56 protein-coding genes, 2 tRNA genes, 1 pseudogene and 1 riboswitch (2 of these 60 cut by a window edge) are annotated in these 54566 nt (G+C 70.1%); of the genes and pseudogenes, 26 read left to right on the top strand and 33 right to left on the bottom strand.

The features are described from left to right. Nucleotides 1-170, bottom strand: partial view of an ABC transporter ATP-binding protein gene (locus ACF06X_RS18595; RefSeq protein WP_392288325.1) — the beginning only. Its footprint begins 928 nt before the window's first position; 170 of the gene's 1098 nt are visible here — the first part of the coding sequence; it begins with the start codon at nucleotides 168-170; its stop codon lies off the left edge, out of view. A gap of 182 nt (nucleotides 171-352) precedes the next feature. On the opposite strand from ACF06X_RS18595, the gene ACF06X_RS18590 reads away from it, so the two are divergent. Then, nucleotides 353-426, top strand: a tRNA-Thr gene (locus tag ACF06X_RS18590). Nucleotides 427-497: 71 nt separating this feature from the next. Here the strand turns inward: ACF06X_RS18590 and ACF06X_RS18585 are convergent. The 12 genes from ACF06X_RS18585 to ACF06X_RS18530 form a co-directional block, all read right to left on the bottom strand. Continuing rightward, entirely contained in the window at nucleotides 498-1643 is a 1146-nt protein-coding gene (locus tag ACF06X_RS18585) for a tyrosine-type recombinase/integrase (protein WP_392288324.1), read from the bottom strand. Then, nucleotides 1643-1846, bottom strand: a complete 204-nt coding sequence (locus tag ACF06X_RS18580) for a helix-turn-helix domain-containing protein (protein WP_392288323.1) — start codon at nucleotides 1844-1846, stop codon at nucleotides 1643-1645. The genes ACF06X_RS18585 and ACF06X_RS18580 overlap by 1 nt, the downstream gene beginning before the upstream one ends. Before the next feature lie 2 nt (nucleotides 1847-1848). After that, the gene (repSA, locus tag ACF06X_RS18575) at nucleotides 1849-3192 is read right to left on the bottom strand and encodes a replication initiator protein RepSA (protein ID WP_392288445.1); all 1344 of its coding nucleotides are present in this window, start codon (nucleotides 3190-3192) and stop codon (nucleotides 1849-1851) included. 59 nt (nucleotides 3193-3251) lie between these two features. Continuing rightward, nucleotides 3252-3431, bottom strand: coding sequence for a hypothetical protein (locus ACF06X_RS18570; RefSeq protein ID WP_392288322.1), 180 nt, complete (start codon nucleotides 3429-3431; stop codon nucleotides 3252-3254). A 90-nt stretch (nucleotides 3432-3521) separates the two neighbouring features. Then, complete coding sequence (locus ACF06X_RS18565) at nucleotides 3522-4070, bottom strand: GGDEF domain-containing protein (RefSeq protein ID WP_392288321.1); 549 nt, start codon at nucleotides 4068-4070, stop codon at nucleotides 3522-3524. 5 nt (nucleotides 4071-4075) lie between these two features. Next, entirely contained in the window at nucleotides 4076-4408 is a 333-nt protein-coding gene (locus tag ACF06X_RS18560; RefSeq protein WP_392288320.1) for a SpdD-like protein, read from the bottom strand. A gap of 11 nt (nucleotides 4409-4419) precedes the next feature. Beyond that, entirely contained in the window at nucleotides 4420-4575 is a 156-nt protein-coding gene (locus ACF06X_RS18555; RefSeq protein ID WP_392288319.1) for a hypothetical protein, read from the bottom strand. Between the two features lie 19 nt (nucleotides 4576-4594). Then, on the bottom strand, nucleotides 4595-4786 hold the full coding sequence (locus ACF06X_RS18550; protein WP_392288318.1) for a mobile element transfer protein: 192 nt from the start codon (nucleotides 4784-4786) through the stop codon (nucleotides 4595-4597). A 12-nt stretch (nucleotides 4787-4798) separates the two neighbouring features. After that, on the bottom strand, nucleotides 4799-5509 hold the full coding sequence (locus ACF06X_RS18545; RefSeq protein WP_392288317.1) for a DUF2637 domain-containing protein: 711 nt from the start codon (nucleotides 5507-5509) through the stop codon (nucleotides 4799-4801). 85 nt (nucleotides 5510-5594) lie between these two features. After that, nucleotides 5595-6950: an FtsK/SpoIIIE domain-containing protein gene (locus ACF06X_RS18540; protein ID WP_392288316.1), complete on the bottom strand. Its 1356-nt coding sequence runs from the start codon at nucleotides 6948-6950 to the stop codon at nucleotides 5595-5597. Between the two features lie 2 nt (nucleotides 6951-6952). Then, nucleotides 6953-7297 carry a hypothetical protein gene (locus ACF06X_RS18535; protein ID WP_392288315.1) on the bottom strand — a complete coding sequence of 115 codons (345 nt, stop codon included), beginning with the start codon at nucleotides 7295-7297 and terminating at the stop codon, nucleotides 6953-6955. Nucleotides 7298-7436: 139 nt separating this feature from the next. Next, nucleotides 7437-8216, bottom strand: coding sequence for a GntR family transcriptional regulator (locus ACF06X_RS18530; RefSeq protein WP_392288314.1), 780 nt, complete (start codon nucleotides 8214-8216; stop codon nucleotides 7437-7439). Between the two features lie 18 nt (nucleotides 8217-8234). Between ACF06X_RS18530 and ACF06X_RS18525 the strand changes: the two genes are divergently transcribed. The 3 genes from ACF06X_RS18525 to ACF06X_RS18515 all read left to right on the top strand — a co-directional run bounded on the left by ACF06X_RS18525 (nucleotide 8235) and on the right by ACF06X_RS18515 (nucleotide 10246). Further along, nucleotides 8235-8705, top strand: a complete 471-nt coding sequence (locus tag ACF06X_RS18525) for an NUDIX hydrolase (RefSeq protein ID WP_392288313.1) — start codon at nucleotides 8235-8237, stop codon at nucleotides 8703-8705. After that, nucleotides 8705-9058, top strand: a complete 354-nt coding sequence (locus ACF06X_RS18520) for a hypothetical protein (RefSeq protein WP_392288444.1) — start codon at nucleotides 8705-8707, stop codon at nucleotides 9056-9058. The genes ACF06X_RS18525 and ACF06X_RS18520 overlap by 1 nt, the downstream gene beginning before the upstream one ends. A gap of 498 nt (nucleotides 9059-9556) precedes the next feature. Further along, nucleotides 9557-10246, top strand: coding sequence for a Shedu immune nuclease family protein (locus ACF06X_RS18515; RefSeq protein WP_392288312.1), 690 nt, complete (start codon nucleotides 9557-9559; stop codon nucleotides 10244-10246). Between the two features lie 836 nt (nucleotides 10247-11082). Here ACF06X_RS18515 and ACF06X_RS18510 read toward each other — a convergent pair. Continuing rightward, nucleotides 11083-11628 carry a hypothetical protein gene (locus ACF06X_RS18510; RefSeq protein WP_392288311.1) on the bottom strand — a complete coding sequence of 182 codons (546 nt, stop codon included), beginning with the start codon at nucleotides 11626-11628 and terminating at the stop codon, nucleotides 11083-11085. 1029 nt (nucleotides 11629-12657) lie between these two features. Between ACF06X_RS18510 and ACF06X_RS18505 the strand changes: the two genes are divergently transcribed. Continuing rightward, a tRNA-Thr gene (locus ACF06X_RS18505) sits at nucleotides 12658-12760 on the top strand. A 157-nt stretch (nucleotides 12761-12917) separates the two neighbouring features. Here the strand turns inward: ACF06X_RS18505 and ACF06X_RS18500 are convergent. Continuing rightward, nucleotides 12918-13367: pseudogene (locus tag ACF06X_RS18500) on the bottom strand (SMI1/KNR4 family protein); the annotation flags it as partial. 503 nt (nucleotides 13368-13870) lie between these two features. On the opposite strand from ACF06X_RS18500, the gene ACF06X_RS18495 reads away from it, so the two are divergent. Then, on the top strand, nucleotides 13871-14173 hold the full coding sequence (locus tag ACF06X_RS18495) for a hypothetical protein (protein ID WP_392288310.1): 303 nt from the start codon (nucleotides 13871-13873) through the stop codon (nucleotides 14171-14173). Between the two features lie 198 nt (nucleotides 14174-14371). Here ACF06X_RS18495 and ACF06X_RS18490 read toward each other — a convergent pair whose 3' ends face one another. Together ACF06X_RS18490 and ACF06X_RS18485 are read right to left on the bottom strand one after the other, a co-directional pair. Next, on the bottom strand, nucleotides 14372-15886 hold the full coding sequence (locus ACF06X_RS18490; protein WP_392288309.1) for a serine/threonine-protein kinase: 1515 nt from the start codon (nucleotides 15884-15886) through the stop codon (nucleotides 14372-14374). 255 nt (nucleotides 15887-16141) lie between these two features. After that, on the bottom strand, nucleotides 16142-16609 hold the full coding sequence (locus tag ACF06X_RS18485; RefSeq protein ID WP_392288443.1) for a DUF4240 domain-containing protein: 468 nt from the start codon (nucleotides 16607-16609) through the stop codon (nucleotides 16142-16144). Between the two features lie 415 nt (nucleotides 16610-17024). On the opposite strand from ACF06X_RS18485, the gene ACF06X_RS18480 reads away from it, so the two are divergent. After that, nucleotides 17025-18746 carry an FG-GAP repeat domain-containing protein gene (locus ACF06X_RS18480; RefSeq protein WP_392288308.1) on the top strand — a complete coding sequence of 574 codons (1722 nt, stop codon included), beginning with the start codon at nucleotides 17025-17027 and terminating at the stop codon, nucleotides 18744-18746. Nucleotides 18747-18831: 85 nt separating this feature from the next. Here ACF06X_RS18480 and ACF06X_RS18475 read toward each other — a convergent pair whose 3' ends face one another. Continuing rightward, nucleotides 18832-20223, bottom strand: coding sequence for an NAD(P)/FAD-dependent oxidoreductase (locus ACF06X_RS18475; protein WP_392288307.1), 1392 nt, complete (start codon nucleotides 20221-20223; stop codon nucleotides 18832-18834). Nucleotides 20224-20318: 95 nt separating this feature from the next. Between ACF06X_RS18475 and ACF06X_RS18470 the strand changes: the two genes are divergently transcribed. Together ACF06X_RS18470 and ACF06X_RS18465 are read left to right on the top strand one after the other, a co-directional pair. Then, entirely contained in the window at nucleotides 20319-21239 is a 921-nt protein-coding gene (locus ACF06X_RS18470) for an aminoglycoside phosphotransferase family protein (protein ID WP_392288306.1), read from the top strand. A gap of 19 nt (nucleotides 21240-21258) precedes the next feature. Continuing rightward, nucleotides 21259-21729: a GNAT family N-acetyltransferase gene (locus tag ACF06X_RS18465; protein ID WP_392288305.1), complete on the top strand. Its 471-nt coding sequence runs from the start codon at nucleotides 21259-21261 to the stop codon at nucleotides 21727-21729. A gap of 46 nt (nucleotides 21730-21775) precedes the next feature. Here the strand turns inward: ACF06X_RS18465 and ACF06X_RS18460 are convergent, their stop codons facing one another. Both ACF06X_RS18460 and ACF06X_RS18455 read right to left on the bottom strand, forming a co-directional pair. Continuing rightward, the gene (locus ACF06X_RS18460; RefSeq protein WP_392288304.1) at nucleotides 21776-22774 is read right to left on the bottom strand and encodes a zinc-binding dehydrogenase; all 999 of its coding nucleotides are present in this window, start codon (nucleotides 22772-22774) and stop codon (nucleotides 21776-21778) included. A 148-nt stretch (nucleotides 22775-22922) separates the two neighbouring features. Beyond that, entirely contained in the window at nucleotides 22923-24110 is a 1188-nt protein-coding gene (locus tag ACF06X_RS18455; protein WP_392288303.1) for an NAD(P)-binding protein, read from the bottom strand. Between the two features lie 130 nt (nucleotides 24111-24240). Between ACF06X_RS18455 and ACF06X_RS18450 the strand changes: the two genes are divergently transcribed. Beyond that, on the top strand, nucleotides 24241-24912 hold the full coding sequence (locus ACF06X_RS18450) for a pentapeptide repeat-containing protein (RefSeq protein ID WP_392288302.1): 672 nt from the start codon (nucleotides 24241-24243) through the stop codon (nucleotides 24910-24912). Between the two features lie 80 nt (nucleotides 24913-24992). Here ACF06X_RS18450 and ACF06X_RS18445 read toward each other — a convergent pair whose 3' ends face one another. The 4 genes from ACF06X_RS18445 to ACF06X_RS18430 form a co-directional block, all read right to left on the bottom strand. Beyond that, nucleotides 24993-25493, bottom strand: a complete 501-nt coding sequence (locus ACF06X_RS18445; RefSeq protein ID WP_392288301.1) for a hypothetical protein — start codon at nucleotides 25491-25493, stop codon at nucleotides 24993-24995. A gap of 42 nt (nucleotides 25494-25535) precedes the next feature. Further along, on the bottom strand, nucleotides 25536-26762 hold the full coding sequence (locus tag ACF06X_RS18440; RefSeq protein ID WP_392288300.1) for an FAD-dependent monooxygenase: 1227 nt from the start codon (nucleotides 26760-26762) through the stop codon (nucleotides 25536-25538). Nucleotides 26763-26912: 150 nt separating this feature from the next. Beyond that, on the bottom strand, nucleotides 26913-27533 hold the full coding sequence (locus ACF06X_RS18435; protein ID WP_392288299.1) for a response regulator: 621 nt from the start codon (nucleotides 27531-27533) through the stop codon (nucleotides 26913-26915). After that, entirely contained in the window at nucleotides 27530-28696 is a 1167-nt protein-coding gene (locus tag ACF06X_RS18430) for a sensor histidine kinase (RefSeq protein WP_392288298.1), read from the bottom strand. The genes ACF06X_RS18435 and ACF06X_RS18430 overlap by 4 nt, the downstream gene beginning before the upstream one ends. A 267-nt stretch (nucleotides 28697-28963) precedes the next feature. On the opposite strand from ACF06X_RS18430, the gene ACF06X_RS18425 reads away from it, so the two are divergent. Beyond that, nucleotides 28964-29503, top strand: a complete 540-nt coding sequence (locus tag ACF06X_RS18425; RefSeq protein WP_392288297.1) for a heme-binding protein — start codon at nucleotides 28964-28966, stop codon at nucleotides 29501-29503. 172 nt (nucleotides 29504-29675) lie between these two features. Next, entirely contained in the window at nucleotides 29676-31076 is a 1401-nt protein-coding gene (locus tag ACF06X_RS18420) for a M1 family metallopeptidase (RefSeq protein ID WP_392288296.1), read from the top strand. Between the two features lie 114 nt (nucleotides 31077-31190). On the opposite strand, the gene ACF06X_RS18415 is transcribed toward ACF06X_RS18420, so the two are convergent. Further along, entirely contained in the window at nucleotides 31191-31766 is a 576-nt protein-coding gene (locus ACF06X_RS18415) for a TerD family protein (protein ID WP_189601700.1), read from the bottom strand. Between the two features lie 129 nt (nucleotides 31767-31895). On the opposite strand from ACF06X_RS18415, the gene arfB reads away from it, so the two are divergent. Next, nucleotides 31896-32333 (top strand): alternative ribosome rescue aminoacyl-tRNA hydrolase ArfB, encoded by a 438-nt coding sequence (arfB, locus tag ACF06X_RS18410; protein WP_392288295.1) that lies wholly within the window; start codon nucleotides 31896-31898, stop codon nucleotides 32331-32333. Between the two features lie 79 nt (nucleotides 32334-32412). Here the strand turns inward: arfB and ACF06X_RS18405 are convergent, their stop codons facing one another. Further along, a complete protein-coding gene (locus tag ACF06X_RS18405; protein WP_392288294.1) occupies nucleotides 32413-33012 on the bottom strand; it encodes a flavin reductase family protein in 600 nt (199 codons plus the stop codon). A 322-nt stretch (nucleotides 33013-33334) separates the two neighbouring features. Between ACF06X_RS18405 and cdgB the strand changes: the two genes are divergently transcribed. Together cdgB and ACF06X_RS18395 are read left to right on the top strand one after the other, a co-directional pair. Then, entirely contained in the window at nucleotides 33335-34966 is a 1632-nt protein-coding gene (gene cdgB, locus ACF06X_RS18400) for a diguanylate cyclase CdgB (protein ID WP_392288293.1), read from the top strand. A 132-nt stretch (nucleotides 34967-35098) separates the two neighbouring features. Then, nucleotides 35099-36085 (top strand): CBM35 domain-containing protein, encoded by a 987-nt coding sequence (locus ACF06X_RS18395; protein ID WP_392288292.1) that lies wholly within the window; start codon nucleotides 35099-35101, stop codon nucleotides 36083-36085. A 74-nt stretch (nucleotides 36086-36159) separates the two neighbouring features. On the opposite strand, the gene ACF06X_RS18390 is transcribed toward ACF06X_RS18395, so the two are convergent. The 3 genes from ACF06X_RS18390 to ACF06X_RS18380 form a co-directional block, all read right to left on the bottom strand. Next, complete coding sequence (locus ACF06X_RS18390) at nucleotides 36160-37089, bottom strand: 1-phosphofructokinase family hexose kinase (RefSeq protein ID WP_392288291.1); 930 nt, start codon at nucleotides 37087-37089, stop codon at nucleotides 36160-36162. Nucleotides 37090-37223: 134 nt separating this feature from the next. Beyond that, nucleotides 37224-38387, bottom strand: coding sequence for an N-acetylglucosamine-6-phosphate deacetylase (nagA, locus tag ACF06X_RS18385; protein WP_392288290.1), 1164 nt, complete (start codon nucleotides 38385-38387; stop codon nucleotides 37224-37226). Beyond that, the gene (locus ACF06X_RS18380) at nucleotides 38387-39337 is read right to left on the bottom strand and encodes an ROK family protein (RefSeq protein WP_392288289.1); all 951 of its coding nucleotides are present in this window, start codon (nucleotides 39335-39337) and stop codon (nucleotides 38387-38389) included. Before ACF06X_RS18380 ends, nagA begins: the two co-directional genes overlap by 1 nt. Before the next feature lie 244 nt (nucleotides 39338-39581). Between ACF06X_RS18380 and ACF06X_RS18375 the strand changes: the two genes are divergently transcribed. The 3 genes from ACF06X_RS18375 to otsB are packed head-to-tail and all read left to right on the top strand — an operon-like array spanning nucleotide 39582 to nucleotide 42033. Continuing rightward, nucleotides 39582-40853: an ABC transporter substrate-binding protein gene (locus tag ACF06X_RS18375; RefSeq protein ID WP_392288288.1), complete on the top strand. Its 1272-nt coding sequence runs from the start codon at nucleotides 39582-39584 to the stop codon at nucleotides 40851-40853. Nucleotides 40854-40909: 56 nt separating this feature from the next. Next, nucleotides 40910-41167 carry a DUF3263 domain-containing protein gene (locus ACF06X_RS18370; protein ID WP_189601694.1) on the top strand — a complete coding sequence of 86 codons (258 nt, stop codon included), beginning with the start codon at nucleotides 40910-40912 and terminating at the stop codon, nucleotides 41165-41167. 23 nt (nucleotides 41168-41190) lie between these two features. Further along, nucleotides 41191-42033, top strand: a complete 843-nt coding sequence (otsB, locus tag ACF06X_RS18365; protein ID WP_392288287.1) for a trehalose-phosphatase — start codon at nucleotides 41191-41193, stop codon at nucleotides 42031-42033. A gap of 424 nt (nucleotides 42034-42457) precedes the next feature. Here the strand turns inward: otsB and ACF06X_RS18360 are convergent, their stop codons facing one another. The 3 genes from ACF06X_RS18360 to ACF06X_RS18350 form a co-directional block, all read right to left on the bottom strand. Beyond that, nucleotides 42458-43906, bottom strand: coding sequence for a trehalose-6-phosphate synthase (locus ACF06X_RS18360; RefSeq protein ID WP_392288286.1), 1449 nt, complete (start codon nucleotides 43904-43906; stop codon nucleotides 42458-42460). Between the two features lie 76 nt (nucleotides 43907-43982). After that, nucleotides 43983-44360, bottom strand: coding sequence for a hypothetical protein (locus ACF06X_RS18355; protein ID WP_392288285.1), 378 nt, complete (start codon nucleotides 44358-44360; stop codon nucleotides 43983-43985). A gap of 47 nt (nucleotides 44361-44407) precedes the next feature. Beyond that, nucleotides 44408-45361 (bottom strand): glucosyl-3-phosphoglycerate synthase, encoded by a 954-nt coding sequence (locus ACF06X_RS18350; RefSeq protein ID WP_392288284.1) that lies wholly within the window; start codon nucleotides 45359-45361, stop codon nucleotides 44408-44410. A gap of 120 nt (nucleotides 45362-45481) precedes the next feature. After that, a riboswitch (SAM riboswitch) is annotated at nucleotides 45482-45624 on the top strand. On the opposite strand from ACF06X_RS18350, the gene thrC reads away from it, so the two are divergent. From thrC to ACF06X_RS18310, 8 genes are all read left to right on the top strand, one after another. Further along, the gene (gene thrC, locus ACF06X_RS18345; RefSeq protein ID WP_392288442.1) at nucleotides 45618-46955 is read left to right on the top strand and encodes a threonine synthase; all 1338 of its coding nucleotides are present in this window, start codon (nucleotides 45618-45620) and stop codon (nucleotides 46953-46955) included. Its footprint overlaps the riboswitch before it by 7 nt. A 39-nt stretch (nucleotides 46956-46994) precedes the next feature. After that, nucleotides 46995-47273, top strand: coding sequence for a MoaD/ThiS family protein (locus ACF06X_RS18340; protein WP_392288283.1), 279 nt, complete (start codon nucleotides 46995-46997; stop codon nucleotides 47271-47273). A gap of 396 nt (nucleotides 47274-47669) precedes the next feature. Beyond that, the gene (locus ACF06X_RS18335; protein ID WP_005315736.1) at nucleotides 47670-47873 is read left to right on the top strand and encodes a cold-shock protein; all 204 of its coding nucleotides are present in this window, start codon (nucleotides 47670-47672) and stop codon (nucleotides 47871-47873) included. Between the two features lie 323 nt (nucleotides 47874-48196). Continuing rightward, the gene (groL, locus tag ACF06X_RS18330; protein WP_392288282.1) at nucleotides 48197-49825 is read left to right on the top strand and encodes a chaperonin GroEL; all 1629 of its coding nucleotides are present in this window, start codon (nucleotides 48197-48199) and stop codon (nucleotides 49823-49825) included. A gap of 108 nt (nucleotides 49826-49933) precedes the next feature. Next, nucleotides 49934-50401: an SRPBCC family protein gene (locus ACF06X_RS18325; RefSeq protein WP_392288281.1), complete on the top strand. Its 468-nt coding sequence runs from the start codon at nucleotides 49934-49936 to the stop codon at nucleotides 50399-50401. 534 nt (nucleotides 50402-50935) lie between these two features. Further along, entirely contained in the window at nucleotides 50936-52195 is a 1260-nt protein-coding gene (locus tag ACF06X_RS18320) for an ice-binding family protein (RefSeq protein ID WP_392288280.1), read from the top strand. 222 nt (nucleotides 52196-52417) lie between these two features. Beyond that, nucleotides 52418-53002 (top strand): DUF5819 family protein, encoded by a 585-nt coding sequence (locus ACF06X_RS18315; RefSeq protein ID WP_392288279.1) that lies wholly within the window; start codon nucleotides 52418-52420, stop codon nucleotides 53000-53002. A 79-nt stretch (nucleotides 53003-53081) separates the two neighbouring features. Then, the gene (locus ACF06X_RS18310) at nucleotides 53082-54140 is read left to right on the top strand and encodes an HTTM domain-containing protein (RefSeq protein WP_392288278.1); all 1059 of its coding nucleotides are present in this window, start codon (nucleotides 53082-53084) and stop codon (nucleotides 54138-54140) included. Nucleotides 54141-54161: 21 nt separating this feature from the next. On the opposite strand, the gene murQ is transcribed toward ACF06X_RS18310, so the two are convergent. Then, nucleotides 54162-54566: the final stretch of an N-acetylmuramic acid 6-phosphate etherase gene (gene murQ / locus ACF06X_RS18305; RefSeq protein WP_392288277.1), read on the bottom strand. The gene runs 516 nt beyond the window's last position; 405 of the gene's 921 nt are visible here — the last part of the coding sequence; its start codon lies off the right edge, out of view; it ends in the stop codon at nucleotides 54162-54164.

Here is a 54566-nt window from a genome sequence, read left to right as displayed (position 1 = left end):
ACGTCCTCGAGCCCGGCGAGCATGCGCAGGGAGGTCGACTTTCCGCAGCCGGAGGGCCCGACGAGGACGAGGAACTCGCCGTCCTCGATCTCGATCTCGAGCTGGTCGACGGCGGGCTTTTCGGAACCCGGGTAGAGCCGGGTCGCTTTGTCGAACGTGACAGAAGCCATGGTGATGTGTCCCTTCACCGGCAGGAACGTGCCGGACGATCCGAGTAAAGGAAGGATTGAGGTCTAGTCCACCTGGGTGAACTCCCCGTGACGCTACCTGGCGAGCGGGGATCTGTCAGCAGTCCCGGGCCGGTGAGATTCCCGACCATGGCGGTCGGGGCGTTGGTTACACTGCACTCGCTGCCTCCTTAGCTCAGCTGGCCAGAGCACCGCTCTTGTAAAGCGGGGGTCGTCGGTTCGAACCCGACAGGGGGCTCAAGAAGAAGGGCCAGCTCGCGGGGTGATCTCCCCGGTGCTGGCCCTTCTGCATGATCGCGGCCGTGCCACTTACGTGCCAGAAGGCGGCGGATCACTGTCCTTCCGTGCCTGGCGGATCATCTCGCCGAGCTTCCCCGCGATGTGCTGATCACGGTCGCTCGTCATGTGCTGGTAGATCAGCGCGGCCCGGGTCGTGCTGTGCCCCATCCGCGTCATCAGCTCACGCGTGCTGGCCCCGGCGCTCGACGCCAGGGTGTTCCCGGTGTGGCGCAGGTCGTGGAAGTGCACGTCCCCGGAGATGCCGGCCTTGGTGCGGGCGGTCGTCCAGTCGTCCCGGAAGTTGCTGCGGCGCAGGAGCCCGCCGCGGGGACCTTGGAAGAGGTGACCGTCCTGCCCGGATCCGGCGAAGCGCTCCAGGTGGTGCGCGAGCTCGGGGACGAGTTCGGCCGGGAAGGCGACCGGTCGGACGCCGGCGGCGGACTTCGGGGCCTTGTCGGCCAGCTTGCCGTTCTGCAGCTCGGACTGGGCACGGCGGACCAGGACCACGCAGCGGTTCAGGTCGAGGTCCCGGCGACGGAGCGAGGCCAGTTCGCCGAAGCGGAGCGTGGTGAAGGCGGCGAGCAGGATGAGCACCCGGTAGTGCGGCTGGATGGCGTCGGCCACCGCGTACACCTCGGCGACGGTGAGGACGGGCCGCTCCGGGACGTCGTAGCGGTCGGCGCCCTTGATGCGGCACGGGTTGCGGCGGATCAGCTCGTCGTCCACGGCGGTGTTCAGGATTGCTCGGAGAAGCTGGTACGCCTTGACGGCGGTCGGCTCACCTACGCCGCTTTCCAGCAGGGCGGTGCGCCACGCTCGGACGCGAGGTGTGGTGATCGCGGCCAACGTCCCGGCGCCGAAGGTCGGCTTGATGTGCAGCCGGATCACGCTCTCGTTCCGCTCCCGGGTGCGGTCCTCCAGCTTGCGGTGCTTGAGCCAGTCGTCGGCGTACGGCCCGAAGGTGACCTTGCCCGCGTCGGGCGCCTGGTAGCTGCCTCGGACGATCTCCGCCTCGATGGTGGTCAGCCAGACGTCGGCGTCTGTCTTGGTGTCGAAGGTGTGCGGCGCGGACTTCACCTCGCCCGACAGCGGATCGCGGTAGCGCGCCTGCCAGCGGCCGGACGCGAGCTGTCGCACACTGCCGAAGCGGCGACGCCTGCCCTTGCGGTTCGCCATCAGGCCACCGCCCCGAAGCGACGCGCGACGGGCTGCACGGTGTGGGTCTCGATGTACGCCTCCACGGCGGGCTCCGGGATGCGGACATGCCGGCCGACCTTGACGAAGGTGATGCGCCGTTCCTCGATCAGGCGCCGGGGGAACCGGACTGAGGTGCCGAGGAGATCGGCGACCTGGTCGACGGTGAGCAGACGGGTGGACATGGTCACCACTTCCCTTCGGTGGAGGCTTCGAGGTGGTCGTGCAGGGCTTCGCGAGCGGTCTCGCGATTGAGCGCGATGTCCCGGGCGATGGACGCGGCGAGGACGGCCTCACCGGAGCTGTGGCCCTGGCCGGCGTACTGCCAGGAGGCGAGGACGAGGACGGTGTCCGGCTCGATGTCGTCCAGCCCCCGTGCGGCGCGTTCCTGGGCGACGCGGTACTCGGCGCGGGTCTGGCGGAGGTCGCCCAAGGTGGTCGAGTACTGCCGGGACTTGGTGGAGAAGTGGCCCCGGAAGCCGAGCATGTGGGCCCAGGCAAGGAGGCGTCGGTCCGGGTAGAGCGGGTCGAGGTCGAAGCAGGCTTCGACCAGGCGCCGGGTGTGGCCGGGGACGCCGAGGAGGACCAGGGCCTCGCGGTTGCCGATGCGGCGGTCGAGGCTGCCGGTGGTCTCGGCTGCCTTGGTGGAGTACTTGGCGATGTAGGAGGCGACGGCCTGTTCGGTGATGTCGGAGCCGTCGCCGAATGCCTTGACGGGTCGGATGTCGAGCTGGGTGCCCCAGCGGAGACGGCGGGCGGGCTGCTCGCCGGCGGCGGGGACGGCGACGGTGGTGTACGCGTGCACGGCAGCAGCCCGTAGCGAATTCGTCAGCAGCTCGGTTGTGGCCCAGGACGGCGGAGGGCTGTCGGGGCCTTCCGGGCCGTCGAGGCGGACGACGGCGTGAAAGTGGACGGCGCCACGCTTCTGGAACTCGGCCACCTTCCCGTAAGAGATCCGGGCGGCCTCCTTCAACTCCCGCTGCGAGAGGCCCGCGGAGGCGGCGATCTCGCGGCGGAGTCGGTTCGTGAACCTCTGCCAGAGCTGCCCGGCGTGGTTGTTGAACAGGACGGCGGCGGCGTAGTCGTACGTGTCGGGGTCGAGTGGAGTGCCGAGCGCGGGATCGTCCTCGGCGTGCTGGGTGCCGCAGCGGCAGGAGCGGTTGCCGGGCCGGTTGTGGACGGGGCCGAAGGACGGCGCGGTGAGGGTCAGGAAAACGCGAGGGTGGTCGCGGACGGCGGCGGGGATGTCACGGCGGTCGTCCCCGGCGAGGCCCGCGCGGATGAGGTGGAAGGTGTCTCCGGCGTACGTCCAGGCGCAGGCGGGGCAGCGGGAGGCCCGCCGGTTGCCGCAGGCGACCCGGAGCCGTCCGCCGGGTTCGGTGTCGGTGGAGTAGCGGTGCAGGATTTCGCCGGTGGTCTTGTCCTGGGTGAGGGTCCAGCCCTGGAGGTGGACGGGGTTGGAGCAGCCACCGGTTCGCTGGATCTGCTCCTTCCAGCGGTCGAAGCCGGGGGACCCGGCCACCCGGAGCATGTCGCCCAGGGTGGCCGAGTCCAGGCCCGCCGCAGTGAGGGCGGTGTCGTTCAACAGGGTCACTTCCCGGCGCCGACGAGGGTGGTCAGGACGGTGTGGCCGAGGCTCCGGCAGACGGGGCAGGTGGCGGGGAGCGTCTGGCGCTGGCCGTCCGCGGTGGTGGTGCCGGTGGTGATGTGGACGACGGGGAAGCCGTCGCAGTGGGAGCAGACGCGCGTGGTCGGGGTCTGGGGCATCATGAGCTTTCCCTTTCGGGTCCGGTGGATCTGGAGGGGGTTCAGGCGCCCGGGGCGGCGATGTTTGGCGACAGAGGCCGTCCCGGGGGCTGCTTAGCGGGTGTTGCGCCTGCCGTGGCCCTTGACCGCGTACATCGAGGCGTCGGCGGCCGAGAGGGCGTCGGTGAGGATCGGGACCGTGAGGTCCGTGCGGTGGCAGTAGCCGACCGAGGCCGAGACGCGTAGGACGTGGCCGTTGTGCGTGACCGGCTGGGCCAGGGCGATCCGGAGCGGCAGGAGCCCCGGAGTGCGGTCGGGGTCGGTGACGATGGCGGCGAACTCGTCTCCGCCGAGGCGGGCGGCGATGCCGTGGCGTCCGCACCAGTCGGTCAGGCGGCGGGCGGTCGCGATGAGGACCGCGTCTCCGGCGGCGTGGCCGTGGGTGTCGTTGACGGCTTTGAAGTCGTCCAGGTCGACCAGGAGCACGAGGGCGTCCGCGTTCTTGGTCATCAGGTGTTCGGCGCGAGTGGTCCATCCGGCGCGGGTGTGCAGGCCGGTCAGGGGGTCGCGGCGAGCGGTGGTCAGGCGGCGCAGAAGCAGCCCGCCGTGCAGGGCCCAGCCCAGGGCCGGTAAGCCCGCGGCCGCGATCGTCTGGGCGTCCATGCCGGTCACCGGCCCTTCTGGAGGTCGCGGACGAGCAGCCGCACGACCACGGCGCTCACTGCGACGGACGCGCCGGTGATGGCGACGGCGAGCAGCAGCGAGACGAGAACCGTGCCCACCAGGAGGACGAGTCCGGCGCCGCCGGCGACGACGGTGACGAGGCCGGTCGGGGTGAGGCGGATGGCAGGCACCTGGACGCGAGGCGTGGCCCGGGCGGGCGCCGGGGCGTGGTTGTGGTCGCAGGGCGTCGGCTCGATCGAGGTCGAGTCGGTCGACTGGACAAGCGGGGTGACGATGCCGGTCGGCAGCGGGTTGACCGGGATGCGCGGACGGAACATGACGGGTCTCCCTACTTGATCGTGCTGTCGATGAGCGGGGCGAGGACGCTGTCGGCCAGGAGGTAGCCGCCGAGGAGGATCACGGCGACCAGCCACCAGGGCGGGCGGATCAACTTGATGCCGAGGCCGCCGACGACGATCAGGGCGAGCCAGAGCGGGACGTCCATGACGTGGTTCTCCTTCGGGTCAGCGAACGGTGCAGCGGTGGGTGCGGGCGGCGAGCTGGGCGGCGGAGGAGCTGGAGTAGTCGGCGGACCAGCCGCAGCGGTCGGCGGTGCAGACGGCGGCGTACTTGGTGCGGCCGTTGCGATCGCGGTAGGTGCCGATCTGGACAGGGCCGATCCGCATCAGGGAGTGGAAGCGGTCGCGGGCGGGCATCGCGTTCTCCTTTCAGGCGAGTTGGGCGGCGATGGCGGTGGCCAGCGGGGGTGGGACGCCGAGGCGGGCGCGCAGGGTGTCGGCGTCGATCGGGTAGCCGGTGCGGGCGCGGTGGTCGTCGGCGACCTTGCGGGCGTGAGCGACCAGCGCCGGCGGTACGGACACGGGCGCGGCGTCCGGCACCGGGGCGGCTTCCGAGGCAGGCTTCGGCCCCGGGGAGGGGATGGCATGGGCGGAAGCGAGCTCCGGCTGCGGCTCGGCCACTTCGTCCCGCTCGATGACCGCTTCCACGGCCGGGGAGTGCTCGGGCTCTCTGTTCGGCTCGGCAGCGGACGGGTCGGACGCCGCATGGCCAGGGGCGTGGACGAGGAGCGTGCCGCCGAGGAAGGCCAGAGCGGGCCACCCTGCAACGAGGATGCGCAGCCAGTCCGGTACGTCGTCGAGGTCGAGGAGCCCGGCGGTGGCGACGTTCGCGCCGAGGGACGCGGCCAGGGCCACGGTGAACCAGGTCCAGGCCGAGCGGGCCGAGGTGCCTGCGGCCCGGAGGCTCCGGAGTCGGTTCCAGGCGGCGACGAGGAGGAGATCGACGGAGACCGGGTAGGCCCATGCCTTCCATCCGGTCTGTCCGGCGGCCTGGGCGAGGTCGTGCAGGTGGGCGAAAGACAGGGCACCGGCGATCACGGCTTGCACGAGGACGGCGTCCGGCCGGAGCGTGGGGCGCATCGCGGTTCCTCCTTTCCGGCTTCAGGCAAGGGAGGGGTAGGGACGTGGCGTGAGACGGTCACGCCGGCCGTGTGGGCGGGAGCGGTCAGGCGGTCGCGGGGGCCGTCGCGACGGCGGGTGCCGAGGGCTTCGCCAAGGGCGGCAGGACGGGCCGGAAGGCATCCAGCGCGGGGAGTTCCGGGGTCCGGTTGGCGTGGGCGTTGCAGATGTTCACGGCCCGCCGCAGGGTGAGGTGCGCGGTGCGGATGCGGACCCAGCCGCCGGAGGAGTCGCCGACGACGGCGGTGCCGGGTCGGTCGGTGGGGATCTGGACGGTGGCGAGCACGGCATCCGGGGAGATGTCGCCGAAGGCCATGTTGGCGGACGTTTCGTCGTTGACGCGGTGGGCGGTGCGGCCTGTGAGCTGGGCGCGGAGCATGGTGATCCCCTTGCCGAGTTCGGAGCCGAAGCGCTGCCCGCAGATCTCCAGGTAGATGCCGGCGGCGCGGCCGAGCTGAGAGAGCCGGACGAGTGAGGTGATGATCCGGTCCCGGCGCTTCTCCTCGTCCTTCGTGGCGAAGAGCGCGAGCTCGGCGACCTCATCAACCAGCAGGACGATCGGAGTCGGGCGGAGGCCGGCGGGGAGGTCCCAGATGTCGGCGGTGATTTCCGCGTCCGGGATGTCCGCGCTCAGCCTCTGCTCGCGCCGGATGAGCTGATAGACGTCCTGCATGTGCCCGACGAGTGTGTCGAGGAGGTCGGCGGCAGTGTCGGGGTTGTCGGCCAGGGCCGTGAACCTCCGCGCCAGCGGGGCGAGTTCGACACCTTGCTTGCAGTCGATGCCGACGAGGGCCACGTCGAGAGGCGCGAGGGCGGCAACGAGGTTTCGTTGGTAGACGGACTTGCCGGACTGAGTGGCGCCGACGTTCAGCGCGTGTGGGATCTGGCGGTAGTCGCGGTAGTAGACCTCTCCGTCCTCCCGCAGAGCGACCGGTACACGCATCGTCCCGCCGCCGGGCAGTGCCGGCATCTGTACGCGCTTGAGGACGTCGTAGCCGGTCATCCGCAGTTCGACCACACCCGAGCGGATCTCGCGGGTGGTGACGTTCCGCATCACGAACGAGTGCCGTAGGCGGTCGGAGGCGGCCGAGAAGTCGAACGCGTCCTGGCCCGGGCGGAGCTTCACCCGAAGAACCAGCCCCGTACGCGTCGGCCGCAGCCGCAGAATCCGGGGGGAACGTGCCTCGGGAATCGGCCGTCCGGTTAGACGGGCCAGGGTGAGGCGCCAGCGCGAGGGTGGGACGGTCAGCCCGCACGCGTCCATCACGGACGAGTACCGGACCAGGACCCGCACGATCGCGAGACCGATGCCGAAGCTCAGCCAGTACCAGGCCGGACGCTGCCACCGCAGCAGCAGCGCGATCCCAGCGACCAGGACGACGGCGACCGTTAAGGCGGTCATCGTTAGGCCGCCTTCGCGGCGGTGAGGGAGGTGACGGCCACCGCGCGGAAGCTGATGCCGTGGCGCTTCTGGCCGTTGAACTCGTTCTCCCACGGCCGGGCGACGACGCCGGTCAGGGCGACCGGGGTGCCCATGGTCAGCTCACCGGAGATGCCCGTCTCGGGGACGGTCAGGTTCAGGATCTCGGCGTTCCCGTCCATGACGAACATGACGTCGATCGTCATCAGGGTCGCACCGGTCTCACGGTCGGTGGCGAGCTCTCCGGTCTGGCGGTTCGCGATCTTGGGAGTCGGGGGCTGAGCCACCATCACCATGGCCGTGGAAGTGTCGACGGGGATCTGACGCATAGCGGAACACTCCTCTATAGAGGCTTGGCTCGTGCACTCCTGTACAGGAGTGCCATGAAGGAGAGTGCAGCACTCCTGTACATGAGTCAACCCGCCGCGTAGAAGAAATCGCGGCGGGCTGCTGGAAGTTGAGCGGACGTCAGTCCGTGGCGGGGATGCGGTACTGGAAGACGAACTGGTCAGCGGCCATGAGGGTGTCGCAGACCTCGACCACGAGCCCTTCCTCGGTGACCGCGTTCCGGAGGAGGTGGATCACAGGAGCGCCAGGGCTCAGCGCAAGTTCCGATGCCTCCGCCTTGGTGGCCGGCCGGGCCTGGAGCGTCTCGACGAACTCGGCGAAGACGTGGCCGTGGTCTTCGAGTCGGGCGTAGATCCCGCCGGGGCCCGGGTTCTCCTCGAACAGCTCGGGGATGTCCTTGACCACGTCCCACGGCAGGTAGGAGGAGGCCGTCTCGACCGGGGTGCCGTTCCGGAAGTACAGGCGGCGACGAGCGAGAACCTTCGTGCCAGCGTCGAGGCCCAGACGCTCGGCGACCTCGGCCGGTGCTTCCATGGGGCCGATGTAGAGGACGCTCACCTTCGCCGTGGCACCGGACTGCTCGGACTCGGCGAGGTACGCGGCCTTGCCCCCGCGGCGGTGCGAGGCCCGGAACCGGTCCGACGAGCGGAGCCGCACGGGCGGCCGATCCTTCACGATCGAACCCTTGCCGTGCCGGGTCTCGACCAGGCCGCTCGCCCTGACCTCCACCATGGCCTTGCGGATCGTCCCGCCGGCGACGCCGTAGCGGTCGACGAGCTCCGACTCGCTCGGCACCATGTCGCCCGGCTTCAGGACGCCTTCGCGGATCTGCTGAACGATCTCATCGGCGATCTGAACGTACCGAGGTACCGCTCGACCACCTCCTACTGGAGTTCCCACGGTCCTCTTCACTCTCCTATGCTCCTGTACATGAGTAACAGCGCCCGCGAAGGCCAGTCAACGCCACTGCACTCCGTATCCGTGGCGGGGGCGGTCGTCCGGGAGGACGGGCGTCTCCTGGCGATCCGGCGAGCGGACAACGGGACGTGGGAGCTTCCGGGCGGCGTCCTCGAACTTACAGAGGCCCCGGAGGAGGGCGTCGTCCGCGAGGTCTGGGAAGAGACCGGCGTCCGCGTCGAGGTGGACGAGCTGACTGGGGTCTACAAGAACACGACGCGGGGCATCGTCGCTCTCGTCTTCCGATGTAAGCCCGCGGGCGGCGCCGAGCGGACCTCGGACGAGTCGACGGCGGTCGAGTGGCTGACGCCGGAGGAGATCACCGACCGAATGGCCGAGGTCTACGCGATCCGCCTCCTGGATGCCTTGGATGACGCGGGCCCGCACGTCCGCAGTCACGATGGCCGGCAGTTCTTGGAGAAGTCCGCGTGATGACGCCAAAGCCACAGGATGAGTTCGAGAACGTCTTCGACTTGTTGGACCAGGTGCGCCTCCGGCCTGGCATGTGGGTCCCCGGCGCCTCTCTGCTGCACCTGGACTCCCTGCTCACCGGCTATCGGGTGGCCATGACGGTGCATAACGCCGAAGAGGACTTCCCCTTCTGGACACCGGGCGGGGTCTCCCCCTTCGACGACTGGCTCAACAATCGCAACGGTTCTGAGAGCTCTCTGCGTTGGTCTACACAGATCGAACGCGAAGCTGTGACCACCAACACCCCGCCCATCGAGCTGTTCTTCGCCCTGCTCGACCAGTTCCGATCCGAGCGCCAGCAGCCACCGCGGTAAGAGTTTCTCTACTTCATCAAGCACCCGGCTCCGCGTTCCGCTCCGCCGGGCGGGCTTCCCGGCTCCGCTCCGCGCGACGCTCCTGCCTTCGGCCCGCTCCGCGCGCGCTGCGCCGACGCCCGCCCCTCCTGGCGGGATAGGCCCAAGGGCATGAGTCGAGCCCCAACGGCCGCGGTTGCCTCTGTCACCGATATGCCTCCGGCGGGGGCGCTCCGGCTCCGGGATGGCGGGGGCGCCGTACGCGGGTGCCGGCCGGTAGGGGGCGGAGGCGGGGAACTCCCATCCCGTCCGCCATCGACCCAGGACAAGCCGAGCAGACACGGCACCGGGCGTCCAGGTCGTTCGTACAGTGGCGCGCTCCACCTGGACGCCCGGCACCGTGCCCGCTCCACATACGTGTGGGCCGACGGCAGACGGGATGGGAGTTAGGGCAGTCCGTGGCTGGAGCAGAGTCCATGGAAAGGTCGCATGTCAGTACCTTCTGCCACCATGTTGACCATGGATGCCCATGAGAGGCTGATTCGCTCAACACACGATCAGCTGACTGATGTTGGCTTCGTGCGGGTCTGCAGCGAGGACCACGCTGAAACCCCGCAGCTCCTGCAGCGGTACGAAGCCTGCCTCAGTGCCGCTGAAGACGAGAGGCCACTACAAGAGTTCCTCAGCAACAACCCATCCATGCTCACTCAGCAACTAGGGGGAAGTTGCCGCTGGGTCCGTCCGCAAGTACCCCTTGGTGACGCGTATGTTCCCGACTTCCTCGTCGCCCGGATCGACAGCGTTGCTCTGCACTGGACGTTGATCGAGCTGGAAAGCCCCAACGCTCCCCTCTTCCTGAAGAGCAAGGGAAAGCAGAACCGGCCCGCTGAGAAGCTCCGTGAGGGGCTTGATCAGGTTGCAGAGTGGCGACGCTGGCTGGCTAAGAACATCGACTATGCCCAACGGCCCCGACGAGGGAACAAAGAAGGTCTGGGCCTGGTGGAGATCGATGACCACGCTCGGGGACTCGTTGTGATCGGGCGGCGCGCAGACATGTCCGCCAACGATCGCGTGAACCGCGATCACTTGTCCCTGGAACGGAATACCCTGATCCGCACCTATGACTGGTTGGCCGACGAGGCCCGGCGGGGACGCCGAAACTCCTTGGCCGCCGATGAGCCCTGCTACGAATGCGCCTTCCTCGCATAGCGCGTCAGCGCGTGCCAGTCTCGTGCCAGACCGGGCGAGGAACCGCAGTCAACGGCGGGTGCCGCCGGGAGCCTCACGGTGGACCCTGACATCCGTATACGCTGGTCAGAGGCCTGTGAGCGGCTGGAAGATTGGTGATTCCCAAGCTCAGGGCTTCGGCCACCGGATACGCGGTGGCCACCTGACCCGCGGTTCTGTAGCTTGCCCCCATGACCGACAAGCTAAGGGGCAATGCCGCGTAGGCGCCCGTCAGCCCTGCGGGGCGACCTCCCTATCCGTCCCTGGAGGCGGCGACGGTATCCGCTCATTGATCGCCTTTCAGGATCTTGCACAGCTGACCTGCGTCGACTAGAGCGGACCCGCTTCTGGCCCGAAGCCACAGAAGAGGCGTTCTGGCACTGGCAGGCTTATGCCCATGGCCCTCTCAGGCACCTTGTAGACCCCCTCACAGGTCCCGACTGCGGCATCCCCGAGTGCGGGTGTTACGGCGCTGGCTTCCGCGAACACCTCGAAGCCGTGCTCCACGCGCTGCCCAGGAAAAGCGCGCGTGAGTTGCGGGCCCTCGTGTGGCCCCTCGACAGGAAGATCCTGGCAAGGGCTAAGGTCATTCCTGCTGACAGCCTGGACGTGCCATGGTGGCGAGGTCAGCCCTAGGACGATGGGCGGCCGTCTCAGTTTCCGTCTCATTCAGCCCCGTTCACGGTCGTTCAGGCGAGACTCAGAGCCGTCCCCGCATCGGCAGTCAGCCGCTCCTGAACGCAGGTGAACGCCCCTACACACCTCCACTCAGCCCACCAACAGATTTGGAAAGAGTGCTGTTCGCGGGCTATACGTGGCTACCAATGGCGGGCGTCCGGGCTGAGGATGGCTGGATCTTCGGATCGCAGCCGGAACTTTGCATGGACGCCGAGGCTGTTGCGTGCGGCAATATAGAACTCATCACGCTTCTCCTGAAACTCCCGGAACGCCCTCATCCAGTCGTCTGACGTACCTGGGCGCATGTCTCGAACGAACTGTTCCAGTACCCAGGCGTGCCGCTGTAGCGATCTGGCCGCCGAGATTGATTCCGCGTCTCCCATAAGGAGCACGGCTTCGAACGCATAGCCACGCTCAAGCTCAGCTTCGGCCAGCAGCTCCAGGCCGGCCTCCCTGGCGAGTGGCTGAGGCAGGTCGAAGAGTCCCTTGCCTGCGGCCAGACGACCTGCCAGCGAGGTGAACCTCTTGACCGCGTCGGCAAACCGGAGATAGCACTCCAGGCGACGTTCGTCCCACCGTGTGGAAAGTTGGCGCCGCCACCGAGATCTCTCCATCAGGGCTCCACCGACGTACGACGCAACCGCGCCGACGAGCACACCGATCAAAGTGAACAATTGTCCTGACATGCCCCCGCCTATCATGTATCTGTCAGGAAGAAACATACGGCCGGAGGCTCTGACGCGTAAGGGCCTCAGGCTGGTATGAGAGCTGAGCGGCCTCTCAGCGGAGCCGGGATCAACGGCCGGATGCCACTACATCTCCGGAGCCCTCGGGCAGTTGCTGTACCGCAGCGAAGTACAGCAACCCCAGCAACCGGCAGCGCCCAGTACAGGCCCTCAGGGACTTCCGGGCGGCCTGTATGACCTCAAGTGACCGATCTTGGTAGAGCTACGGATCAGAACGTTGTTCACGGCCAGCGCTCAGTGATGTGTTCCCACGTCGAGCAGTCGGACGCCGGCAGACCGCCGCAGAGACGTGGCGACAACTCCCCTCATTCCGCCTATGGCGCTCTTCCGAGACGCGTTATTCGGCCAAGAGCTGGCGCCTGATTTGAGGCTTATGGGCGGTAAATGGGGGGCTCTGATGCGGCAGCGCAACTTCCAGCTGTGGAAGCAGATGGACGCTACGTTTCACTCGTGAAATGAGGGCGGGAAAGATGCTGGTCAGAGCTCCGCTAGTCGACTAGCGGAGCAGTTGCCAAGCCTCTCGCTGCGAGTTGCGCAAGCGCCTCGTGACAGTGCCAGACTGGGGCGCTTTTCTTCCCGTGCAGGGTTGGCCCGCTGCTACGTTCCTGGCCGAAAGAAGGCCCCGTCCAGGTCCGCCAAGACAGCAGGACGGGGCCCAACCGCCTCCCGATTGGGAGGCGCACTGGAAAGGATCAACATGGTTGAACCCGCCGACCCTCTCGGCAGTCAGCCTAGAGACCGCCGGGGCGAAATCGCCACCCTGATCACACACCTCATGGTCGGCGTAGGGTCCCTGCTCGCAGGACTTGGGGGACTCATTGTGGCGCTTCGTTGAACTGGCGGGACAGGTACGAAGCACCACAACCCCAGCCGGTGACGCTCGGCATGACCGGCGCTGACTGGTTGTGCCACATCCGTGCCAGATCTAGCGGGGATTCACGGGGAGCGAGGGACCTTGACGGGCTCTGAGCCGAGGGCCAGCGTTCCACCCAACGCCGCAGGTCAGGCCTGGCCTCGCCCTCCCTCTCTTGTAAAGCGGGGGTCGTCGGTTCGAACCCGACAGGGGGCTCCAGGCAGGACACGGCGAAGACCCCCGACCGATCATGGTCGGGGGTCTTTGACATCTACGGGTGACATCAACGGCGACGGTCAGGGACGGTCGGGCCTGGGATGCCGTCGTGTGAGGGGCCGCTCCATCGAGCGAGCTCAGCGGCCAACCCGCGGTTCGTTCACTCCGCGATCCGGGAGGCGGCCATCTCCCACGGGGTCGGCTCCGCGACGTCTTCGTACTCGTCGGCGTCTTCCCGGTACCACCCTGTCCCGGCGAGCCAGGTCTCGAGCCACTCGGCCAGACTCCCGGCGTCGACGAACCAGGCGGCGGCTCCGTCGTCCGTCATGGCGTTCGGGTCGAAGAGGAGGACCGTGGCGGTCTCGCTGAGGCAGTCCACCGCGGCGTACATGGCGCAACCCCAGTCGAGGATCGGCAGCACGCCCGCCGGCCAATACGGTGTCTCGTCCTCGGCCGAGGCGGATCGTTCGGACTGGTACTCGCTCAGCGCCGTACGTCCTGGTCCGACCAGCGGAAGAAGCTGGTAATCGGGGCCGTAGCCACCGTTGGCCACCTCCCGGTACAGGCTCGCCAGCAGGGGTGGGACGGCGAAGCCGAGAACTGCCTCTGCCTCGGCAACCTCCTAGGCAGTGGCGGCAGGAGGCAAGGCCGTAGAAGTGGCCTTGGCCTTCGCCGCTACGCGGGGAATGAGATCTTCGATGGCTATCACGTTCGGGATCCTGTCAGGCATCTACGACAGAGAGCGCTGTCCTGTCGGGTCTCCCCTTGCAGGTGCCGTCAGACGCACAACGCCCTGATCAGGTAGGGGCGCCAGGGGGGACGCGAAGACCGCTGACCAGTCCATACCGGCCGCTTTAAACGTTTCCTTCTGACGCATCCGGTGCAGCGCACGGAGCCAGGCACATGGCGGGGAGCGGGATCGCGCGGGAGCGACGTCCCTTGGTCTCGTCGTTGTAGAGCACTCCGCGGCGCGTCGTCAGCTACTGCACGGACGCCCTGGCCGACTTGCTGAATGCCGTGACGGGACTTTACGGGGACTCGACTGACCAATGCGTCTCGTTCGACCTCGAACCCGCCGAGCTGAGGTGGCGACTCCGGCGCCGGGAAGGGGACGTGACCATCGCCATCTACCGGTTCCCGGACATGGCGACGAGCTGGGACGCGTCCGACGACACGGGAACGCTTTCCTGGAGCTCAACGCAGCCCCGCAGTGTGGTGGGCCACCTGGTGATGGAAGCTGCTGAGATGGTGTTGCGGGTTCATGGCGAGGCGGGGTACCTGCAGAAGTGGGCGCAGCATCCCTCCCTGTTGCCGCACTACAGGACCTTCGACGGCTGCACCGGCGAGGCGACGATTGCCGACACGAGCAATGCTGGGACAGCTCTGAGGACTGACATCGGCCAGCGGCATGGATGAGTGCGAAGGGTGACGTAGGAATGTGTACCTTGAGCGGCTCGACGGGCGGCTGTCTGATGAGGAACTGAACGACGGCGGTCGATCGCGACCGGGACAGCTCCTCAGCAGCCGATTCATGTGACTCACGGCTTCCCAGTGCGTTCGGCCCGAGCGGGCATTCACGGAAGGTTCTGTTCTTGGGTGGCAACACGCCGATCGTCAGGCGCCGACGTGTTCCACCAGGCAGACGTATGCCGGCGGCACCTCGGCGTCGAGACGGCTGTAGTCGAGGATCGCCGGGTAAGTCAGACGTGTTCCGGGGTAGGAGGGTGTGCACTCTTGGGGGGAGTCATAGAAAACAACCGACTCGCCGTCCAGATGCACAGCTTGTCCGTCGATGGCGCCCACGAGAGTGGCGCCGCACTGATAGCCAGGGGCGTTCAAGAGAAGTGCACCATTGCGGTCGGCTTCCGTTCCTTCGTCAGTCCAAGCAATACAGAACGCCGTACCGGGATCGCCGCCGGTTTCCGGCTGGGAAACGAGGTGGACAACCCGGGTGGAAGGCCGCTCGCCACACAGAGTGTTGATATCGGAGACGTACCACGGCGCACCATCTGTGCAGATGGTTTCCTTGGATTCACAGCTTGGCTCGCCGTCGGGAAACTTGTAAGTGACGGGCAGGCATGTGGCCGACGGCTTGGCACCTGGCAGAGCGCTGGCTGACGACGAATTCGAAGCCGGGGCGGACCGGTCGCCGCTGCGCATTGTCGTGGGAGACGCTGGGGCGACCGGGTGTTGCCCGCGGACCGCGTAGGTGGCTCCCAGCGCCACGGCGAATGCCATCACGCCGGCGGTGGCGAGGAGCCCGGCGCGACGTCGGAGGGGGCGTCGGGCAGGCGTCCATGCAGGGTCGTCCTGAGTGGGCATGTCCCAGTGGGCGGCCACCATGTCCCCGATGATGGTGGGCGTGTCCGCGTTCGAGGACAGGGCACTGGTGGTCTGGGCGGCGAGCAGAGCGGTGCATTTCTCCGCCAGAATGGCGGGTGTGGGTCGGTCGCCAGGTTCTTTGGCCAACGACGACGTCACCACCGTGAGCAAGTCATCAGGCACGCCAGCGATATCGGGTTCACCAGACATCACGCGGAGAGCCACCACGTCTGGGGCTCCGGTGCCGAACGGCAGGCGTCCTGTCGCGGCATACGCGATCAGAGCTCCCCACGCGAATACATCGCCGGGGGTGCCAGCCAAGCCGGTTCGGTAGTACTCGGGGCTGATCCATCCAGCGGTGCCTGTCATCACACCCGTGCGGGTCACAGAGGTGCCGTCAAGAGCATGGGCGATACCGAAATCGAGCACGCGTGGGCCGGATGGCGACAAGATCACGTTGGCCGGTTTGACGTCGCGGTGAACCACCCCTGCCTCGTGTATGGCCGCCAGTGCCGCCGCGGTTCCGGCCGCGAAGGCGTACAAATGGGCCCCGGTCAGCGGACCGTTTGCAGTGACTTGCTGACCAAGGGTGGGTCCGGGGATGTACTCGGTGGCCAGCCAGGGGTGGTCGGCGTCGGTGTCGGCATCGAGCAGCGCTACCAGACACGGACCGGAGACCCGTCGGGACAGTGCGACTTCTCGCTTGAACCGTGCACGGAACTCGCCGTCGTCGGCCTGCGCCGGATGAATGAGCTTAAGCGCGACTCGGCGCCCCGCGGAGTCCAGAGCGGCATGGACGGTTCCCATCCCGCCTGCACCCAGGCGGCCAAGTAGCCGGTAAGGGCCTACGCGGCTGGGATCACCAGGGCGGGCGGGCTGGACACGCGTGGGCAACGAACCTCCAAGGGCACAGATCGGGAGAGCCAGCACCGTAGCCGTCCTGGCTGACGTGCCGGGCGCCTTAAGGGTTTTCGCGGCTCAACCGTTGCGCGGTCTGGCGGGCTGAGGTTCGCCGACCCGGTCGCAGCTTCTGGAACCGTTGCCGGACAGCAGCGGTTTGACTCAGCCCTGTAGGTGCGGCCACCCGTCCCTGTTGGAGTAACTCTCGAAGCAGTACCGGGTCGAGCGGTCCCACTCCTCGCCGGTGGCCAGCTCGTACGCCTTGTCCGGCACGTACAGCAGCCATTCGCCGTCACGCTCGCTTGAGGTGTACGGCGCGAACTTGTCGACGTTGAAGAAGACGCTCTCCCATACGGCCTGACCCGCGGCCACCACCGCGCAGCGCGCGTAGAGGAACACGTCGGACGACTGAGGGAACGGCCTACCGTCTCGGGCCGTCAGGTCGACCACCGGCAGAGTGCCGAACTTCTCCTGATCCAGGCGGTAGAGCGCCTCGGCATGCCGTTCCGCGAAGCCGACGATGTCGGAGACGGGGCGGCGGCTCAGCTCGTCGGCGAGACGCTGGCAGCTCTCTTCAGTTGCTTCGCCGTTCAGGGTGGCTATCAGTGCCCAGAAGTCGGCCCATGTCATTCTCACCGGGGCAGGATGTCAGGGCGGTCTGACATCCACAGCTGACATCAACGACGGGGGACGGCGACAGTTGCGCCCGGTCAGTCGCAGCAGGCGTGAGCAGTGCCCCTCCCCAGCCCAGCGGGGGTCGGGTCGTCGGTTCGAACCCGACAGGGGGCTCAACGCGAAGGGCCAGCGCAGGGGGACGTTTCCCGGGCGTTGGCCCTTTCGCATGATCACGGGCGTGCTGTGCGGCCCGGGTCGGGTCAGGAATGTGGGGGCGGGGGGTGGATCATGTGGGATACGTTGCGCACGCGCCCAGGGGGGAGCTGTACCTGGCGTCGCCGTGGCGGTGGACGACCGTTCGCGTGCTGTCTCGTTTCTTTCGTCCCTTTCATCACGCATTGTCATGCGCAAATCACAGAGGACTGATTTCGTGCGAAGAATCGTCGCTCTCGGGGGGACGGCCGCCCTGCTGGTGGCCGGCATCGTCACCGGTACGGCCGGTACGGCCGTCGCCGAGGAGCTCCACTTCACCGTCGAGGACCGGGTGCTCAAGCCCGGCGAGGGCTGGGCCGAGCTGAGCCCGACCGGCATCGGCGGGACCCCCGACGGAACCCTCGTCTACGCCCTCAGCAAGGCCCCGCTGACCGACCCGTCCTGGACCCAGGCCGGCCTGCCCAGCGGGATGACACTGGAGACGTACGACTCCTGCGCGCCCCGGGCGGGCGTGACCGGGGTGTACACCTGCCCCATCGACGAGAACAGCCCCTTCCCGGGGATCAACGTCGAGGCCGCCGCGTCGGCCGCCCACGGCACCACGCTCCACTACGGCGTTGTATACGCCCCGCGCGGCGCGGACCTCGCCAAGGCCGTCAAGGCGGCCCAGACCGTCGGCAGCGTCGCCGAGGACGGCACGCATGCCGCCCGTACGGCGATCGTGAAGTCGCCGGAGCACGTCGCGCAGAACACGCTCGCCCTCAACACCCCGGCGCTCCCGGCGGGTGGCACGGTCACCCACTCGGTCACCCTCCACGCGGTGGACAAGGGCCGTCTCGACATCGCCTTCTCGCCGGCCGAGGGCCAGCGTTACTGGGAGGAGGACGAGCTCCAGGTCGAGATCACCGACACCATCGTCGACTCGGGGGCCGCGTCCTGCGACCACAGCACCGGGGACATCGGGTACGGCGGCGTCTACTGCGACGTCGACCCGGGCGCGGCCCCGACCGATGTCACCGTCCACTACACCCTGAAGGCCGGCGCCTCGGCGGCCGCGTGGAAGATCGACTCCACCGCCGTCTACGAGGTGTACAGCTTCGGCACCGGCAACCCCGAGAAGAGCAGCACCTTCTCGATCCAGAGCTCCCGTCCGGTGCCGACCCACCACGCGATGATCGCCCGGGACAAGAGCGGCGCCCTGTACTGGCACCACGGCACCGGCAAGGCCGCCGCGCCGTTCGCCGACTGGGCCGAGACCGTCGGCCGCGGCTGGCACGTCTACAACGCCCTCACCAAGCTCTCGCCGATCACGGTCCAGGCCACCGGCGGTGGCCTGGTCGCCCGGGACGGCGCCGGCGCCCTCTGGTACTACCGGACGACCGGTGAGGAGTACGAGCCGTTCACGCCGCGCACCCGGATCGGCACGGGCTGGGGCATCTACAACTCCCTCACCGGCCTCGGGGACATGACGGGGGACGGCAAGGCGGATCTGATCGGCCGGGACGCCTCCGGCGGGCTGTGGCTGTACAAGGGCACGGGGAGCACGACGGCCCCCTTCGGGCCCCGCGTCAAGGTCGGTACCGGCTGGCAGATCTACAACCAGATGACCGGGACCGGCGACCTCACCGGTGACCGCAGGTCCGATCTGATCGCCCGGGACGCCTCCGGCGGGCTGTGGCTGTACAAGGGCACGGGCAGTGCGACGGCGCCCTTCGGCCCGCGGGTCAAGGTCGGCACCGGCTGGGGCGTCTACCCGCTCGTGACCGCGCCCGGCGACCTCACCGACGACGGCAGGTCCGATCTGGTCGCCCGGGACGGCGCCGGCGTGTTCTGGCTCTACAAGGGCACGGGCAGCGCCACGGCGCCGTACGGCTCCCGCGTCAGGCTCGGCACGGGCTGGGGCGGCACCGAGGGCGCCACGTTCGACAACCTGCTCTGATCGGCGCCGCCGCGTCGCGTTGAACGCAAGGAAGGGCCCCGGGTGCGACCACCCGGGGCCTTCGTCATGTGGAGGAGCGTTGGGGTCAGCGGCCCGCGAGGCGGTTCGCGAGGGTGGCGATGCGGGCTGTGGTGGGCGTGTGGGTGGTGGACTCGTGGTGGTCGGCGGTGCGGTAGGCCGCGTACAGCGTCTGGACGCCGAGCCAGCGCAGCGGCTCCGGTTCCCATGTGCGGACCTTGTGGTTGACCCAGGGGAGGCCGGTCAGGTCGGTCGGGCCCGACTGGCCGGAGTCCTGTTGGATCAGGTCGCGCAGGGTGCGGGCGGCGAGGTTGGCGGTGGCGACGCCGGAGCCGACGTAGCCGCCGGCCCAGCCGAGGCCGGTGGAGCGGTCGAGGGTGACGGTGGCGCACCAGTCGCGGGGGACGCCGAGGACGCCGGACCAGGCGTGGGCGATGGAGACGCCGGCCAGGGTCGGGAAGAAGCGGACGAGGATCTCGCGGAGGGCCTCGACGGTCCGCGGCTGGGTGCGGCCGTCGTTGTCGGTGCGGGAGCCGTAGCGGTACGGGACGCCACGGCCGCCGAGGGCGATACGGCCGTCGGCGGTGCGCTGGGCGTACATGTAGGCGTGGGCCATGTCGCCGAGCGTTTCGAGGCCGTTCCAGCCGATGGTCTCCCATTGGGCGTCGGTGAGGGGCTCGGTGGCGATCATGGAGGAGTTCATGGGGAGCCAGGTGCGGCGCTGGCCGGCGAGGGAGGCGGTGAAGCCCTCGGTGCAGCGCAGGACGTACGGGGCCCGGACGGTGCCGTAGGGGGTGACCGCGTGCTTGGGCTTGATCTCGGTGACGGGGGTCGACTCGTGGATGGTGACGCCGAGAGCCTCGACGGCCGCCGCGAGGCCCTTGACGAGTTTGACGGGGTGCAGGCGGGCGCCGTGGGGGGTCCAGCTGGAGGCGACGGCGCCGGTGACGCGGATGCGGTCGGCGGTTTCGCGGGCGCCGAAGAGTTCGCGCTCCTTCTCGCCGAAGGCGATCTCGGCGGCGTGGAACTGCTTGAGGCGGGCGAGTTGGGCGGGGGAGTGGGCGATCTCGAGGACGCCGCCCTGGTGGATGTCGGCGTCGATGCCTTCGTCGGCCGCGACCCGGACCACTTCGCCGACGGTGTCGTTCATGGCCTGCTGGAGGCGGACGGCCGCGTCGTGGCCGTGCAGTTTGGCGTAGCGGTCGCGGCCGGCGATGCCGTTGTAGAGCCAGCCGCCGTTGCGGCCGGAGGCACCGTAGCCGCAGAACTTCGCTTCGAGGACGGTGATGTTGAGGAAGGGGACGGCCTTCTTGAGGTAGTAGGCGGTCCACAGGCCGGTGTAGCCGGCGCCGACGATGCAGACGTCGGCGGTGGTGTCCCCGGGCAGCGGCTCGCGGGCGGCGGGGGTGCCTTCCTGCGCGTACCAGAACGATATGCCGCCGTTGACCGTGCTGCTCATGTGTCCTCTGTCCCTCTGATCACTCCGGGGTGCGTGGGCGGGAGGGTACTGGATGTCTGGAAGTCTTGATGTCTCATAGCGGTGTGGAGGGCGCGATGGATGTCGAGGTGGATGCCGAGGCGGTCCGGGTTCCGGAGGAACTCGTCGAGTCGCAGGCGCGGTTCAACGGTGACGCGGGCCGTGCGTTCGTCGCCGCGCTGCCCGGCCTCGCCGCACGCTTCCTGGACCGCTGGGGGCTGCGGCGGACCGGGCCCTCGATGTACGGGGTGGCGTCGCTGGTGCTGCCGGTGATCCGGACCTCGGACGGTACGCGCGCCGCGTTGAAGATGCAGCTCCTGGACGAGGAGAGCGCGGGCGAGGCGGCCGGCCTGCGGGCGTGGGACGGACGGGGAGCCGTACGCCTCCTGGACGAGGACCCGGAGACGGGGACGCTGCTCCTCGAGCGTCTCGACGAGACCCGGCATCTGTCGACGCTGGGGGACTCGCGGGAGGCGACGCGGATTCTCGCGGAACTGCTGGCACGGCTGGTGGCGGTTCCGGCACCGGAGGGCCTGCGGCGCCTTGGTGACATCGCGGCCGGGATGCTGGAGGGCGTACCGGACGCGGTGGTACGCCTCGGCGCGCGGGACGCGGCGCTGCTGAGGGACTGCGCGGCGGCGGTACGGGAGGTGGCGGGCGAGCCGGGGGACCGGCTGCTCCACTGGGACCTGCATGTCGACAACGTCCTGGCGGCCGAACGGGAGCCGTGGCTGGCGATCGACCCGAAGCCGCTGGCGGGGGACCCCGGGTTCGATCTGCTGCCGGCGCTGACGAGCGACTTCGATCCGGATCCGGCGGAGACGCTGTGGCGCTTCGACCTGATGACGGAGGTGCTGGGGATCGACCGGGGGCGGGCGGTGGCCTGGACGCTGGGGCGGGTCCTTCAGAACGGTCTGTGGGACGTGGAGGACGGCGAGGACGCCTTGGACGAGGAACAGGTGTCCATCGCCCGGACCCTGCTGGCACGCGCGTCCTGAGCGGGTGCAGGCTGGTCCCATGATTCGTACCGCCACACCTGACGATGTCCCTGTCATTCACGCGATGGTCCGCGAGCTCGCCGAGTACGAGAAGGCGCTGGACGAGGCGCGCGCGACCGAGGAGCAGCTCCGCGAGGCCCTCTTCGGCGAGCACCCGGCGGCGTTCGCGCACATCGCGGAGACGGACGAGGGCGAGGTGGCGGGCTTCGCGCTGTGGTTCCTGAACTTCTCGACGTGGCGCGGGGTCCACGGGATCTACCTGGAGGACCTGTATGTACGCCCGTCGATGCGGGGCGGCGGGCACGGGAAGGCGCTGTTGAGGGAGCTGGCGCGGATCTGCGTGGAGCGGGGGTACGAGCGCCTGGAATGGTCCGTCCTGGACTGGAACACCCCGTCGATCAACTTCTACAAGTCGTTGGGCGCGCGGCCGCAGGACGAGTGGACGGTGTATCGGCTGACCGACGAGGCGTTGGCGTCGCTGGGGGGCTGAGCCAGGAGCCAGGAGCCAGGAGCCAGGACACGTCTTAGGACACGACCTAGGGGATCAGGACGACCTTGCCGGTCGTGCCGCGCGTTTCGAGGGCGTGGTGGGCCCGGGCGGCTTCCTTGAGGGGGAAGCGGTGGACCGCGGGGCGGAGGCTGCCCTCGGTGGCGGCGGCGAGGGAGGCCAGTTCGAGGTTACGGACGTCGCCGCCGGCCTTCTGGAGCATGACCGGGCCGAGGACGCTCTCGGAGACGATGCCCCGGGTGGCGAGTTCCTCGTCGGTGAAGGTGAGCGGTTCGCCGTCGTGGGGTCCCTTGCCGGACCAGCCGAAGACGATGTGCTGCCCGCCCTTGCCGAGGAGGTCGACCGCCGCGCGGCCGGTGTCGCCGCCGACCGAGTCGAAGACCACGGTGGCCGTCCGCCCGCCGAGGTAGGCGCGGACCTGTTCCGGCCAGTCCGGGAGCTTGTAGTCGACGGCGAGGTCTGCGCCGTTCGCCTTCACCAGGGCGACCTTCGCGGGGCCGCCGGCCAGGCCGATGACGGTGGCGCCCGCGTTCTTCGCGTACTGGACGAGGAGGGTGCCGATGCCGCCGGCGGCGGCCGGGACGATCGCGACCGAGTCGGGGCCGAGTTCGGTGAACTGGAGGATGCCGAGGGTGGTGCGGCCCGTGCCGATCATGGCGACGGCCTCGGCGTCGCCCAGGGCGTCGGGGAGTTCGTGCAGCTTGGCGGCGTCGACGACCGCGAGTTCGGCGTACCCCCCGGGGGCGAGGCCGAGGTGGGCGACGACCCGCTTGCCGAGCCAGGCCGGGTCGGTGCCCTCGCCGAGCGCGTCCACGGTGCCGGCGACCTCGCGGCCGGGGATCGTGGGCAGTTCGGCGGGGGCGGGGAACGGGCCGGTCTCGCCCCTGCGCAGCGCGGTGTCGAGGAGGTGGACGCCCGCCGCGGTGACCGCGATCCGGACCTGGCCGGGGCCGGGGACGGGGTCCTCGGTCTCCTCGTACGTGAGGTTCTCGGCGGGGCCGAAGGCGTGGAGGCGGATGGCGTGCATGGTGGCTCCCCTGGTCCTTGTCGTGGTGCGCTCGGCGGTGCGGTCCGGCGGTGCAGGTCCGGCCGAGCGGTCCGGCCGTGCGGTCCGGCCGTGCGGTCCGGCCGAGCGGTCCGGTCGTGCGGTCGTTGACGTGGACCAGCTTTCAACCTCAAGCGTGCTTGAGGTCAAGGCGTGAGGTGCGGAGCGCCAGGGACACCGCTTCCACGGCGCTGGTGAAGGAGACTTCCGACAACACTCCGGGGGCCGCGACCTGGTCCCCCACCAGATAGACGCCGTCGCCGCGGTCGATCGCCGGGCGGTCCCGCCAGGTGGTGCCCGGCCGGTCGACCGCTCCCGTACGACCGCCGCATACCGCCTCGCGGCGCCAGACCGTACGCTCGCGCCAGCCCGGGAACCCGAGGTCCAGCAGGCGTTCGGCGTGGGCGACACCGTCGGCCTTCGAGCCGTTCGGGCCGATCGGCAGCTGCGCCTGGATCAGCTGCTCGCCGGCCGGGGCGAGGGTGGGGTCCTGGGCGGTGAAGCGCTCGATCCAGCCGGGCGCGTCCAGATCCGAGATGACGAACGGGTCGCCCTTACGGGTGCGCAGCGCCAGGTCGAACAGGACCGTGCGGCCGCTCTCCCAGGTAAGGCCTGGCTCGCCGAGGAGCCGGGCGGCCGCCGGGAGGGAGGTGGCGACGACGACCGGCCCTTCGGCGAGCGGCAGTTCGTCGAGCCGGGAGGACGTCTCGATCCGTACCCCCAGCTCCCACGCGCGGGCGGCCATCCGGTCGATCAGCTGGCCCCAGCCGCCGCGGATGTAGTGGGCCTCGGGCGGCAGCGCGGCGGCCCGGTGCAGGCGTTCCTGGACGAAGCGGGCGGAGAGCGCGCCCGGGTCGTGGTGGAAGAGGGCGACGCCGCTGTAGGCGGCGGCCGTCCGTGCGGCGTCGGGCCCGGCGACGCGGGTGGCCCAGGTGAGGAAGTCGGTGTCGACGGGCGCCTGCTCGGCCGTGCGGAGGGTGTGGCGCAGGAAGCCGAGGGGCGGGGTGCGGCGCAGTGCGCCGGCCCGGTGGAAGCGGAAGCGGGCGCCCTCCAGCGGCGGCAGGGGCGCCAGCGGGCCGAGGAGGCCGCGCTGCTCGAGCCAGGTCCAGTGGGGGCCCTTGCGGTAGATCGCGTGCGGGCCCTCGTTGGTGCGGTACGGGCCCTCGGCGGTGCGGGCGCGGCCGCCGAGGGTGTGGTGGGCCTCGTGGAGGGTGACCTTGGCTCCGGCCTCGGCGGCGGTGACGGCTGCGGTGAGTCCGGCGAATCCGCCGCCGATGACGGTGATGTGCCTGGTGGTGCCGGATGCGTTCCGTCGCATGTGTCTCTCCCTCGTGTCCTTCGAGTCCCTCGTGTCCGAGTCCCTCGTGTCGGGCTCACGGATGGGACGGGCGAGGGGGCGGGAGGTGTGACATCGGGGCGTTGTCAGTGGCGCACGTCACCATGGGGGCATGGCGACACGGAACGGCGGGAGAGCGGTGGCGGCGGCACGGCGGGCGGAGGCGCGGCTGCCACCGCTGACGGCGTACGAAGGGGGGCTCGAGCCGGACGGGGACTACGACGGCCTCGCGTTCACGGGGCTCGATCTGGCGGCGCAGGACGGGGCGGGGGCCCGGTTCCTGGACTGCGCGCTGCGGGAGTGCGTGGTGGACGGGACGCGGCTGACCGGGGCGCGGGTGCTGGACTCCGTCCTGAGCGGGGTACGGGGAGTGGGCACGGACCTGGCGGGGGCGTCGCTGCGGGACGTGGAGATCGTGGACGCGCGGCTCGGCGGGACGCAGCTGCACGGGGCGGCGCTGATGAGTGTGGTGGTGAAGGGAGGGAAGATCGACTATCTGAATCTGCGGTCGGCGAAGCTGAAGGACGTCGTCTTCGAGGGGTGTGTGCTGAGCGAGCCCGACTTCGGGGGCGCGGTCATGGAGAGAGTCGAGTTCCGCGACTGCGTACTGACGGGCGCGGACTTCACCGGGGCCCGGATGAAGGACGTGGATCTACGGACGGTGGAGCGTCTGGAGATCGTGCGAGGGGTGGACGCCCTGTCGGGGGCGGTGATCAGCACGGGGCAGCTGTTCGATCTGGCGCCGGTCTTCGCCGCGCAGCTGGGGGTGCGGGTGGAGGACTGACCCGATCTTCGCGACGCGTGACGGGACGTGTGGCGGGAGGCGTGACGGGGCGCGTCACACGAGGGCGTTACGCGAGGGCGTTACGGGACGCGGGGGAAGCGGGCCTGGAGGTCCCAGATCACCGGGTTGTCGCCGAGGCCCTCGTGCATGTCGGTGAGGTCGGCGATCAGGTCGTGCAGGAAGTCGCGGGCCTCGCGGCGCAGTTCGCGATGGTTGAAGGTGAGCGGGGGCTCGTCGCCCGGCATCCAGTCGGCCTCCACGTCCACCCAGCCGAAGCGGCGCTCGAAGAGCATGCGGTCGGAGGACTCGGTGAAGTCCAGCTCGGCGTACTGGGGCTTCGAAGCCCGGTTGCCGCGCGGGTCCTGGTCGATCTGCTCGACGATGTCGCACAGCGCCCAGGCGAAGTCGAGCACCGGCACCCATCCCCAGGATGTGGACACCTCGCGGTCCGCCTTGGGGTCGGCGAGGTAGACGTCCCCGCAGAAGAGGTCGTGGCGCAGGGCGTGGACGTCCGCGCGGCGGTAGTCGGTCTGCGGGGGGTCGGGGAAGCGACGGGAGAGGGAGTAGCCGATGTCGAGCACGGGTCGATGGTCCCACGGTCGACGGGGGCCGGTCTCCGCCCCTCAGGCCCGGGTGCGCGAGTGGAGGGTGCGGGCGAGGCGGGGGCCCAGCCAGCGCTTGAGGCGGCGCAGTGGTTCCAGCTGCCCGGCGGCCCTGTCGAGCCGGTAGTAGAGCTGGGGCGGGATGTGCGGCAGCAGGGGGGAGTGGCGCTGGCCGAGGAGCGCGAACATCTGGACCGGGTCGAGAGTCATGTAACGGGGGAGGTTCTCGTACCACTGCGCGCTGTAGCGGGCGGCGCTCTGGACGGACAGCAGCTCCGCGCGCCGCCGCCGGCCGTAACGGTTCAGGGCGGAGTCGAGCTCCCCGCCGAGCCCCCCGCCGACGTCCTTCAGGGCGGCCGCCAGTGCCAGGGCGTCCTCCAGGGCGAGGGTGGTGCCGGCGCCGATCGAGTAGTGCGTGGTGTGGGCGGCGTCGCCGAGCAGGACCAGGTTGCCCCGGTGCCAGGTGCGGTTGGTCAGGGTCCGGAACGTCAGCCACTGAGCGGCGTCGTCGGCCTGGGCCCGGCCGATCAGGGCGTGGCCGTCGAGGAGGTCGGCGAAGGTCTTCTCCAGCTGGTTCAGGGTGTCCGCCTCGGACATCGCGTCCAGGCCGAGACCCCGCCACGTCTCCGGAGAGCATTCGACGACACACGTGGACCGCTCGCCGCTGAATCCGTAGGCGTAGCACCAGATCCAGCCGTGCTCGGTCTCCTTGAAGGCGAAGCTGAAGGAGTCGAAGACCTTGGTCGTGCCCAGCCAGATGTAGTGGTTGCGGCCGGTGGTCACCTCGGTGCCGAAGTGGCCGGTGTGGGCCTCGCGCAGCACGCTGTTGACCCCGTCGGCGGCGACGACCAGGTCGGCGTCGGCCAGTTCGGGGCAGGTCTCGTCGGAGATGCCGTGCTCGAACTCGATCCGTACGCCCAGGGCTTCGGCTCGCTCGGCGAGGAGGCCGAGCATCCGGCGCCGGCCGATGCCGAAGCCCTCGTCGCCACGGTGGACGGTCCGCTCGTCGCGGACGATGGCGACGCCGTCGGTCCACCGCACGGACGCCTCGCTGATGGCGTCGGCCGACTCCGGGTCGCCGGCCCGGAGCTTGTCGAGCAGTCCGGCCCAGTAGGTCACGCCCCAGCCGTACGTGGAGCCGGCCGGGTTCCGCTCGTAGACGGTGATCTCGTGGGACGGGTCCTGCCGCTTCATCAGGATCGAGAAGTACAGGCCGCCGGGCCCGCCGCCGACGCAGGCGATCTTCACGCGCGCTCCCACATATCTCACACTTTGTGATGGAATGGCAACGCAGGGTAGCAGGGTGTGGGGCTTCGGCGTGGGATGTGGAGGCCGGGGGCCGGAGCGGCCCGGAGCGGGACGGCCCCGGGGGCTCGAGCGGCCCCGGCGCCCGGAGCGCTACGACAGCAGGCGTTGTTCCTTCGCCACGGCCACCGCGCCCGCCCGGGTGTCGACGCCGAGCTTGGCGTAGATCCTGCCGAGGTGCGTCTTCACGGTCGCCTCGCTGATGAAGAGCGCGCGGGCGATCTCCCGGTTGCCGAGGCCGTGTGCCAACTGACCGAGGATGTCCCGTTCCCGGTCGGTGAGGGTGGGGCCTGCCGCGCCCCGCATCCGGTCCATGACGCGGCTGGCGACGGGCGGGGAGAGAGTCGTACGGCCCTGGGCGGCGGAGTGGATCGCGGCGAACAGCTCCTCGGGGCGCTCGGCCTTCAGCAGGTAGCCGGTCGCGCCGGCCTCGATGGCGCGGGTGATGTCCGCGTCCGTGTCGTACGTCGTCAGGACCAGCACGTGCACGTCGGGGGTGGCGATCCGGCGGGTTGCCTCGACGCCGTCGATGCCCGGCCCGAGCTGGAGGTCCATCAGGACCACGTCCGGCGTCAGCTTCGCGGCCATCGCCACGGCCTCCTCGCCGCTGCCCGCCTCGCCGACGACCTCGATGTCGGGGGCGCTGCCGAGCAGCGCGAGCAGCCCGGCCCGGACGACGGCGTGGTCGTCGCAGAGCAGGATCCGTACGGTCATGGACCGGCCTCCAGGGGGGTCGAGAGCGGGATCGCGGCCGAGAGCACCGTGCCCTCGCCCGGCGTGGACTCGATGGTCAGCGTGCCGCCGAGCTGCTCGGCGCGCACCCGCATGGCGGGCAGGCCGTGCCCGCGCACGCCCGGTTCCCGGGCCGAAGAGGGTTCAAAGCCGCGGCCGTCGTCGGCGATGTCGAGGACGACCTGGTCGTCGAGGTAGGTCAGGGTCAGCGCGGCGGAGGTGGCCACGGCGTGCTCGCGGACGTTGGCGAGGGCGCCCTGCGCGATGCGCAGCAGCGCCGACTGCACCCGGTCGGGCAGCGGGACCGGTGTTCCGTCGACCCGGAAGGCGGCGGACTCGCGGCCGGCGAGGGTGCGCAGCGCCTCTTCCAGGCCGCCGCCCTCGGCGAGGTCGGCGGGGGCGAGGTCGTGGACGAAGCGGCGGGCCTCGGCGAGGTTGCGTTCGGCGATGGACTCGGCGGTACGGACGTGGCGGCGGGCGGTCGCCGGATCGCTGTCCCAGACGCGGTCGGCGGCCTGGAGCAGCATCTGCTGGCTGGACAGGCCCTGGGCCAGCGTGTCGTGGATCTCCATCGACAGGCGCTGCCGCTCGGCGAGGGTGCCCTCGCGGCGCTCGATGGCGGCCAGCTCCCGCCGGGTGCGGATGAGGTCGTCGATCAGCGCGCGCTGGCGTTCGGCCTGGCGCTGCGCGTGGACGAAGACGGCGGTGGCGATGGCGGCGACGGCCGGCGGGGCGACGACGAGGTTGGGATCCCAGCCGCCGTTCGAGAGCTGCACCTGCGCGGTGACCACGAAGACGGTGAGCAGGGTGACCAGGACGAGCGCGGCGCGCGGCGGGAGGGTGCGCAGGCCGGTGTAGAAGAGCGGCACCGCGCACCACGCGAAGCTGGGCGCGAGGACCACCAGGACCATCCAGACCGCGACGACCGTGAAGAGCCAGGCGATACGGCGGGGGGTGGCGCGGGTCCCGAGCACGGGGCCGAGGAGGTAGAGGGAGGCCAGGGCGCCGGAGAGGGCGACGATCCAGGGGCTGCGGTCCTCCCACGGGTGCCGCAGCAGGAAGCGGACCAGCGACGCGCCGAGGAGCAGGAAGAAGGCGATGTGCATGACCCGCGCCAGCCAGCGGGCGTCCGGGTCCTGCTCCATCGCGCGGGTGCCTTTCGTGATGCCGCTGCCCAGGGCCTGACCGGCAGGCGAGGGCGACTGAACTGGGTTCTGACCTGGGTGTACGTATCCATGGTGACCCCGGGGGACCACACCGGCATCAACCGATCGGCTGACCCGCGTGTCGTCCGTACCGCGCGGCGGAGGCAGCCGCTCCGTGGACCGTACGGGACCGGATCCGGCCGGAGGATCGATGGCAGAGCGAAGGAAACACCGCCGCCCGCCCAAACTTTCCTCAAGGAGCCCACCATGAAGAAGATCCTGATCGGTGCCGCCACCGCCGCCGTCGTCGCCGCCGGTACCTTCGGCGCCGTCTCCGCCAACGCCTCCGCCCCGGCCGCCGCGCCCGCCGTCGCCCTCAAGGCCGACGCGGCGAACGAGAACCTCCAGCAGTCCACGCACCTGACGATCGAGGCCGCCACCAAGGCCGCGCAGGCCACCCTGGACGCCGCGGAGGACGAGAACCAGCGCGTCTCGGTCGCCGTCGTCGACCGCAACGGCAACACCATCGTCACCCTGCGCGGCGACGGCGCCGGCCCGCAGTCCTACGAGTCCGCCGAGCGCAAGGCGTTCACCGCGGTCTCCTGGAACGCCCCGACCTCCGAGCTGGCCAAGCGCCTTGCCACCGCGCCGAACCTGAAGGACATCCCCGGCACCCTCTTCCTCGGCGGTGGCGTCCCGGTGACCGTCAAGGGCGCTCCGATCGCCGGCATCGGCGTGGCCGGTGCCCCGAGCGGCGACCTGGACGAGAAGTTCGCCCGCGCCGGCGTCGAGGCCCTCGACAAGTAACCACTCTGTCCACGTGGCGCCCGGACCCCCGCCGGGCGCCACCGACGCATACGAGCAGGAGAGTCGTACGAGGAGGAGAACCGTACGGGGAGGAGAGCCGTACGAGAAGCCGTACGAGAGCCGTACGGGAGCCGTGCGCGGCCCGTGGAAAGCCGCCGCATAGGATCGCCATGTGACCACGCGTAGCCGAGCCCGCACCGCCCCGGCCGCCGCGGCGGTCGCCGCCCTCCTCCTGCTCGCGGGCTGCACCGGTGACACGGACGGCGCCGTGCGGGGGACCCCTGGCGCCGCCGGGCTGCGCGACCCGTACTTTCCCAAGCTCGGCAACGGCGGTTACGACGTACGCCACTACGCCCTCACCCTCGCCTACGACCCCGCGAGCGGGCGCCTCGACGCCACGGCCGAGATCACCGCCCGCGCCACCCAGGACCTCAGCGCCCTCAACCTCGACCTCACCGGTCTCACCGTCGACCGTGCCACCGTCGACGGTGCCCCGGCCGCCGTCAACCGTGCCGGGAACGAACTGACGCTGCGGCCGCGCGAGGACATCGACCGGGGCAACGAGTTCCGGGCCACCGTCAGCTACTCCGGCGTCCCGGAGAAGATCACCGACGCGGACGGTGCGGGCGAGGGCTGGCTGCGGACGAAGGACGGGGCGCTCGCGCTCGGCGAACCGGTCGGCTCCATGGCCTGGTTCCCCGGCAACCACCACCCCTCCGACAAGGCGGCGTACGACATCACCGTCACCGTCCCGCGGGGGCTGCGCGCCTTCGCCAACGGCACGCGGACGTCCGAGCGGACCGAGAACGGCCGGACGACCGCGGTCTGGCACTCCCCGGAGCCGATGGCGAGCTATCTCGCGACGATCGCCATCGGACGGTACGAGACGAGGACCGCGACCACTCCCTCGAAGGTCACCGTCCTCAGCGCCGCCGACCCGTCCGTGGCCGCCGCGAGCACGCCGCTGCTCGACCGGATCCCCGAACTGCTGGAGTGGGCCGAGGGGAACTTCGGGCCCTATCCCTTCTCCGCCGCCGGCGCGATCGTCGAGCCGACCGGCGACGTCGGCTACGCCCTTGAGACCCAGACACGGCCGGTCTTCCCGCAGAACTCCTTCAACCTCCCGACCCTCGTCCACGAGTTGGCGCACCAGTGGTACGGAAACTCGGTCTCGCCCGCGACCTGGCGGGACATGTGGCTGAACGAGAGCTTCGCGACGTACGCGGAGTGGCTGTACGCGGAGGACTTCGAGGACACCCCGGCGCAGGAGAGCTTCCAGGAGGCCTTCGACGCCGACGTCAACTGGGCCTTCCCGCCCGCCGAACCGCCCACGGCGGAGAACCTGTTCGACCCGCCGGTGTACCAGCGCGGCGCGATGGTGCTGCACAAGATCCGGCAGAAGGTCGGCGACGACACTTTCTACGAGATCCTGGCCGGCTGGCCAGCGAAGCACCGTCACGGGAACGCCTCCACCGAGGACTTCACGGCCTATGTGGAGGACGTGGCGGGGGAGGACCTGAGCGGTCTGTGGGACGTGTGGTTGTACGGAGACGGCCGGCCGACCACCCCGTGAGCCGCGTGAGCCCGTGAGCCACAGGGGGCGACCTCGGCGGGCAACGCCAGGGCCCCGGCGCGTGCACACGCACCGGGGCCCTGGCGGCCGAGGCCGTACGTCAGAAGCCGTACGTCAGAGGCTGACGCCGAAGTCGCGGGCGATGCCCTCGAGGCCGGAGGCGTAACCCTGGCCGACCGCGCGGAACTTCCACTCCGCGCCGTTGCGGTACAGCTCGCCGAAGACCATGGCGGTCTCGACGGCCGCGTCCTCGGAGAGGTCGTAGCGGGCGAGCTCGGCGCCGCCGGCCTGGTTGACGATGCGGATGTAGGCGTTGCGGACCTGGCCGAAGTTCTGCGAGCGGTTGACCGCGTCGTAGATGGAGACCGGGAAGACGATCTTGTCCACGTTCGGGGGCAGGGCGGCGAGGTTCACGTTGATCTGCTCGTCGTCGCCGCCGCCCTCGCCGGTGCGGTTGTCACCGGTGTGGACGATGGTCTGGTCCGGCGTCGCCTTGTTGTTGAAGAAGACGAAGTGGGCGTCGGAGGCGACCTTGCCGGCGGCGTCGACGCCGATGGCGGAGGCGTCGAGGTCGAAGTCGGTGCCGGTGGTGGTACGGACGTCCCAGCCGAGGCCCACGGTGACGGCGGTGAGGCCCGGAGCCTCCTTGGTCAGGGAGACGTTGCCGCCCTTGGACAGGCTTACAGCCATGGGATGTCCCTTTCTTCGTACTTGTCGTCACTCGTGGCGCGTCACGCGTCACACGGGATAACGCCGGGGGTGCCCCGTCGGTTCCAGGACGGGAAAAGAGGATGACGCGGAGGAGCCGCTGCGGGGAACATGGATGACATGTCCGGTCCGTATCTGATCCGCGGCTCCGTCTCACTGCCCGAGGCCGAGCTCATGTGGCGTTTCTCGCGGTCGTCGGGGCCGGGCGGGCAGCACGTCAACACCAGCGACTCGCAGGTGGAGCTCCGTTTCGACCTGGCGTCGACGGAGGCGCTGCCGGAGGTCTGGAAGGCGCGCGCCCTGGAGCGGCTGGCCTCGCGGCTGGTCAACGGGGTGGTGACGGTCCGCGCCTCGGAGCACCGCTCGCAGTGGCGCAACCGTGAGACGGCGGCGGTCCGGCTCACCGCCCTCCTCGCCGAGGCGACGGCTCCGCCCCCGAAGCCGCGCCGTGCGACGAAGATCCCGCGGGGCATCAACGAACGGCGCCTGCGGGTGAAGAAGCAGCGCTCGGAGACGAAGCGGGGCCGCCAGGGCCGGGACTGGTCCTGACCCGACTGGTCCTGACCCGACTGGTCCTGACCCGCCGCGAGGGCCCGCACCGCCCCAAGAGGCCCCGGAGCCCGGAGCGTCAGCTCAGATGGCGGTACTTGCCCTTGAAGTACGTCAGCGGTGCGCCCTCCGGGGAGGGGAACGACGCCGTCAGGACGCGGCCGATCACCAGGGTGTGGTCGCCGGCGACGACGCGGCTCTCGGTGCGGCATTCGAGGGTGGCCAGCGCGCCGCCCACCAGCGGCGCGCCGCTCTCCTCGCCCCGGGTGTACGGAATGTCCGCGAAGAGCAGACGGTCGCTGACCCGGCCCTTCATCGCGAAGCGGCCCGCGACATGACGCTGGCTCTCGGAGAGGACCGACACCGCCCAGACCGGGACCTCGCCGAGCAGGTCGTCCATCCGCGAGCCGTTGCGGAGGCTGACCAGGACCAGGGGCGGGTCCAGGGAGACCGACATGAACGCGGTCGCCGTCATGCCGACGTCCTCGCCGCGCGGGCCGTCGTCGGGGTCATGTGCCGTCACCAGCACCACGCCCGCCGCGAGGCGGGACATCGCCGCCCGGAACTCGTCGTTGCTCACCCCCTCAGCATGAGGGATCGCCAGATCCGAGGCGGGGGGCGGGGCGGGGGTCGTCGTCAGCACACCTCGCACGCTAGTCCCGGCCCGCGCGCGGCGCATCGGGCCCGGGGACCAGACCACCCACCCCCGCCGGTCCTAGGACCAGAGCCGGAACAGAGCCGGACCAGAACCGACCGGCCCCGCCCCACCGGCCCCCTCCCGGCCCCGCACTGTTCAGTTTGCGTTCAAAAAAACACGGGAGCGCTTTCCGCACCCCCTTGCAACCCTTCATCACCGCTTGTGACTTGAGTCACAGAGCCCAGTTATTGTTGACCCTGTGTACCGGGTGCGCAGCTCGCTGTGATTCAGTGGCGGGGACAGTGCAGTACGAGAGCCGATGAGAACCCTGGAGTTGCTGTCGAGGTCTCGGGGAGAGCGAGCGATGGAGACCGAGTCGGAGCCGTACGTCCGTCTTGCGACCCTGCGGCAGCTGCATCAGGTCGTGGCCGACCTCAATACAGCCCGCAGCCTGGCGGACACCCTGCAGACCGTCGCCGACGGCGTCGTCGCAGGTCTCAACTATGAGCTGGCCTGCGTCAACCTCGTCCGACCCGACGGAGACCTCGTCGTCGCCGCCTTCGCCGGCAGCACCGCCGCCGAAGCCCTGATCACCGGCCGGGTCGGCTCCCGCGAGTCCTGGGAGCGCCGGCTCTCCATGGGCGTCGCCTGGGGTGACCTGCGGTTCATCCCGCACACCGAGGGCTGGGTCCTCATAGAGGACGACGTGCCGCAGTGGCACACCGAAGGCCCCGCCCCCCGCTTCGAGGACGAGTGGCACCCGCACGACCGGCTCTACGCCCCCATGTACGCCTCCGGCTCCAAGCGCGAACTGCTCGGCGTGATCTCCGTCGACCGGCCGCGCAACGGCCGCCACCCCGGCCCGTGGGGCCAGGAAGCCCTGCAGATGTACGCCTCCCAGTCGGCGATTGCGATCAGCAACGCCCGGCTGCGAGCAAACATGCAGCGCGCCCTCGTCCGCCTGGAGCGCGAGCAGCAGGCCCTGCGCGCCAGCGAGGAGTCCTTCCGGCAGGCCTTCGAGTACGCCCCCTCCGGCATGGCCATCGCCGAGATGGGCGGCGACCAGCACGGCCGGCTGCTGCGGACCAACGACGCCCTGTGCCGCCTCCTCGGCCGCCCGGCCTCCGTCATGCGGCGCTATTCGTTCGCCGACCTGGTCCACCCCGAGGACATAGGGACACTGCTGCGGACCTCCGCCGAGGGCGGCCGCGCCGAGCTGCGGCTCGGCCGCCGCGACGGGACCTACGTCTGGGTCTCGCTGCGCAACTCCGTCGTCGCCGACACCGCCGACGGCCCCCGCTTCCTCCTCACCCACGTCGAGGACATCGAGGAGCGCAAGCGCCACGAACTCCAGCTCGCCCACCGTGCCTCGCACGACGCCCTCACCGGCCTGCCCAACAGCGCCGAGCTCCGCTCCCGGCTCAGCGCCCGGATCTGCGAGCGCCCCTACGCCGCGCAGGGCGAGGACGACACCCCGTACCCCTCGCCGTACGGCCACGAGCACGGCTTCGGCTTCGACACGGCGCCGCCCGTGGGTGGGCCGTACGACCATCACGTCCACAGCGTCGCGCCCCCCGGGGGTGATGTCGACGACGGTACGAAGGGTCTCGCCGTCCTCTTCTGCGACCTGGACGGCTTCAAGTCGATCAACGACCGCTTCGGGCACCACACCGGCGACGCCGTTCTCATCGAGGTCGCCCGCCGGCTGACCACCGGTGTGCGGGACGGGGACACCGTCGCCCGGCTCGGGGGTGACGAATTCGTCGTCCTCGCCGACGGCCTCGGCGCCGCCGACGCCGCTGACCTGGCCGTACGCCTGCGGAACGCCATCATTCCGCCGATCCGGGTCGACGGCAGGGCGGTCCGGGTCGGGGCGAGTTTCGGCATCGGCTGGGCCGAGTGCGGCATGTCCGTCGAAGAGGTCCTGAACTCCGCCGACCAGCGGATGTACATCGAGAAGCGGTCCCGCGCGAAGGTCCACCGGCGCGCCGGATAGCCCGCGAAGCCACCTGTGGGCCACTTCACGGTCGGTTCGCGGTCGGTCAAGGGCCGGATCGCCGGGTGGTCCGTTCGGGGTAGGCTCGGCCGGTCGGCGACGGCTGGCGAGCATGGATAGGAGTGACCAGGGATGGCTGCCGGTAACGACGGCGCGAACACGCCCGAGGACGACGATCCGTTCGGCTACCTGTACGCGGACGGCCAGGCGGCGGGCGCCCAGCCGCCCGGCCAGGCCGGTGGCTACGGCTACCCGGGTCCGGCCGCGCAGCCGGGCGTCCCCAGAACCTCGTACAACCAGGTCAGGACGGTCGGCGAGCGCCAGTACGGCGGTCACGGCCACGGGCACGTACCGCAGCAGCAGACGTACGGCGGGCAGCAGCAGTACGGGCAGCCGAACCAGCAGTACGGCCAGCCGAACGCGCAGTACGCGGCGCCCGAGACCTACCCCGGCGAGCGGACCCGGCAGGCGCCGATTCCGCAGCAGCGCGGTGGCGGCGGTCGCGGGCCCAACACCAAGGGCCTCCTCATCGGCGCGATCGCGGTCGTCGCCGTGGTGGTGATCGGCATCGCCGCCGCCCTGATCAGCAACACCGGGAACGAGAAGTCCGACGGCGGCACGGCCGGCGGCAAGCCGACCGGTGACTCCACGCAGGTCCAGGAGACCCCGTCCACCCAGCCGAGCCCGGACGAGACCCCGGCCGAGCTGCCGCAGCAGGACGCGGCGACGCTCAAGCTGGGCGGCACGGCCCTGCTCGCCAAGGACATCAAGGGCGCGGAGGGTGTGGACGGCGCCTATGTGACCGGGTTCAACGCCATCGGCTCGTCCGTCACCTGGCAGACCGAGGTGCCCGAGGCCGGCACGTACAAGATGTCCGTGCGGTACGCGATCCCGGCGAAGGACGCCAACGCCACGGTGACCGTCAACGGCAAGGCGAACGTCAATCCGATGAACCTGAAGAACTTCATCGGATCCTCGGACCCCAACTACGAGAAGAACTGGCAGACCACCTGGTCCCAGGTCTCGCTCGCCAAGGGTCAGAACACCATCAAGCTCTCCTGCGAGCAGGGCAACCAGTGCGACGTGATCTTCGACTGGGTGAAGATCAGCAACCTCTGAGCCGTACGGCAGGCGTACGGTGCGGGAAAAGCTCCGGAGAAGCCCCGCGGAACCACACGTTCCGCGGGGTTTTCCTATGCCGCCTCGGCCTGTTCCGTGACCTTGACCCGCGGCAGCAGTTCGTCGTACGCGCCCCGGTCGAACTCGCCCGCGACCGGTGACAGCACCGTGGCCGCCGAGAGCGCCACCGCGCGGGCCAGCCGGTCCGGCCAGGGCAGCCCGTCGACCAGGCCGGAGAGCAGGCCCGCGACGGCCGAGTCGCCGGCGCCGGTCGGATTGCCCTTCATCGCGGCCGGCGGGGCGGCCTGCCAGACCCCGTCCGGGGTGGCGGCCAGCATGCCCTCGGGGCCGAGCGAGGAGACGACCGCGTGCGCGCCGCGGCGGCGGGCGTCGCGGGTGGCGCGGTGGGGTTCGCGGGAGCCGGTGAGCTGGGCGAGTTCGTCGGCGTTGGGCTTGACCAGGTCCGGGCGGGCCGCGATGCCGCGTCGCAGGGGCTCGCCGCTGGTGTCGAGGAGGACCGGGACCCCGGCGGCCCTGGCGAGGCGGATGAGCTCCGCGTACGCCCCGACGTGGATGCCGGGCGGGAGGCTGCCGCAGAGCGCCACCGCGTCGGCGCCGTCGGCGAGCAGGCCGGCGTAGTGGCCGGTGAAGGCGGACCACTCGGCGGGGGTGAGGGCCGGGCCCGGTTCGTTGAGCTGGGTGGTGTCGCCGGTCGAGGTGTCGACGACGGCGACGGTACGGCGGGTGGGCCCGGTGCTCGTGAGGAGCGCGTCGGTCAGGGGCAGGCCCGCGAGATGGCCGCGCAGGACCTCACCGGTGGCGCCGCCCGCGAAGCCGGTGACGACCGTCTCGTGACCGAGGGCGGCGAGGACGCGGGCGACGTTGAGGCCCTTGCCGCCGGGACGCTCGATCACCTGGGTGACGCGGTGGGAGGCGTGCGGGGTGAGGGCGGGGACGCGGTAGGTGAGGTCCAGTGCCGTGTTGAGGGTGACCGTGAGAATCACCTGCCCACCCCCTCCGTAACCCCGGTGGCCCTGTCGCGCCGGTGAAGCGCTTGCCGTTCGCGCCCCGATCATGCCAAAGAGACGGCGGTTGGCCCAGACCCGGGACCGACCGCCGTACGCACGTCCTGCCGAAATCAGGCCACTTGGGGGGCAACCACCCAGGTGCCCTTGCGCATGACGCCCTTGAGGTCGAAGTTCTCGTCGAGGACGACGAGGTCGGCGTCCTTGCCCGGCTCCAGCGAGCCGACCCGGTCGTCGATGCCGAGGAGCCGGGCGGGGTTGGCGGAGATGGCGCGGACGACGGACTCGACCGGCAGCCGGTCGATGGTCACGGCGCGCTTGAAGGCGCGGTCCAGGGTGAGGGTGGAGCCCGCGATGGAGCCGCCCTCGACCAGCCGGGCCACGCCGTCCTTGACCTCGACGGCGAGCGTGCCGAGGTCGTACATGCCGTCGCCGAAGCCGGCCGCGTCCATGGCGTCGGTGATGAAGGCGACCCGGTCGGCGCCCTTGTGGTGGAAGGCGAGTTCGAGGGCGGCGGGGTGCAGATGCGTTCCGTCGTTGATCAGCTCGACGGTGATCCGCTCGTCCTCCAGGAGGGCGGCGATCGGGCCGGGGGCGCGGTGGCCGAGGCCGGGCATCGCGTTGTAGAGGTGGGTGGCGACGGTGGCGCCCGCGTCGATCGCCTCGACGGTCTGCTCGTAGCTGGCGTCGGTGTGGCCGATGGCGGCGATCACGCCGTGCTCGGCGAGCAGCCGTACGGAGTCGATGCCGCCGGGCAGCTCGGTCGCGAGGGTCACCATCTTGGCCTGGCCGCGGGCGGCGTCGATCAGCTTGCGGACCTCGGCCGGGTCGGGGTCGCGCAGCAGCGTCTCGTCGTGAGCGCCCTTGCGGCAGGGGGAGATGAACGGGCCCTCGAAGTGGATGCCGGCGATCTCGCCCTGTTCGGCCAGCTCGGAGAGGAGGCCCGCGCGGCGGCCGAGGAAGTCCATGTCGCCGGTGACGAAGGAGGCTACGGCGGTGGTGGTGCCGTGCAGACGGTGGGTGTGGACGCCGTGGAGGACCTCGTCGACGGTCCCGGAGGTGAAGGAGGCCCCGCCGCCGCCGTGGTTGTGCATGTCGACGAAGCCAGGGACGACCCAGTGGCCCGACAGGTCGAGGGAGGGCGCATGGGGGGCGTCGGGGGCATCGGCGCCGGCGCTGCCGGAGATGCGGCCGCCTTCGACGATCACGCGTCCGTTCTCGACGGTCCCGCTCGGCATCACCACACGGGCGCCGGCGAGAACTGTGGAAACGGCCATCAGGCGGATACCTCCGAATCGGCGGGGCGCTGGTCGGCGAGCAGGTCCCAGGCGAGGAGGCCCGCGCCCAGACATCCGGCGGTGTCCCCGAGGGCCGCCGGGACGATGGTGGGCAGCTTCTGGAACGTCACGCGTTCCTCGACCGCGGCCCTCAGGGGTGTGAACAAGGTTTCCCCGGCCTCGGCGAGACCGCCACCGATGATGAGCGTGCGCGGGTCCAGCAGGGTGAGCGCGGTGACGAGGCCGTCGGCGAGGGCGTCGACGGCGTGCTGCCAGACCTGTACGGCCCTGGTGTCGCCGGACTCGACGGCCTTGGCGCAGTCGGCGGCGTCCGCGTCCGGGTCGCCGGAGGCCGCGGCCCAGGCGAGGGAGACGGCGGAGGCGGAGGCGTACCGCTCCAGGCAGCCGCGCTGGCCGCAGCCGCACTCCGTGCCGCCGGGGCGGACGACGATGTGGCCGATCTCGCCCGCGTAGCCGTGGGCGCCGGCCTCGATGGCTCCGCCGATGCCGATGGCGCCGGCGATGCCGGTGCCGAGGGGCACGAAGAGGAAGCGGTCGGCGCCGTTGCCGGCGCCGATCCGGCCTTCGGCGAGGCCGCCGGTGCGGACGTCGTGGCCGAGGGCGACGGGTGCGCCGGCGAGGCGTTCGCTGAGCAGGGCCCGCATCGGCACGTCGCGCCAGCCGAGGTTGGCGGCGTAGACGGCGATGCCGTTCTCCGCGTCGACGATGCCGGGGACGGCGACTCCCGCGGCCGCGGCGGGCTTTCCGTACCGCTCCAGGCCGTAGGCGCGCAGCTCGGCGGCGAAGTCGAGGATCGTCTCGACGACGGCCTCGGGGCCGCGCTCGCGCGCGGTGGCGCGGCGTGCCTCGTGGAGCAGGGTGCCGTCCGCCCCGACCAGGGCGGCCTTCATACCGGTGCCGCCCACATCGAGGGCGATGACGTGTTTCACGGGGGACAGTGTCCCGTGAGAACGGCCGAAAGGTCTAGTCCACTGGGCGATATTGTTGCGCGGTCATACAAATGGCCCCTTCGGCGCGCGGGGAGGTCGCGCACGGTGGCGGGGCGCCCCGCCCAGCGCCCGCCCCGAAGAGGCCGAAGTGATACCCAAGTGGTGTAGACCTTATGCTTCCTCCCGAGTGAAAATCGCAGCTCGACGACGAGCAGGACGACGAGCAAGAGGGTGGGGCGACGCTGTGCAGCGGCGAATTCTTGGACTGACCGCGACCATCGCCGCGCTCGGCCTGACCGGAGTGATCTCCGGCTGCGGCCTCACCGGCGCCGACTCCGGCGACGTGACCCTCAAGCTGGTCGCCGCCGACTACGACCTCACCGGTGGCGACACCACGCAGAAGTACTGGGACGATCTCACCGCCGCCTACGAGGCCGAGCACCCCGGCGTCGACGTCCAGGTCCAGATCGAGTCCTGGAACGACGTCGACCGCAAGGTCGCCGAGATGGTCAAGGCCGGCCAGGCCCCCGACATCGCCCAGATCGGCGCCTACGCCGACTACGCGGCCGCCGGCCAGCTCTACTCCGCCGACGAACTGCTCTCCATACCCGTCCAGGCCAACTTCCTCACGCCGCTCGCCTCCGCCGGCGAGATGAAGCGCACCCAGTACGGCCTGCCCTTCGCCGCCTCCACCCGGCTGCTCTTCTTCAACCAGAAGCTCTTCGACCGGGCCGGCATCACCAAGGCCCCGACGACCTGGGCCGAGCTGACCGCCGCCGCGGAGAAGCTGAAGGACGACGACGTCCCGTACCCCTTCGCGCTGCCGCTCGGCCCGGAGGAGGCACAGGCCGAGACGATGATGTGGCTGCTCAGCGGCGGTGACGGCTACACCGACGCCACCGACCGCTACCGCATCGACTCCGACCAGAACGTGGCCACCTTCGACTGGCTGAAGAAGAACCTGGTCGAGAAGGAGCTCACCGGACCCGTCGCCCCCGGCAAGCTCAACCGCAAGGACGCCTTCGCCGCCTTCACACGCGGCGAGGTCGGCATGCTCAACGGCCACCCGTCCCTCATGCAGGAGGCCGAGAAGAAGGGCATCACCGTCGGCAAGGTCGCGCTGCCGGGCCCCGACGGCAAGGCCAAGGCCGCCATGGGCGTCGCCGACTGGATCATGGGCTTCAAGCAGAACGGGCACCGCCAGGAGATCGGCGACTTCCTCGACTTCGTCTTCAGCGACAAGAACGTGCTGGCGTTCGCGGGCGGCAACGACCTGCTGCCGGTCACCGTCAGCGCCTACTCCCGCATGGAGAGCGAGGAGGAGCACAAGAACCTCCGCGCGTTCCTGAAGGAGCTGCCCGGCTCGCAGCTGCCGCCGGTCGGCAAGACGTCCTGGGCCCAGGTCAGCGAGAACATCAAGCAGAACATCGGCAAGGCCGTCGCACCGGGCAACCGGCCCGTGGACGTCCTCGGCAAGATCGGGCGCGAGGCGACGGCGGCGGAGAGCGCGGAGTAGGAGCAGCACCCGCGACAGTGCGGAGTGACGACAGTGCGGAGTAATAGGTTGTTCGTATGACCGACGCGAGCGACCCCCGACCCGGGGAGGACGGCCTCGGCGAACGGGAGCGGGCCGTCCTCGCCCTCGAACGCCGCTCCTGGCCGGGACCCGGCGCCAAGGAGCGGGCCGTCCGCGAGCGGCTCGGCCTCTCGCCCACCCGCTACTACCAGCTCCTCAACGCCCTCCTCGACGACCCCCGGGCCCTCGCCCACGACCCGGTGACCGTCAACCGGCTGCGACGGGTCCGTGCGGAGAAGGAGCAGCGCCGCTGAGCCCACCTCGGTAGGGTCGTGGCATGGTCAGCAGCCTTCCGCACCCGACCACGTCCGCCGGCCGAGACGGCCTTGCCGCGCTGCTCGCGCGGCCCGACAAGGCCGTCGTCGCCCTCGACTTCGACGGGACGCTCGCCGAGATCGTCCCCGACCCCGAACAGGCCCGCGCCCACCCCGGCGCCGTCCCCGCCCTCGCCGCCCTCGCGCCCAGGATCGCCTCGGTCGCGGTGGTGACCGGACGCCCGGCGGGCGTGGCGGTGCGGTACGGCGGCTTCGCCGGGGTCCCGGGCCTGGAACACCTCGTCGTCCTCGGCCACTACGGCGCCGAGCGCTGGGACGCGGTCACCGGCACCGTCCAGGCCGCGGCCCCGCACCCGGGCGTGGCGGCCGTCCGCGCCGAGCTTCCCGGCTACCTCGACCGCATCGGCGCCTGGCCGGGCACCTGGATCGAGGAGAAGGGCCGCGCGGTCGCGGTCCACACCCGTCGCTCCACCGACCCGCAGGCGGCCTTCGAGGCCCTCAAGGAACCGCTCGCCGACCTCGCCACCCGGCACGGTCTGGTCCTCGAACCCGGCCGCATGGTCCTGGAGCTGCGCCCGCCGGGCATGGACAAGGGCGTGGCCCTCGCCGAGTACGTACGGGAGGTGGGCGCCGGGTCCGTGCTGTACGCGGGCGACGACCTGGGCGACCTGCCGGCCTTCGCGGCCGTGGAGAAACTGCGCTCGAACGGAACCCCGGGCCTGCTGGTGTGCAGCGGCTCGGCCGAAGTCCCGGAGCTGTCGGAACGGGCCGACCTGTCGGTCCCGGGCCCGCGGGCGGTGGTGGAGTTCCTCGCGGGCCTGGCGAAGGCGGTACGGGAGGGCTGAGCGCCGGGCGGGGGAGTACGGACAGGGGGGCGGCCCCCGGGGGTTCCCGGGGGGCCCCCCCCGGCCGGGGGGGCGCCGGGGGCCGGGGGGGGGGGGGGGCCCCGGGGGGGGGGGGGGGGGCCCCGGGCGGCCGGGGCCTGCCCGTCCGGGGTGGGCGGGGGGGGGGGGGGGGGCGGCGGGGGGGGGGGCCCCCCGGGGGCGCGCGGGGGCCCCCCCCCCTGTCCGTAGGGCTCGCCGTGGCCGGCGTGGGCGATGCGCCCGGGCGGCTTGGGGGGTGCCGCCGGGACGGTCTGGCGGACCTGGGGTGTGTCGCCGGTGCGCCGGGGCGGCCTGACAGGCCCGGGATGGGGCGCCGGTGCGCCCGGGCGGCCTGGCGCACCTCGGGCCTGGCGCGGCCTGGGGTCCCGTGTCGCCGGGGCGGGTGTCAGCCGCGCAGGGCTTCCAGCTGGTCCAGGAACCAGCGCTGCGGCGGGAGTGCGGTCGCCGTCGCCGCCAGGCGCTTCGTGCGCTCGGCGCGTTCGCCCGGTGGCATCGTCAGAGCCTCGTGCAGGGCCCGTGCCGTCTCGGACACGTCGTACGGGCTGACCGTCAGGGCGTCCTCGCGCAGCTCGCGGTACGCCCCCGCCCCCGTCGAGAGGACCAGCACGCACCCCGCCTCCGAGACCACCGGGATCTCCTTGGCCACCAGGTTCATGCCGTCCCGCACGGGGTTGATCAGGGCCACGTCCGCCATCCGGTAGGCCGCGAGGGAGCGCGTGAAGTCGTCCTTCACCGAGAGCAGGACCGGCTGCCAGCCCTCCGTACCGAACTCGGCGTTGATCTCCTCCGCGAGCTCCGCCACCGACGCCGTGTACGCGCGGTACACCGCCAGGTCCTGACGGGACGGATACGCGGAGGCCAGGTGGACGACCCGGTCGTGCCACTCGGGCCGCTCGCGCAGCAGCTCGCGGTAGGCCAGCAGGCCGCGCAGCACGTTCTTCGACAGCTCGGTGCGGTCCACCCGCACGATCGTCTTACGGTCGCCGACCTCGGCCCGCAGCTGCGCGAGCCGCTCGTCCACCTCGGGCCGGTGCGCCAACGTCCGCAGTTCGTCGGCGTCCACGCCCAAGGGGTACGCCCGCACCCGCGTGGAGCGCTTGGGCCCGCGCCCGCCCTCCCGGCGGTGGTGCACCCCGCGCCAGGGGTCGCCGCTCGGCGAGAAGCCCTGCGCGATCCCCTCGGCGCTGTCGATGTCCGCGCCGCCGATGAACGTCGACGCCCAGTCCCAGGTGTGGAAGCCGAGCTCGTCCGCGCCCAGCATTCCCCACAGCAGCTCCTCGCGGATGTCGTCCGGGAGCATCCGCAGGTACTCGGACGACGCCCACGGCGTGTGCGTGAAGTGGGCGATCCGCAGATCGGGCCGGAGCTCCCGCAACTGCCCCGGCACCAGCGCCAGGTGGTAGTCCTGCACCAGGACCTCCGCGCCGTCGGCCGCCTGCTCCGCCAGCGCCTCCGCGAAGGAGCGGTTGTAGGCGCGGTACGACTCCCAGCGGCGCCGGAACTCCGCGTCGAAGACCGGCTCGCGCGGCACGTCCCACAGGTGGTGGTGGAGGAACCACAGCACCGAGTTCGCGATGCCGTTGTACGCGTCGTCGTAGACCCCCGGGTCGAGGGCGAGCATCCGGACACCGGGCTCGGAGACACCCCGGCGCACGGCCTCCCGGTCGCCCTCCGACAGCGCGGCGCAGACCCACAGCGCCTCGGGCTGCTCGGCGAGGGCGGCGGACAGGCCGGAGACGAGACCGCCCCCGCCGCGCCGGGCGCTGAGCGTGCCGTCGTCGGCGAGGGCGTACGAAAGGGGGCCCCGATTGGAGGCAACGAGCACAGAAGCCATGTGGCGAACCTAGCCCGTCCCGTAAACGCTCAAACGTACGTATACGAGTGGGGTACGAGTGTGGCGACTTCCCGCCTCAGTTCTCGGGCCGGCCGCGCATCGCCGCCTTCGCCACCGCGCCCGTCGCCGCCAGGGCGAGTGCCAGTCCGCCGAGCAGCCACAGCCGCTCGGTGTGGGATCCGGTCTCGGCCATCGAGCCGCCCGGTCCGTGCGGGACGGGGCGCGGCCGGTGCGTCGCCGGGACCGGCGTCGGGACCGATGTCGGGACCGATGTCGGGAAGGCCGAGGGCTTGGGCGGGGGCTTGGGCGAGGGGACGTCGAAGGCGACCACGCCGCCGAGGGAGACCGGCGTCTCGGGCTCCGCTCCGGCGGCGAGGCCGGCGGTGAGGAGGGCAACGAGGCCGACAAGCCCGAGGGCGGCCGTCTGAGATCCCCACCGGTGCATTCGCTTCACAAACCGCATGAAACGGAAATGTAGGCAAAGCGCATCATCATGGGGAGTTACGCCACGCGGCGGTGCGCGTACTCCTCGACATCCGCCATCGGCGGCCGCTCCTCCGTGTCCACGTCGTACGTCCGGGGCGCGAACCGCCTCCCGTCGCCCGTCTCGTCCCGCTCGAACTGCGTCAGCCGGGGCCGCACCAGATGGCCGCGGGACAGCCGCAGCTGCGCCGTCCGGTAGATCGCCGCCGCCATCCGGCCCAGCGCCTGTCCGTCCTGGTGACGGTGTTTGCGGACCCCGACGTCGACCTGCGCGAGCGCGTCGAGACCCACGGTGTGCAGCGCGTCGACGAGCAGGCCCAGCTCCACCCCGTAACCGACGGGGAAGGGCAGCCGTTCGAGGAGCGAGCGCCGCGCCGCGTACTCGCCGCCCAGCGGCTGCACGAAGCCGGCCAGCTGCGGCCAGTGCAGATTGAGCAGCGGGCGCGCCACCAGCTCGGTCACCCGGCCGCCCTGACCCGGGGCGTCACCCAGCGGGCGGTCGTACATCGCCTTGACGAAGTCGACGTCGGGGTCGGTGAGGAGCGGGCCCACGATGCCGGAGACGAAGTCCGCCGAGAAGTCCCTCAGGTCCGCGTCGACGAAGCAGACCACGTCCCCGTGCGTCACGAAGAGCGACCGCCACAGGACCTCGCCCTTGCCGGGCACGGCCGGGAGCCGGGGGAGTATCGCGTCCCGCGCCACGACCCGGGCCCCGGCCGCCGCCGCCACCTCGGCCGTACGGTCGGTCGAACCGGAGTCGATCACCACCAGCTCGTCCACGAGCGGCACCGCCTCGGACATCAGCTCGCGCCGGATCACCGAGACGATGTCGCCGACCGTCGCCTCCTCGTTGAGCGCGGGCAGCACGACGCTGACCGTGGTGGCGTGCTTCGCCGCCAGGATCCGGTCGAGCGAACGGTCCGCCACGGACCAGGACCGCCGTTCGAGCCAGCGCTCCACTTCATCCAGCACGTGATCTCCATCTCGCGGTTCGGACGACCATCTCAACCGTCCGTGCCTTCGGTTACAGTCTTGAACAACGCGGATGCCCGATGCATGTCGGGGTGCCGCCCGCGTCCTACAACCGAATACCGCTCATCCAGAGGGGCAGAGGGAAACGGCCCGTTGAAGCCCCGGCAACCCTCCAGTCGGTCACTCGTCCTCCAGCGAGGTCCCCGGCTAGGGAAGGTGCCAAATCCGTCTCATGGCGAAATTCGTCATGGGAAAGATGAGGAGAAAGGGCCTCGCCTCCATGGCTGTACAGACTGTTTCCACTGCCTCCGCCGCCTCGACCGCGTCGACCGCCTCGACCGTCGATCTCGGTCCCGCCGCAGGGCTCTCCTGCCGTGAATGCGGTGAAGTCTTCGCTCTTGGTCCGATCTTCGCCTGCGAGCTCTGTTTCGGGCCGCTCGAAGTCGCCTACGACCTCCCCACCGGTGACCCCGAGGCGCTGCGCAAGCAGATCGAGGCCGGCCCCGCCAACATCTGGCGCTACGCCCCGCTGCTGCCCGTCCCCGCCGACGTCGCCGAGAAGCCGAACCTGAACCCGGGCTGGACCAAGCTCGTCCAGGCCGACAACCTCGGCCGCGAGCTGGGCGTCGAGCCGGGCAAGCTCTTCGTCAAGGACGACTCCGGCAACCCGACGCACTCCTTCAAGGACCGCGTCGTCGCCCAGGCCCTCGAAGCCGCCCGCGCCTTCGGCTTCACCACGCTCTCCTGCTCCTCCACCGGCAACCTGGCCGGCGCCGTCGGCGCCGCCGCCGCCCGCGCCGGCTTCCGCTCCTGCGTGTTCATCCCGCACGACCTGGAACAGGGCAAGGTCGTCATGGCCGCCGTCTACGGCGGCGAGCTCGTCGGCATCGAGGGCAACTACGACGACGTCAACCGCTTCTGCTCGGAGCTCATCGGCGACCCGCTCGGCGAGGGCTGGGGCTTCGTCAACGTCAACCTGCGCCCGTACTACGGCGAGGGCTCCAAGACGCTCGCGTACGAGATCTGCGAGCAGCTCGGCTGGGTCATCCCCGACCAGCTCGTGATCCCGATCGCCTCCGGCTCGCAGCTCACCAAGATCGACAAGGGCCTGCAGGAGCTCATCAAGCTGGGCCTCGTCGAGGACAAGCCGTACAAGATCTTCGGCGCCCAGGCCGAGGGCTGCTCCCCGGTGTCGGCGGCCTTCAAGGCCGGCCACGACGTCGTACGGCCCCAGAAGCCGAACACCATCGCCAAGTCCCTGGCGATCGGCAACCCGGCCGACGGCCCGTACGTCCTGGACATCGCGCGCCGGACGGGCGGCGCGGTGGAGGACGTCAACGACGAGCAGGTCGTCGAGGCGATCAAGATCCTGGCCCGTACCGAGGGCATCTTCGCCGAGACGGCGGGCGGTGTGACGGTCGGCGTGACGAAGAAGCTGATCGAGGCCGGCCTCATCGACCCGAGCCTGACCACGGTCGTCCTCAACACGGGCGACGGTCTCAAGACCCTGGACGCGGTGGCCGAGACCTCGCAGGCCACCGCCACCATCCGCCCGAGCCTGGACGCGTTCCGCGACGCCGGCCTGGCCAACTGAAGCCCCCTGGCCAACTGAGCCCTCTGAAAGGTTAGTGACATGAGCGTCAAGGTCCGCATCCCCACCATCCTGCGTACGTACACCGGCGGCCAGGCCGAGGTCGCGGCGGAGGGTGCGACCCTCGCCGAGGTCATCGCCGACCTGGAGAAGAACCACACGGGCATCGCCGCCCGCGTCCTGGACGACCAGGGCAAGCTGCGCCGCTTCGTGAACGTGTACGTCAACGACGACGACGTGCGCTTCGAGCAGGGCCTGGAGACGGCGACCCCGGAGGGCTCGGGCGTCTCGATCATCCCGGCCGTCGCCGGCGGCTGCTGACCCCTGCTGACCCCTCGCCTTTCCCTGAATTGCCCCTTCCGCTTCAAAAGCGGAGGGGGCAATTCTGCATGGTTGGGCGCGGTAGAGTTGGGGAAGCCCCCTCCGCTGCTCATGCCAGACGCATATGAGAATGCGTCCGTGCGCGACAAGATGCAGCCAAAGTGTTCGAGTGTTGTGTACCTTCTGCGCACTTTGACGGGCCCGACTTGCCCCGGAACTCATGGAATCCTCCGCATTCCTCCTTTCTGGCGTGCCCAGAATTCTCGTCCGATTGACCTGTTGCAGAGGGCAGTTGGGCAGATACATTCAGCCGCGGTCGACGCGTTCCGGCGCAGGGTCTGACCCGGGTCCGCGAAGTGCGGTCCCGCGCAAGGGCCAGTAATAGGGGAGTTAGGCATGGCTCAGGGCACCGTCAAGTGGTTCAACGCGGAGAAGGGGTACGGCTTCATCGCGGTCGACGGTGGTGCGGATGTTTTCGTCCACTACAGCGCGATCCAGATGGACGGTTACCGCACCCTTGAAGAGGGTCAGCGAGTCGAGTTCGAGATCTCGCAGGGCCAGAAGGGTCCGCAGGCGGACATGGTCAAGCTCGCCGTCTGAGTACGGCGCGATCGGCCACCACGTACGCACTCACGCCGAGGGGTCCGCATCCTGACCAGGATGCGGACCCCTCGTGCGTCCCCGGGCGCCCCCTCGCGGACTCCACGAACCCGGTCCCGATCGTCGAGAGGCGCTTGCACTCGCATGGGTCGAGTGCTAATCATTGCGTTAGCACTCTGAAGGTGAGAGTGCTTACGAGGATCGAGCAGATGAGGTCCGCGGCCAGGTGGGGCAAGGAACCGCCGGGCTCGCAGACCGTCCGTCGCGGGCGTCGGCGCGGTCCTGGAGCGTTATCCACCCCCTGTCCGGGAGGACCACTTCACATGGCCAAGATCATCGCGTTCGACGAGGAGGCCCGGCGCGGTCTCGAGCGCGGCATGAACCAGCTCGCTGACGCCGTCAAGGTCACCCTTGGCCCCAAGGGCCGGAACGTCGTCCTCGAGAAGAAGTGGGGTGCCCCCACGATCACCAACGATGGTGTCTCCATCGCCAAGGAGATCGAGCTCGAGGACCCGTACGAGAAGATCGGCGCCGAGCTGGTCAAGGAAGTCGCCAAGAAGACGGACGACGTCGCCGGTGACGGTACGACCACCGCGACCGTCCTCGCCCAGGCGCTCGTCCGCGAGGGCCTGCGCAACGTGGCGGCCGGCGCCAACCCGATGGCCCTCAAGCGCGGCATCGAGAAGGCCGTCGAGGCCGTCTCCGGCGCCCTCCTTGAGCAGGCGAAGGATGTCGAGACCAAGGAGCAGATCGCCTCCACGGCCTCCATCTCCGCCGCCGACACCCAGATCGGCGAGCTCATCGCCGAGGCCATGGACAAGGTCGGCAAGGAAGGCGTCATCACCGTCGAGGAGTCCCAGACCTTCGGTCTGGAGCTGGAGCTCACCGAGGGTATGCGCTTCGACAAGGGCTACATCTCGGCGTACTTCGCCACCGACATGGAGCGTATGGAGGCGTCCCTGGACGACCCGTACATCCTGATCGTCAACTCCAAGATCTCTTCCGTGAAGGACCTGCTCCCGCTCCTGGAGAAGGTCATGCAGTCGGGCAAGCCGCTGCTGATCATCGCCGAGGACGTCGAGGGCGAGGCCCTGTCGACCCTGGTCGTCAACAAGATCCGCGGCACCTTCAAGTCCGTCGCGGTCAAGGCCCCGGGCTTCGGCGACCGTCGCAAGGCCATGCTGAACGACATCGCCATCCTCACGGGCGGCACGGTCATCTCCGAGGAGGTCGGCCTCAAGCTCGAGAACGCCGGCCTGGACCTGCTGGGCCGCGCCCGCAAGGTCGTCATCACCAAGGACGAGACCACGATCGTCGACGGTGCCGGTGAGAGCGACCAGGTCGCCGGCCGCGTCAACCAGATCCGCGCCGAGATCGAGAACTCGGACAGCGACTACGACCGCGAGAAGCTGCAGGAGCGCCTGGCGAAGCTCGCCGGCGGTGTTGCGGTCATCAAGGCCGGTGCCGCGACCGAGGTCGAGCTCAAGGAGCGCAAGCACCGCATCGAGGACGCCGTTCGCAACGCGAAGGCGGCCGTCGAGGAGGGCATCGTCGCCGGTGGTGGCGTCGCGCTCATCCAGGCCTCGCACGTCTTCGAGAAGCTCGAGCTCGAGCTCTCCGGTGACGAGGCGACCGGTGCCGCGATCGTGAAGCTGGCCCTTGAGGCCCCGCTGAAGCAGATCGCCGTCAACGCCGGCCTCGAGGGCGGCGTCGTGGCGGAGAAGGTCCGCAACCTGCCCGTCGGCCACGGCCTGAACGCCGCGACCAACGAGTACGTCGACCTCATCGCCGAGGGCATCATCGACCCGGCGAAGGTGACGCGTTCCGCCCTGCAGAACGCCGCCTCCATCGCCGCGCTGTTCCTGACCACCGAGGCCGTCATCGCCGACAAGCCGGAGAAGGCCTCCGCGGCCGCTCCGGGCGGCATGCCGGGCGGTGACATGGACTTCTGATCCTTCGGATCGGCTGTTCACCGAGGGCGGCACCCCCTGTTGGGGGTGCCGCCCTCGGGCGTTCAGGGGGATGCTGGTGGGAGGAGCCCCACGGCGGGAGAGCGGATCATGATCACGCTGCTGACGACACCGGCGGACCGCGAGCTGGTCATCACCCGGACCTTCGAGGCACCGCCCGCCCGCGTCTGGGAGGCGTGGACGCGGCCCGAGCACGTCCGGCAGTGGTACGGCGTGGCAGCCCTGCCCACGGTCGTCTGCGAGATCGACCTGCGCGTGGGCGGCGCGTGGCGCTGGGGACAGAAGGCGCCGGACGGCCGGGAGATCGTGTTCTCGGGAACGTATGAGGAGATCGTCCCGGGCGAGCGGCTGGTCTACACGGAGACCTTCGAGCTGATGCCGGGCCCGCCGGTCCATGTGACCCTCACCTTCGACGCGACCCCGGACGGGGGCACGGCCCTGACGAGCAAGTCGATCTGGCCGTCCTCTGAGGTCCGGGACCAGGCGCTGGCGACGGGGATGGAGGACGGGGTGAAGGAGGAGTACGACCGCCTGGCGGAGTACCTCCGCACGATGTGAGCGGAAGTCCGGTGATCCCGCGCCTGACGGCGGGCGCCCATGAGCCGCGTCCCTGGGAGATGTCCGACCTCCCCTGGTGCCCGGTGCGTTGAATGCGGTTGAGCGTGGTGCGCACGGCGCCCTGCCTGTACGGCAGGTGCTTGGCCGGCGTTTTCGCGGAGATGTCGCTGCCCTCGGCCGGGGCATCCACTGACGCCTGTTTCCATGTCACGCCAAGCACCTTTCCAGCCGATAAAAAACTACTGATCTGGATGAATCGCGGGCTCTTTCTTGCCTCCCGTGGCGAGTAGGCGCCATCGATCGGCACGACGCGAGGTATCAGTGAATCCCGGTGGCTCGCCGCACGGATCAACGGCAGCCACTCGGCCCAGCATTTGAACATGCAATCGTTGATGCATATTGATTGATTCGGGCAACACCACCGGCTGAGTCACCGCCCGAGTTTGGGCCCCTGCGTAATATGCCGCCGAAAAAGAGGCGATTCCGTTCGACGAGGAACGCCGGACGTCACCATCCCCAGGAGTTGACTCCTCGATGAGACTGAATATCGCCGGTGCATCGCATCGGCGCATGATGACGGCCTGGATCGCGGGGGTGCTCACCCTGCTGGTCGCGTTGGCCCTTGTGGCAGTGACGCCTACGCGGGCAAGTGCCGTCGCAACGGAAGTTGAGCTGGGAACGGCGGAAAGCTTCGCGGTGCTGGGCGGCTCCGCCGTGACCAACACCGGCGACTCGGTGATCAACGGAGACCTCGGAGTGAGTCCGGGGACGTCCGTCACCGGATTCCCTCCCGGAATCGTGAACGGGGCTGTCCACGTCGCGGATGCTGTGGCTGCTCAAGCCCAGAGTGACCTGACGACGGCGTACAACGATGCGGCCGGCCAGGCACCGGACGTAGTTTTCCCCGACGATCCTCCGGTGGAGCTCGGTGGCAGGACGCTGACTCCAGGCGTCTACAACGCCCCTGTCAGTGCCGCCATCACCGGTACGCTCACCCTGAACGCCGAGGGGGACCCCGACGCTGTCTGGGTGTTCCAGATCGGTTCGACGCTGACGACGGCGGCCGGCAGCGACGTGTCCCTCATCAACGGCGCATCGCCGTGCAATGTGTTCTGGCAGATCGGGAGTTCGGCCACCCTCGGAACCAACTCCACTTTCGTGGGCACCATCATGGCCCTGACCTCTATCAGTGTCACCACGGGAACGGACATCGAGGGCCGCGCGCTGGCCCGTAACGGCGCCGTGACGCTTGACACCAACGTGATCACCCGACCTCTGTGTGAGGACGACACCACCTCCACCACGACGACCGGTGAGACCACCGGCACGACCACGGGTGAGACCACCGGCACGACGACTGGTGAGACGACCGGGACGACCACGGGTGAGACCACCGGTACCACGACTGGTGAGACGACCGGGACGACCACGGGTGAGACCACCGGCACGACGACTGGTGAGACGACCGGGACGACCACGGGTGAGACCACCGGTGCCACGACGGGTGAGACCACCGGCACGACGACTGGTGAGACCACCGGCACCACGACGGGTGAGACCACCGGGACCACGACTGGTGGCCACACGACCGGTGACCACACGGGTGGTCACGACACGGGTGGTCACCACACAGGCGGTCACACGGGCGGTCACGACGACTGCGACCACCCGGACCACCACGGCAAGCCCTGGAAGCCGGGCAAGCCGGGCAAGCCCTGGAAGCCTGGCAAGCCCTGGAAGCCCGGCCCCTACGACGTGAAGCCCCAGGGGCACGACGTGTACATGCCCCACTGAGTGAGTAAGGGGTGGCGCGCGGTGGATCGTCGTCGATTCCGCCGCGCGCCACCCGTGGAAGCAGGCGAAGCAGGAGCGATGGAAGGACCGGGTGGGGCCGTGCTGGGCGGCGTTGAGTCGACACATGCGAAGGATTCACAGCAGGACGATGGCGAAGGGCCGCGTCGGAGTCGTGGCAATTCAGAGCCGCCCCGCCTACTGATCGCTGGAACGGGAGTCGCGGTGGCCCTGTGCCTCGCAGTGACTCTGGTCCATGTGCTCTTGGTGTTTCTTTACGTGGCGCCCTCGAACGCCATTTCCAAGGCGTACGGCCAGCACATCAACGCGTGGGTCCAGCCCCTCTTTTCGCAGAACTGGCGGCTCTTCGCGCCGGAACCGCAGTCTGTCAATCGGCAGATCTCGGCGAGGGTCGGAAAAACAACGCCGAACGGCACCACGCACGTGAGCGACTGGATCGATGTAAGCTCCATGGACGATTCCGCCGTCAAGCACAACGTCTTCCCGAGCCACACGGCACAGAACATGCTGCGCCGCGCCTGGAATTCCTACGCCGAAACGCACGACAGCAACGACCGGCCGCACTCGGAGCGAGCCGCTCTGATCCAGGAGTACCTCCGCAACATCGCGGTGGACCGCGTCACCGCTCAACGGGGCGGCACCTTCGACTCCATCCAGCTACGGGTGACCACGCTGCATATCGCCCCTCCCCGTCCGGCGAACGGATCCCGTCCGGCCGCCGCGGCACCTGCGCCGGCCGCGACCCGGCACCTGCCCTGGTGGAAGGCGGACTCGCGTGAAGCGCAGTGACAGGACACCGACCACGGCGCCCACAGCGCTCACAGCGCCCACAGCGCCCCGAGGAACCACTGAACAGGCCGCCGTACACATGCTCCAGCGCGTGTTCGACCGAATCCACGCTCTCCTCGTCCTTCTGACCGAGCAGCCGGTCTCCCTGTACGCGGCGGCGGTGTTGCGCATCGGGTACGGATCGCTCTATCTCGCCTTCCTGCTCCGCGAGTTTCCCCACCGTGAGGAGATGTGGGGCCCGGGTTCGCCATGGACGCCCGAACTGGCCCGGCTCATGTACGACCAGAGCGGATGGGCCAGCGTCCTCCTCCTGTCCGACAGTCGGGCGTACTTCGAGGTCTGCTACGCCGTTGCGCTCGTCACGTGTGCGCTGTTCGCGCTGGGCTGGCGCACGCGTGCGGTGTCCGTGCTGTTCGCGGTCGTGGTGGTGTCGTTCCACGCCAGGGCGATCTACATGGCGGACGGCGGGGACAACCTGATGGTCCTCATGGCCGTCTACCTGGCCTTCACCGCATGTGGTCGCCGCTGGTCCCTCGACGCGCGCAGGACCCGGCTCAAGGCTGACGAGAGTCGCGGGGAGGGTCTGCGGACACAACTGGGGGAGGCGCGCTCCCTCCTGACCACCGTGCTGCACAACTGCGGCATGTTCGTCATCGCAGCCCAGGTCTGCTTCCTCTACGGATGTGCGGGCCTGTACAAGGTGCAGGGGCAGAAGTGGGCCGACGGCACCGCCCTCCACTACGTCCTGAACCTCGACCTGTTCCGTCCCTGGCCCGAGCTGTCCCAGGTGGTCGACGATCACCATGTACTGCTCACGGCCATCGGCTATGTGACGGTGCTGGCGCAGGTCGCCTTTCCGTTCGCCCTCTTCAGCAGGCTCAAGTACCCGGTCCTGATCCTGCTGCTGGGCATGCACGTGAATATCGCCGTGCTCATGGGACTGCCGCTGTTCTCCGGCGCGATGATCGTCGCCGATGCCGTGTTCCTGCCGGACCGCTTCTACCGCGCCGCGGGACGGCTGTGGCGGCGTACCGTCCGACGAACAGGCGTCACGGCAGCGGAAGCCTGTCCCCGGACGGTATCTGCCGCAGTGCCGCCGCAGCCGGGACCGGCAGGCGACGCCTCCGCCGTGCGGTAAGCCCGCACCGAGAGCACCGGGTCAGGGTGTGAGTGCGGCGCGGAGGTGGCCGCGGGTGGTGGTGAGGCGGGCTGCCGCCGTCTTGGCGTCGATGTCGGCGAGGATCATCAGGATCGCCGTCTTCACCTCGCCGTCCGCCTCGGCCAGCGCGGCCTCGATCCGCTCGTCCGGCGCGTCGGTGGCGAGGGCGACGATCCGCCTCGACCTGGCCTGGAGCTTCTCGTTGGAGGCGCGGACGTCGACCATGAGGTTTCCGTACGTCTTGCCGAGCCGGATCATCGTGATCGTGGAGATCATGTTGAGGACGAGCTTCTGGGCGGTGCCCGCCTTCAACCGGGTGGAGCCGGTGAGGAGTTCGGGACCTGTGACGACCTCGATGCCGTGTTCGGCGGCGGCCGCCAGCGCGCTGCCGGCGTTGCAGGACAG

It is taken from the genome of Streptomyces sp. NPDC015346 (assembly GCF_043078785.1).
In the GTDB taxonomy this organism is placed as follows: Bacteria; Actinomycetota; Actinomycetes; order Streptomycetales; family Streptomycetaceae; genus Streptomyces.
This window is presented reverse-complemented; position numbering and strand designations above follow the sequence as displayed.

Coding starts and splice junctions, on each gene's coding strand:
- ACF06X_RS18435 (WP_392288299.1), bottom strand. CDS start 27,533: ATGACCGTACGGATCCTGCTCTGCGACGACCACGCCGTCGTCCGGGCC.
- ACF06X_RS18405 (WP_392288294.1), bottom strand. CDS start 33,012: ATGCGCCGCGCGCGGGCCGGGACTAGCGTGCGAGGTGTGCTGACGACG.
- ACF06X_RS18395 (WP_392288292.1), top strand. CDS start 35,099: ATGGCTGCCGGTAACGACGGCGCGAACACGCCCGAGGACGACGATCCG.
- ACF06X_RS18450 (WP_392288302.1), top strand. CDS start 24,241: ATGGCGACACGGAACGGCGGGAGAGCGGTGGCGGCGGCACGGCGGGCG.
- ACF06X_RS18545 (WP_392288317.1), bottom strand. CDS start 5,509: ATGCGCCCCACGCTCCGGCCGGACGCCGTCCTCGTGCAAGCCGTGATC.
- repSA (WP_392288445.1), bottom strand. CDS start 3,192: ATGCTCCGGGTGGCCGGGTCCCCCGGCTTCGACCGCTGGAAGGAGCAG.
- ACF06X_RS18460 (WP_392288304.1), bottom strand. CDS start 22,774: ATGCACGCCATCCGCCTCCACGCCTTCGGCCCCGCCGAGAACCTCACG.
- ACF06X_RS18340 (WP_392288283.1), top strand. CDS start 46,995: ATGAGCGTCAAGGTCCGCATCCCCACCATCCTGCGTACGTACACCGGC.
- arfB (WP_392288295.1), top strand. CDS start 31,896: ATGGATGACATGTCCGGTCCGTATCTGATCCGCGGCTCCGTCTCACTG.
- ACF06X_RS18585 (WP_392288324.1), bottom strand. CDS start 1,643: ATGGCGAACCGCAAGGGCAGGCGTCGCCGCTTCGGCAGTGTGCGACAG.
- ACF06X_RS18580 (WP_392288323.1), bottom strand. CDS start 1,846: ATGTCCACCCGTCTGCTCACCGTCGACCAGGTCGCCGATCTCCTCGGC.
- ACF06X_RS18455 (WP_392288303.1), bottom strand. CDS start 24,110: ATGCGACGGAACGCATCCGGCACCACCAGGCACATCACCGTCATCGGC.
- ACF06X_RS18310 (WP_392288278.1), top strand. CDS start 53,082: ATGCTCCAGCGCGTGTTCGACCGAATCCACGCTCTCCTCGTCCTTCTG.
- ACF06X_RS18490 (WP_392288309.1), bottom strand. CDS start 15,886: ATGGGAACCGTCCATGCCGCTCTGGACTCCGCGGGGCGCCGAGTCGCG.
- thrC (WP_392288442.1), top strand. CDS start 45,618: ATGAGGAGAAAGGGCCTCGCCTCCATGGCTGTACAGACTGTTTCCACT.
- ACF06X_RS18510 (WP_392288311.1), bottom strand. CDS start 11,628: ATGTCAGGACAATTGTTCACTTTGATCGGTGTGCTCGTCGGCGCGGTT.
- ACF06X_RS18335 (WP_005315736.1), top strand. CDS start 47,670: ATGGCTCAGGGCACCGTCAAGTGGTTCAACGCGGAGAAGGGGTACGGC.
- ACF06X_RS18415 (WP_189601700.1), bottom strand. CDS start 31,766: ATGGCTGTAAGCCTGTCCAAGGGCGGCAACGTCTCCCTGACCAAGGAG.
- ACF06X_RS18425 (WP_392288297.1), top strand. CDS start 28,964: ATGAAGAAGATCCTGATCGGTGCCGCCACCGCCGCCGTCGTCGCCGCC.
- ACF06X_RS18320 (WP_392288280.1), top strand. CDS start 50,936: ATGAGACTGAATATCGCCGGTGCATCGCATCGGCGCATGATGACGGCC.
- ACF06X_RS18525 (WP_392288313.1), top strand. CDS start 8,235: ATGCTCCTGTACATGAGTAACAGCGCCCGCGAAGGCCAGTCAACGCCA.
- nagA (WP_392288290.1), bottom strand. CDS start 38,387: ATGGCCGTTTCCACAGTTCTCGCCGGCGCCCGTGTGGTGATGCCGAGC.
- ACF06X_RS18570 (WP_392288322.1), bottom strand. CDS start 3,431: ATGATGCCCCAGACCCCGACCACGCGCGTCTGCTCCCACTGCGACGGC.
- ACF06X_RS18370 (WP_189601694.1), top strand. CDS start 40,910: ATGACCGACGCGAGCGACCCCCGACCCGGGGAGGACGGCCTCGGCGAA.
- ACF06X_RS18430 (WP_392288298.1), bottom strand. CDS start 28,696: ATGGAGCAGGACCCGGACGCCCGCTGGCTGGCGCGGGTCATGCACATC.
- ACF06X_RS18540 (WP_392288316.1), bottom strand. CDS start 6,950: ATGACCGCCTTAACGGTCGCCGTCGTCCTGGTCGCTGGGATCGCGCTG.
- cdgB (WP_392288293.1), top strand. CDS start 33,335: ATGGAGACCGAGTCGGAGCCGTACGTCCGTCTTGCGACCCTGCGGCAG.
- ACF06X_RS18465 (WP_392288305.1), top strand. CDS start 21,259: ATGATTCGTACCGCCACACCTGACGATGTCCCTGTCATTCACGCGATG.
- ACF06X_RS18550 (WP_392288318.1), bottom strand. CDS start 4,786: ATGCCCGCCCGCGACCGCTTCCACTCCCTGATGCGGATCGGCCCTGTC.
- otsB (WP_392288287.1), top strand. CDS start 41,191: ATGGTCAGCAGCCTTCCGCACCCGACCACGTCCGCCGGCCGAGACGGC.
- ACF06X_RS18560 (WP_392288320.1), bottom strand. CDS start 4,408: ATGTTCCGTCCGCGCATCCCGGTCAACCCGCTGCCGACCGGCATCGTC.
- ACF06X_RS18535 (WP_392288315.1), bottom strand. CDS start 7,297: ATGCGTCAGATCCCCGTCGACACTTCCACGGCCATGGTGATGGTGGCT.
- ACF06X_RS18520 (WP_392288444.1), top strand. CDS start 8,705: ATGACGCCAAAGCCACAGGATGAGTTCGAGAACGTCTTCGACTTGTTG.
- ACF06X_RS18515 (WP_392288312.1), top strand. CDS start 9,557: ATGGATGCCCATGAGAGGCTGATTCGCTCAACACACGATCAGCTGACT.
- ACF06X_RS18470 (WP_392288306.1), top strand. CDS start 20,319: ATGGATGTCGAGGTGGATGCCGAGGCGGTCCGGGTTCCGGAGGAACTC.
- ACF06X_RS18555 (WP_392288319.1), bottom strand. CDS start 4,575: ATGGACGTCCCGCTCTGGCTCGCCCTGATCGTCGTCGGCGGCCTCGGC.
- ACF06X_RS18565 (WP_392288321.1), bottom strand. CDS start 4,070: ATGGACGCCCAGACGATCGCGGCCGCGGGCTTACCGGCCCTGGGCTGG.
- ACF06X_RS18485 (WP_392288443.1), bottom strand. CDS start 16,609: ATGACATGGGCCGACTTCTGGGCACTGATAGCCACCCTGAACGGCGAA.
- ACF06X_RS18325 (WP_392288281.1), top strand. CDS start 49,934: ATGATCACGCTGCTGACGACACCGGCGGACCGCGAGCTGGTCATCACC.
- groL (WP_392288282.1), top strand. CDS start 48,197: ATGGCCAAGATCATCGCGTTCGACGAGGAGGCCCGGCGCGGTCTCGAG.
- ACF06X_RS18475 (WP_392288307.1), bottom strand. CDS start 20,223: ATGAGCAGCACGGTCAACGGCGGCATATCGTTCTGGTACGCGCAGGAA.
- ACF06X_RS18360 (WP_392288286.1), bottom strand. CDS start 43,906: ATGGCTTCTGTGCTCGTTGCCTCCAATCGGGGCCCCCTTTCGTACGCC.